Annotated in this window: 59 protein-coding genes and 1 riboswitch (1 of these 60 only partly in view); of the genes, 27 read left to right on the top strand and 32 right to left on the bottom strand. The window is 63.7% G+C overall.

Annotated elements, in window-relative coordinates; translation table 11 throughout:
* Positions 1-170 precede the first annotated feature (170 nt).
* From AB4037_RS32085 to AB4037_RS32110, 6 genes are all read right to left on the bottom strand, one after another.
* Complete coding sequence (locus AB4037_RS32085) at positions 171-1184, bottom strand: CobW family GTP-binding protein (protein ID WP_441774303.1); 1014 nt, start codon at positions 1182-1184, stop codon at positions 171-173.
* Positions 1181-2071, bottom strand: coding sequence for a DMT family transporter (locus tag AB4037_RS32090; protein WP_441774304.1), 891 nt, complete (start codon positions 2069-2071; stop codon positions 1181-1183). The genes AB4037_RS32085 and AB4037_RS32090 overlap by 4 nt, the downstream gene beginning before the upstream one ends.
* Before the next feature lie 163 nt (positions 2072-2234).
* A complete protein-coding gene (locus AB4037_RS32095; protein ID WP_434959198.1) occupies positions 2235-3575 on the bottom strand; it encodes a D-alanyl-D-alanine carboxypeptidase family protein in 1341 nt (446 codons plus the stop codon).
* Positions 3576-3999: 424 nt separating this feature from the next.
* Positions 4000-5193: a choline ABC transporter ATP-binding protein gene (gene choV, locus AB4037_RS32100; protein WP_434959197.1), complete on the bottom strand. Its 1194-nt coding sequence runs from the start codon at positions 5191-5193 to the stop codon at positions 4000-4002.
* Positions 5193-6023 carry a choline ABC transporter permease subunit gene (gene choW, locus AB4037_RS32105; RefSeq protein ID WP_441774305.1) on the bottom strand — a complete coding sequence of 277 codons (831 nt, stop codon included), beginning with the start codon at positions 6021-6023 and terminating at the stop codon, positions 5193-5195. The genes choV and choW overlap by 1 nt, the downstream gene beginning before the upstream one ends.
* 419 nt (positions 6024-6442) lie before the next feature.
* A complete protein-coding gene (locus AB4037_RS32110; protein ID WP_434959195.1) occupies positions 6443-7393 on the bottom strand; it encodes a choline ABC transporter substrate-binding protein in 951 nt (316 codons plus the stop codon).
* Positions 7394-7831: 438 nt separating this feature from the next.
* On the opposite strand from AB4037_RS32110, the gene AB4037_RS32115 reads away from it, so the two are divergent.
* The 3 genes from AB4037_RS32115 (at position 7832) to sugE (ending at position 10137) form a co-directional block, all read left to right on the top strand.
* Positions 7832-8614, top strand: a complete 783-nt coding sequence (locus tag AB4037_RS32115) for a 3-hydroxybutyrate dehydrogenase (protein WP_441774306.1) — start codon at positions 7832-7834, stop codon at positions 8612-8614.
* Positions 8611-9630 carry a patatin-like phospholipase family protein gene (locus tag AB4037_RS32120; RefSeq protein WP_434959193.1) on the top strand — a complete coding sequence of 340 codons (1020 nt, stop codon included), beginning with the start codon at positions 8611-8613 and terminating at the stop codon, positions 9628-9630. The genes AB4037_RS32115 and AB4037_RS32120 overlap by 4 nt, the downstream gene beginning before the upstream one ends.
* A 186-nt stretch (positions 9631-9816) precedes the next feature.
* Positions 9817-10137 carry a quaternary ammonium compound efflux SMR transporter SugE gene (gene sugE / locus AB4037_RS32125; RefSeq protein WP_434959192.1) on the top strand — a complete coding sequence of 107 codons (321 nt, stop codon included), beginning with the start codon at positions 9817-9819 and terminating at the stop codon, positions 10135-10137.
* Positions 10138-10204: 67 nt separating this feature from the next.
* Here the strand turns inward: sugE and AB4037_RS32130 are convergent, their stop codons facing one another.
* Together AB4037_RS32130 and AB4037_RS32135 are read right to left on the bottom strand one after the other, a co-directional pair.
* Positions 10205-12121, bottom strand: a complete 1917-nt coding sequence (locus tag AB4037_RS32130) for a potassium transporter Kup (RefSeq protein ID WP_434959191.1) — start codon at positions 12119-12121, stop codon at positions 10205-10207.
* 260 nt (positions 12122-12381) lie between these two features.
* A complete protein-coding gene (locus tag AB4037_RS32135) occupies positions 12382-14298 on the bottom strand; it encodes a potassium transporter Kup (RefSeq protein ID WP_434959190.1) in 1917 nt (638 codons plus the stop codon).
* 528 nt (positions 14299-14826) lie between these two features.
* On the opposite strand from AB4037_RS32135, the gene AB4037_RS32140 reads away from it, so the two are divergent.
* Positions 14827-16533, top strand: a complete 1707-nt coding sequence (locus AB4037_RS32140; protein ID WP_434959189.1) for a formate--tetrahydrofolate ligase — start codon at positions 14827-14829, stop codon at positions 16531-16533.
* 344 nt (positions 16534-16877) lie between these two features.
* Here the strand turns inward: AB4037_RS32140 and AB4037_RS32145 are convergent, their stop codons facing one another.
* The 3 genes from AB4037_RS32145 to hpt form a co-directional block, all read right to left on the bottom strand.
* Positions 16878-17168: a hypothetical protein gene (locus AB4037_RS32145; protein WP_434959188.1), complete on the bottom strand. Its 291-nt coding sequence runs from the start codon at positions 17166-17168 to the stop codon at positions 16878-16880.
* A gap of 202 nt (positions 17169-17370) precedes the next feature.
* Entirely contained in the window at positions 17371-17874 is a 504-nt protein-coding gene (locus AB4037_RS32150; protein ID WP_441774307.1) for a hypothetical protein, read from the bottom strand.
* Positions 17875-18030: 156 nt separating this feature from the next.
* Positions 18031-18561, bottom strand: coding sequence for a hypoxanthine phosphoribosyltransferase (gene hpt / locus AB4037_RS32155; protein WP_441774308.1), 531 nt, complete (start codon positions 18559-18561; stop codon positions 18031-18033).
* Between the two features lie 248 nt (positions 18562-18809).
* Here hpt and ftsE point away from each other — a divergent pair, with 248 nt between their 5' ends.
* The 12 genes from ftsE to AB4037_RS32215 all read left to right on the top strand — a co-directional run bounded on the left by ftsE (position 18810) and on the right by AB4037_RS32215 (position 26421).
* Positions 18810-19484 carry a cell division ATP-binding protein FtsE gene (gene ftsE / locus AB4037_RS32160; RefSeq protein ID WP_434959185.1) on the top strand — a complete coding sequence of 225 codons (675 nt, stop codon included), beginning with the start codon at positions 18810-18812 and terminating at the stop codon, positions 19482-19484.
* Complete coding sequence (locus tag AB4037_RS32165) at positions 19475-20425, top strand: cell division protein FtsX (protein ID WP_441774309.1); 951 nt, start codon at positions 19475-19477, stop codon at positions 20423-20425. Before ftsE ends, AB4037_RS32165 begins: the two co-directional genes overlap by 10 nt.
* Before the next feature lie 9 nt (positions 20426-20434).
* The gene (locus AB4037_RS32170) at positions 20435-21265 is read left to right on the top strand and encodes a YdcF family protein (protein ID WP_441774310.1); all 831 of its coding nucleotides are present in this window, start codon (positions 20435-20437) and stop codon (positions 21263-21265) included.
* An 84-nt stretch (positions 21266-21349) separates the two neighbouring features.
* Entirely contained in the window at positions 21350-21871 is a 522-nt protein-coding gene (locus tag AB4037_RS32175) for an acylphosphatase (protein ID WP_441774311.1), read from the top strand.
* A 254-nt stretch (positions 21872-22125) separates the two neighbouring features.
* Positions 22126-22872 (top strand): lysophospholipid acyltransferase family protein, encoded by a 747-nt coding sequence (locus AB4037_RS32180; RefSeq protein ID WP_434959181.1) that lies wholly within the window; start codon positions 22126-22128, stop codon positions 22870-22872.
* Positions 22873-23128: 256 nt separating this feature from the next.
* A complete protein-coding gene (locus tag AB4037_RS32185) occupies positions 23129-23500 on the top strand; it encodes a hypothetical protein (protein ID WP_441774312.1) in 372 nt (123 codons plus the stop codon).
* 160 nt (positions 23501-23660) lie between these two features.
* On the top strand, positions 23661-24119 hold the full coding sequence (locus AB4037_RS32190; RefSeq protein WP_434959179.1) for an EF-hand domain-containing protein: 459 nt from the start codon (positions 23661-23663) through the stop codon (positions 24117-24119).
* A gap of 44 nt (positions 24120-24163) precedes the next feature.
* Positions 24164-24709, top strand: coding sequence for an RNA polymerase sigma factor (locus AB4037_RS32195; protein WP_434959178.1), 546 nt, complete (start codon positions 24164-24166; stop codon positions 24707-24709).
* A complete protein-coding gene (locus AB4037_RS32200) occupies positions 24702-25055 on the top strand; it encodes a hypothetical protein (RefSeq protein ID WP_434959177.1) in 354 nt (117 codons plus the stop codon). The genes AB4037_RS32195 and AB4037_RS32200 overlap by 8 nt, the downstream gene beginning before the upstream one ends.
* Positions 25048-25491: a hypothetical protein gene (locus AB4037_RS32205; protein ID WP_441774313.1), complete on the top strand. Its 444-nt coding sequence runs from the start codon at positions 25048-25050 to the stop codon at positions 25489-25491. The genes AB4037_RS32200 and AB4037_RS32205 overlap by 8 nt, the downstream gene beginning before the upstream one ends.
* Before the next feature lie 2 nt (positions 25492-25493).
* On the top strand, positions 25494-25946 hold the full coding sequence (locus AB4037_RS32210; RefSeq protein WP_441774314.1) for a periplasmic heavy metal sensor: 453 nt from the start codon (positions 25494-25496) through the stop codon (positions 25944-25946).
* 184 nt (positions 25947-26130) lie between these two features.
* Positions 26131-26421, top strand: a complete 291-nt coding sequence (locus AB4037_RS32215; RefSeq protein ID WP_441774315.1) for a GCG_CRPN prefix-to-repeats domain-containing protein — start codon at positions 26131-26133, stop codon at positions 26419-26421.
* 102 nt (positions 26422-26523) lie between these two features.
* Here AB4037_RS32215 and AB4037_RS32220 read toward each other — a convergent pair whose 3' ends face one another.
* On the bottom strand, positions 26524-27147 hold the full coding sequence (locus AB4037_RS32220; RefSeq protein WP_434959173.1) for an urease accessory protein UreE: 624 nt from the start codon (positions 27145-27147) through the stop codon (positions 26524-26526).
* 162 nt (positions 27148-27309) lie between these two features.
* Entirely contained in the window at positions 27310-27567 is a 258-nt protein-coding gene (locus AB4037_RS32225; RefSeq protein WP_441774316.1) for a DUF1272 domain-containing protein, read from the bottom strand.
* Positions 27568-27777: 210 nt separating this feature from the next.
* On the opposite strand from AB4037_RS32225, the gene AB4037_RS32230 reads away from it, so the two are divergent.
* Entirely contained in the window at positions 27778-28239 is a 462-nt protein-coding gene (locus AB4037_RS32230; protein WP_434959171.1) for an Hsp20 family protein, read from the top strand.
* Positions 28240-28368: 129 nt separating this feature from the next.
* Here the strand turns inward: AB4037_RS32230 and AB4037_RS32235 are convergent, their stop codons facing one another.
* Positions 28369-28845 carry a hypothetical protein gene (locus tag AB4037_RS32235; protein ID WP_441774317.1) on the bottom strand — a complete coding sequence of 159 codons (477 nt, stop codon included), beginning with the start codon at positions 28843-28845 and terminating at the stop codon, positions 28369-28371.
* A 77-nt stretch (positions 28846-28922) separates the two neighbouring features.
* Positions 28923-29972 (bottom strand): GTPase ObgE, encoded by a 1050-nt coding sequence (obgE, locus tag AB4037_RS32240; RefSeq protein WP_434959169.1) that lies wholly within the window; start codon positions 29970-29972, stop codon positions 28923-28925.
* A gap of 426 nt (positions 29973-30398) precedes the next feature.
* Between obgE and AB4037_RS32245 the strand changes: the two genes are divergently transcribed.
* Positions 30399-31400 (top strand): TIM44-like domain-containing protein, encoded by a 1002-nt coding sequence (locus AB4037_RS32245; protein WP_441774346.1) that lies wholly within the window; start codon positions 30399-30401, stop codon positions 31398-31400.
* Positions 31401-31487: 87 nt separating this feature from the next.
* Here AB4037_RS32245 and betA read toward each other — a convergent pair whose 3' ends face one another.
* From betA to betI, 3 genes are all read right to left on the bottom strand, one after another.
* Positions 31488-33146 (bottom strand): choline dehydrogenase, encoded by a 1659-nt coding sequence (gene betA / locus AB4037_RS32250; RefSeq protein ID WP_441774318.1) that lies wholly within the window; start codon positions 33144-33146, stop codon positions 31488-31490.
* A gap of 117 nt (positions 33147-33263) precedes the next feature.
* A complete protein-coding gene (gene betB, locus AB4037_RS32255; protein WP_441774319.1) occupies positions 33264-34727 on the bottom strand; it encodes a betaine-aldehyde dehydrogenase in 1464 nt (487 codons plus the stop codon).
* A gap of 137 nt (positions 34728-34864) precedes the next feature.
* On the bottom strand, positions 34865-35497 hold the full coding sequence (gene betI, locus AB4037_RS32260) for a transcriptional regulator BetI (RefSeq protein WP_441774320.1): 633 nt from the start codon (positions 35495-35497) through the stop codon (positions 34865-34867).
* A gap of 274 nt (positions 35498-35771) precedes the next feature.
* On the opposite strand from betI, the gene AB4037_RS32265 reads away from it, so the two are divergent.
* Positions 35772-35984: a hypothetical protein gene (locus AB4037_RS32265; protein ID WP_311934624.1), complete on the top strand. Its 213-nt coding sequence runs from the start codon at positions 35772-35774 to the stop codon at positions 35982-35984.
* 104 nt (positions 35985-36088) lie between these two features.
* On the opposite strand, the gene AB4037_RS32270 is transcribed toward AB4037_RS32265, so the two are convergent.
* From AB4037_RS32270 to mtgA, 8 genes are all read right to left on the bottom strand, one after another.
* Complete coding sequence (locus AB4037_RS32270; protein ID WP_434959165.1) at positions 36089-36490, bottom strand: F0F1 ATP synthase subunit epsilon; 402 nt, start codon at positions 36488-36490, stop codon at positions 36089-36091.
* A gap of 57 nt (positions 36491-36547) precedes the next feature.
* Positions 36548-37981: a F0F1 ATP synthase subunit beta gene (gene atpD, locus AB4037_RS32275; RefSeq protein ID WP_434959164.1), complete on the bottom strand. Its 1434-nt coding sequence runs from the start codon at positions 37979-37981 to the stop codon at positions 36548-36550.
* Positions 37982-38039: 58 nt separating this feature from the next.
* Positions 38040-38444, bottom strand: a complete 405-nt coding sequence (locus AB4037_RS32280) for an organic hydroperoxide resistance protein (RefSeq protein ID WP_434959163.1) — start codon at positions 38442-38444, stop codon at positions 38040-38042.
* A 22-nt stretch (positions 38445-38466) separates the two neighbouring features.
* Complete coding sequence (locus AB4037_RS32285; protein WP_434959162.1) at positions 38467-39342, bottom strand: F0F1 ATP synthase subunit gamma; 876 nt, start codon at positions 39340-39342, stop codon at positions 38467-38469.
* A 121-nt stretch (positions 39343-39463) separates the two neighbouring features.
* Positions 39464-40990, bottom strand: a complete 1527-nt coding sequence (gene atpA, locus AB4037_RS32290; protein WP_434959161.1) for a F0F1 ATP synthase subunit alpha — start codon at positions 40988-40990, stop codon at positions 39464-39466.
* A complete protein-coding gene (locus AB4037_RS32295) occupies positions 40990-41550 on the bottom strand; it encodes a F0F1 ATP synthase subunit delta (RefSeq protein WP_441774321.1) in 561 nt (186 codons plus the stop codon). The genes atpA and AB4037_RS32295 overlap by 1 nt, the downstream gene beginning before the upstream one ends.
* Before the next feature lie 447 nt (positions 41551-41997).
* Positions 41998-42183, bottom strand: coding sequence for a 50S ribosomal protein L32 (rpmF, locus tag AB4037_RS32300; RefSeq protein ID WP_068294749.1), 186 nt, complete (start codon positions 42181-42183; stop codon positions 41998-42000).
* Between the two features lie 161 nt (positions 42184-42344).
* A complete protein-coding gene (mtgA, locus tag AB4037_RS32305) occupies positions 42345-43076 on the bottom strand; it encodes a monofunctional biosynthetic peptidoglycan transglycosylase (protein WP_434959159.1) in 732 nt (243 codons plus the stop codon).
* A 282-nt stretch (positions 43077-43358) separates the two neighbouring features.
* Between mtgA and AB4037_RS32310 the strand changes: the two genes are divergently transcribed.
* Positions 43359-44228, top strand: a complete 870-nt coding sequence (locus AB4037_RS32310; protein WP_434959158.1) for a LysR family transcriptional regulator — start codon at positions 43359-43361, stop codon at positions 44226-44228.
* 7 nt (positions 44229-44235) lie between these two features.
* Here the strand turns inward: AB4037_RS32310 and AB4037_RS32315 are convergent, their stop codons facing one another.
* Both AB4037_RS32315 and AB4037_RS32320 read right to left on the bottom strand, forming a co-directional pair.
* Positions 44236-44661 (bottom strand): cupin domain-containing protein, encoded by a 426-nt coding sequence (locus AB4037_RS32315; RefSeq protein WP_434959157.1) that lies wholly within the window; start codon positions 44659-44661, stop codon positions 44236-44238.
* Positions 44662-44775: 114 nt separating this feature from the next.
* On the bottom strand, positions 44776-45660 hold the full coding sequence (locus AB4037_RS32320) for a LysR substrate-binding domain-containing protein (RefSeq protein ID WP_441774322.1): 885 nt from the start codon (positions 45658-45660) through the stop codon (positions 44776-44778).
* A gap of 68 nt (positions 45661-45728) precedes the next feature.
* Between AB4037_RS32320 and AB4037_RS32325 the strand changes: the two genes are divergently transcribed.
* Positions 45729-46652 carry a DMT family transporter gene (locus AB4037_RS32325; protein WP_441774323.1) on the top strand — a complete coding sequence of 308 codons (924 nt, stop codon included), beginning with the start codon at positions 45729-45731 and terminating at the stop codon, positions 46650-46652.
* Between the two features lie 9 nt (positions 46653-46661).
* Here AB4037_RS32325 and AB4037_RS32330 read toward each other — a convergent pair whose 3' ends face one another.
* Positions 46662-47549, bottom strand: coding sequence for a LysR family transcriptional regulator (locus tag AB4037_RS32330; protein WP_434959154.1), 888 nt, complete (start codon positions 47547-47549; stop codon positions 46662-46664).
* A 255-nt stretch (positions 47550-47804) separates the two neighbouring features.
* Between AB4037_RS32330 and AB4037_RS32335 the strand changes: the two genes are divergently transcribed.
* Positions 47805-48872 (top strand): YeiH family protein, encoded by a 1068-nt coding sequence (locus AB4037_RS32335; RefSeq protein WP_441774324.1) that lies wholly within the window; start codon positions 47805-47807, stop codon positions 48870-48872.
* Between the two features lie 68 nt (positions 48873-48940).
* Here the strand turns inward: AB4037_RS32335 and AB4037_RS32340 are convergent, their stop codons facing one another.
* Both AB4037_RS32340 and AB4037_RS32345 read right to left on the bottom strand, forming a co-directional pair.
* Positions 48941-49969, bottom strand: coding sequence for a flavin-nucleotide-binding protein (locus AB4037_RS32340; protein WP_441774325.1), 1029 nt, complete (start codon positions 49967-49969; stop codon positions 48941-48943).
* 29 nt (positions 49970-49998) lie between these two features.
* Complete coding sequence (locus AB4037_RS32345; protein ID WP_434959151.1) at positions 49999-50610, bottom strand: glutathione S-transferase family protein; 612 nt, start codon at positions 50608-50610, stop codon at positions 49999-50001.
* 124 nt (positions 50611-50734) lie between these two features.
* On the opposite strand from AB4037_RS32345, the gene AB4037_RS32350 reads away from it, so the two are divergent.
* The 4 genes from AB4037_RS32350 to crcB all read left to right on the top strand — a co-directional run bounded on the left by AB4037_RS32350 (position 50735) and on the right by crcB (position 54186).
* Positions 50735-51658 carry a LysR family transcriptional regulator gene (locus tag AB4037_RS32350; RefSeq protein ID WP_441774326.1) on the top strand — a complete coding sequence of 308 codons (924 nt, stop codon included), beginning with the start codon at positions 50735-50737 and terminating at the stop codon, positions 51656-51658.
* Positions 51659-51753: 95 nt separating this feature from the next.
* A complete protein-coding gene (locus AB4037_RS32355) occupies positions 51754-53343 on the top strand; it encodes an ABC-F family ATP-binding cassette domain-containing protein (RefSeq protein WP_441774327.1) in 1590 nt (529 codons plus the stop codon).
* A gap of 30 nt (positions 53344-53373) precedes the next feature.
* Positions 53374-53433: riboswitch (Fluoride riboswitch) on the top strand.
* A 75-nt stretch (positions 53434-53508) separates the two neighbouring features.
* Entirely contained in the window at positions 53509-53631 is a 123-nt protein-coding gene (locus AB4037_RS32360; protein WP_434959148.1) for a hypothetical protein, read from the top strand.
* Positions 53632-53748: 117 nt separating this feature from the next.
* Entirely contained in the window at positions 53749-54186 is a 438-nt protein-coding gene (crcB, locus tag AB4037_RS32365; RefSeq protein WP_441774328.1) for a fluoride efflux transporter CrcB, read from the top strand.
* Between the two features lie 57 nt (positions 54187-54243).
* Here crcB and AB4037_RS32370 read toward each other — a convergent pair whose 3' ends face one another.
* A complete protein-coding gene (locus tag AB4037_RS32370; protein ID WP_434959146.1) occupies positions 54244-55416 on the bottom strand; it encodes an ROK family protein in 1173 nt (390 codons plus the stop codon).
* Positions 55417-55822: 406 nt separating this feature from the next.
* On the opposite strand from AB4037_RS32370, the gene AB4037_RS32375 reads away from it, so the two are divergent.
* Positions 55823-55839, top strand: the 5' portion of a protein-coding gene (locus AB4037_RS32375; protein WP_441774329.1) for a Gfo/Idh/MocA family protein. 1060 nt of this gene lie beyond the right edge of the window; only the first 17 of its 1077 coding nucleotides appear in the window; the start codon lies at positions 55823-55825; its stop codon lies off the right edge, out of view.

Below are 55839 nucleotides of genomic sequence, written 5' to 3' on the forward strand. Positions count from 1 at the left end.
CGCGAATGGCCGTTCTCAACAAAGCTGACAATCCGATCGCGAAGATCCTGAGAATAGCTCCTGCCCATGATCCACCTCCAATAACGGTGAATCACAAATTGCCCTCCAAGGGAATCGCCGATTCCAGTTTCAGATCCGACGCTCTAGGGTCCCCGCCTCTTTTCCCGCGTTCAGAAAGCCAGGGGATTATCGGTCAGGGCTGCGCGGTCGGGAGCATCCAGGCGTGGCTCGTCGCAAAAGGCCGCGAACAGATCCTCGATGCGGCGCCGGTCGAGATCACGGCCGATCACCACGATACGGGTGCGCCAGTCAGGGCTCGGCCAGGCATCGAGACGTTCCGGCGGCGCGAACCAATGCTGGACGCCATGCAGGACCACCGGCCGCGCGGGATCGTCGGCAAGCCTCACCAGTGCCTTGAAGCGCAACAGGCCTTCGCCGAAACGTTCACGCAATTCATCGATGAAGGCAATGAAGCGGCCAGGCGTCAGGGTCTTGTCGGTCTCCAGCGTGAAGGAAGCGATCGAAGCGTCGTGGGCTGAAAAGAAGGGGCGCGTGACGACGGCAGATCCCACGCTTGGAAAGGGCACCTCGAGCAGTGCAGCAGCAACTTCGGTATCCGGCATGAGGCTGATGGCAGCACGCGGATTGAGAGCCTGCAGCCTTCCCGTGAAGGTCGCGACGTCGCCGGCAAGGTCAGTCTTGCTGACCAGGATGCGGTCCGCCACGGCGAGTTGGGCGACGGCCTCGGCATGCTCGTCGAGCAGCGCTTCTCCCCTCAAGGCATCGGCGACCGCGATGACGCCGGCGAGGACATAGCCCGCCGCCGCCAGTTGCGGCGCCATCAAGGTCTGCAGCACGGGTGTGGGGTGGGCGAGGCCGGTCGTCTCGATCACCACGCGGGCGAAAGGCGGCAACTCGCCCGATGCGCGCCGCGCCGCGAGATCTGCCAGCGTGTCGAGGAGATCGCCGCGCAGGCTGCAGCACAGGCAGCCCGAGGACAGCAGCACCACGCCATCGCCCGATTTCTCGACCAGCAGGTGGTCGAGCCCGGCCTCGCCATATTCGTTGATCACCACAGCCGTGTCGGCCAAGGCGGGATCCTTCAAAAGGCGATTGAGCAGCGTCGTCTTGCCGGCGCCGAGAAAACCCGTGAGTACGAAGGCGGGGATGCGGGGCGGCGTCATGCCGATACGACCTTTCTGCGGCTTTCCATCAGTACCGACGCCACCACGGCGATGAGCACCAGCGTGCCGCCGCTGACCTGCCGGGCCGTCAGATGCTCGTCGAGCACCTGTGTCGCCAGCAGGATCGAGGCGACGGGCTCGGCGCAGAACACCAGGCCCAGCGCGGCCGGCGGCGTCAACCGGGCCGCCGTCAAATGGCACAGGAAGGCCAGGACGAACAGGCCGATATGCAGGCCGACCGGTACTCCCGCTTCCAATAGCACGGCCGGCGAGGCGAGCCTGCCGCTGGCGAGACAGGCCGCCAACGCGACCGGAATCAGGATCAACTGCGTCCAGAATCCGGCAACTGCGGGATTGACGCCGCGCGTTGCCCGCGCGGCGCAGAAGAACTGCAGGGCGGCGGCTGCCGCCGCAATCAGGGCCAGCGCCACGCCCCGCCAATCCAGCGCGCCGAAATCGGCGCCGAGCGCGATCACGAGACCGACGAAGGCAAGGGCGAAGATGGCGAGGCGCGCCAGCGTCAATCGCTCGCCGTCCACCAGCGGGCTGATGACCAGGATGAGCAGCGGGTAGGTGTAATAGAGGATGGTGGCAATCCCCACCGGGATGAAGGCGACCGAGGAAATGTAACAAAGGCCGACGAAACTGGTGGCGATGCCCAAGCCGAAGACCGGCAGGCGCCAGGGCCGGGCAACGGCCAGCGTGCCACCCTGGCCAAGGCCCAGACCGCCGAGCAGCGCCACAAGCAGAAAAGCCCGGTAGAACACCACAGTCGGCCCACTGGCGCCGGCTTCCGCAGCGAGCTTGGCATAGGGCACGTTGGCGCCATAGCACAGGGCCGCCAGCAGCCCGAGGCTCAATCCGGTCAGGATGGTATTGTTCGACATTGCGAGGCGATCCAGCGGAGGCTCCCGCCAATGCGGGTCGCGGTCAACCTCTAAGGTGGACCGGATCGAAAGCAAGAGCGGTCTCACCCCAATGCGGCCTGCCCAGACAGAAAACGCTCCGGTTTGTCATAGCCGATCTTGACCGGCTATCCAGAAGCTGCCCCTACCCCTCGTGATGCACCTTGCGCTTGGGCGGTTTGGGCGGCGTCTTCGGCTTGCTCTCGGCGGCCTTCTTCAGGTTCTTGCGCCCCTTGTTGAGCTTGGGGTCGGTGAGCTGATCGGGCACCGCCAAGGGCTTGCCGGGATCGGCATAACCGGCAGCCGTCACGCCCTTCTTGCCGGCGAGCTTGGTTGCCGGCTTGCCTTTCGCCGGCAGTTCTTTCGCAGGCTTGGGCGGCAGATCGGCGAGAATGGGCGTGTTGGGCAGGCTGTAGACCGGGCGCCGGGGCCCGAGATAGGGACCGACCGCAATCGGCGGCGCCGTCACCCAGCTCGCCAGCAACGGACTGGGCTCAGGCGCGGGTGCAGGCGCTCCGGGGCTGCCGGGCAGTACCTCGGCCGTATCGGCGCTCTCCGCCGCACCCGGACCGCCCTTCCTGGGCGAGCAAGCGATCTCACGAATATCGGCCGGACCTGGATAGGCCGAGGCCGGAAGCTGGGTGGCGAGCGGCGCCTTGCTGAAGAAGCCGCCACCCGAATTGGTGTAATTGGCCTCGAACAGCGCCACGGCCTGGTTGGTACGTACCTTCGGTGTAGGCGCCCCCATGACGACCGTGATCAGCTTGCGACCGTTGCGGGTGGCCGTCGCCACCACATTGAAGCCGGCCGCGCAGATGAAGCCCGTCTTCATGCCATCGGTACCGGGATAGCGGTAGACCAAGGCATTGTGGGTGCGCATGACCCGGTTGCCGGACTGGATGGTCTGGATCTGGAACAGCGAGGCATATTGCGGGAATTGCGTGATGATGGCATCCGCCATCACCGCCATGTCGCGCGCCGAGGTAATCTGGCGCGGATCGGGCAGGCCGTTGGGATTGACCCACTGGCTCTGGGCCATACCCAGCGCCCGCGAATTGGCGTTCATCTCGGCGGCGAAGGCATCCACCGAACCGGACACGCCCTCGGCCAGGGCCACGGCGATGTCATTGGCCGAATGCACAACCAGCATCTTGAGGGCATCGTCGATGGTAACCATCGTGCCGACCGGATAGCCCATCTTGGAGGGCGCCTGCCTGGCGGCGAGTGGCGAGATCGCGATCGGCGTGCCCAAGTCGACGCGTCCTGCCTTGATGGCCCTGAATACGGTGTAGGCCGTCATCAGCTTGGTGAGGGAGGCCGGATACCAGGGCCTGGTCGCATCCTGCTGCTGCAGCACCCTGCCGCTGGCGGCATCGACGACGATGGTGGGGTTCGCCATGGGATTGGCACGCGCAACGCCTGCCGCGAGTCCGAGGGCCAGGCCGACCACGAGCGTGGTGGCGATTGCGCGATTCGTAATACCCATCAGTTCCTCTTTCGGCTTCAGCGGCGGCGACACATCCACCTCAAGGGGGCATTTTAATGACCACCTGGAGCATTCGCGCGCCTGCATTGGCAGAGCGCCCAGTATCGCGGCAAAGCCTTAATGGATCAATGCGGGCGGGAGAGGATTGCAAAACACCCAATTCGAACCGGTAATACGCAGGCGCGGACATCGCAGCATGCGAGGACGTATTTGGTGTCGTTCCACTCGATTAAGCGCGAGCTTTATGATTGCCGGGCTTGACCCTGCAATCCGGACCCGGTTGAGAACTGGATGCCCGGGTCAGGCCCGGGCATGACAAAAGCCAGTGCCTTTATCTTTATAAATCAGACAAATGAATACGCTAGGCGCCTTCGCATGCAAGCATGCCGCCGTGACACCCGCGCTCCGGGGTTACCTTCTTGTTTCAGGCGTCCTGGCGCCGGAGCACGGCCTGCAGCACGTCCTTGACGCCGATGGCACCGACGAAGCGGTTCTCGTCGTCGAACAGAGCGACAGGGGCCGTGTTCGCCTTGTGCATCGCCAGCATCACTGTCTTGAGCGAGGTGCCGGGGCTGGCCCAATAGCAGGGACGCTCTTCTTCGGGCACCGGCTTTTCGCATTCGGAGCAATGCACCCAGGCGCCATGCACACCGTCACGCTCGGCTTCCACGACGTGGCCGCCGTCATCGAGACGGAAACGCGTGGTCTGACGGGTGTCGAGCCAGATCCAGCCATCTTCACCGCGATGAAGATCGCGGGCGTCCTGCATCACGTGCCAGGCGGTGAGCACGCTGAGCGGATTCACATTGGCGATGAATTCCTGGACATACTCGTTGGCCGGACGCAGCACGATATCCTCGGGCGGCCCCGACTGCACGATGCGCCCGCTTTCCAGGATGGTGATGGTGTTGCCGATCTTAAGCGCCTCCTCGAGATCGTGACTGACGAAGATGATGGTCTTCTTCAGCTCCTTCTGCAGCTGCAGCAATTCATCCTGCAGCTTGGTGCGGATCAGGGGGTCGAGCGCGGAGAAGGGCTCGTCCATCAAAAGGATCGGCGCCTCGGTGGCGAAGGCGCGGGCAAGGCCCACGCGCTGCTGCATGCCGCCGGACAGCTCATGGGCGAACTTCTTCTCCCATTGCTTGAGATGGACCAGTTCCAACTGCTTGTCGACCTTGGCCTTGCGCTCGGCCTCGGGCACGCCGGCAAGCTCCAGGCCGAAGCCGACATTCTCCGCCACGGTGCGCCAGGGCAGGAGGCCGAACTGCTGGAACACCATGGCGACGGAATGCTGGCGGACATGGCGCAGGGTCTGCTCGTTGCAGCTGACCACGTCGACCATCTTGTCGTCGGATTTTACCAGGACCTTGCCGCGCGTGACCTTGTTGAGGCCGTTGACCGCACGCATCAGGGTCGATTTGCCGGAGCCCGACAGGCCCATCAGCACGCTGATCTCGCCTTCCTGTACGGTGAGGTTGCCATCGGCGCAGCCCAGCACCGAACCAGTCTTCTCCAGGATCTCCGCCCGGGTCGAGCCGGCATCGAGCAGCTTGATCGCTTCGGCCTGGCGCGATCCGAAGATGATATCGACATTCTTGAAATCGACGGCGACGCTCATCAGTGCGCTCCCTTCGTACGGCACAGGCGATCCAGCACGATCGCCAGGATAACGATGCAGGCCCCCGCTTCGAAGCCGCGCGGAATGTTGAACTGGCCCATGGCGCGCACGACGTCCACCCCGAGGCCTTCGGCGCCGACCAGGCCGGCAATGACGACCATCGACAGGCTGAGCATGATGCATTGGGTGACGCCGGCCATGATGGTGGGCATGGCATGCGGTAGCTCCACCTTCCACAAGAGCTGACTCTTGGTGGAACCGAAGGATTCGCCGGCCTCCTTGAGCGCTGTCGGCGTGGAGGTGATGCCGAGATAGGTCAGGCGCACCGGCGCCGGCAGGGCGAAGATCAGCGTCGCGATAAGGCCCGGAGCAAAGCCGAGGCGGAACAGGGCGACCATCGGGATGAGGTAGACCAGGGTAGGCAGGGTCTGCATCATGTCGAGGATGGGATGCAGCACGGCGTAGAGCCTGGGCCGGTGCGCCGCCATTACGCCGAGGGGAATGCCGATGGCCATGGCGATGGCGGCCGACCACAGCACCAGCGAGACCGTCTTCATCGTGTTGGCCCAATAGCCCTGGTTCCAGATGAACAGGCAGCCCAGGAAGACGAACAGGCACAGGCCCCAGGAACGGTGCCGCCACCAAGCAAAGGCGAGGACGAGGAGGATAATGACGATGGGCGGCGGATATGTCAGGAGCACGGATGTGCCGCTGACCGTCTTTTCAATCCCGATACGAAGCGGATCGAACAGCCAGGTCGTGCAGTATTTCTGCAGAAACTCGATGACGAGCTGCATGAACTTGCCGAATGGCAGCTTCGTATCAGTCACCCAATCGAACATTCTTTCCCCCGCGCTATGCCCTGGGACATCGGGCTCCGCCGTGGCCCGACCACGACAGGTTCCGGCCGCCCCCTGCGTCATCATTGCTAGAGCAAAGCGCGTTTAGACGAAAACGCCTGCCTGCTCTAACTCTTTGGTTCGACGCGTCTTTGCGATTCTTGGCATAACCGCCAAAACGCAAAACGCTCCAGGCCAAAGCGCGTTCAAACAGAACCGCACTTTTGCTCCCCCCTGTTCGGGCGCGTCTTTGCGGTTCCCGGCCAGGCCGCCAAATCGCAAAACGCCATTGCCCCATAGAAAGCATGGTTTTGTCGAAGGCCGATCTTGCGTCGGCTCGGCTCGGCGATCCGGCGGGGCATTCCCCGCCGGGCTTTCACTCAGATTTAACTCGGAAGGGATGGCCGGCCTCAGAGGCCGAGGCTCTTCTTTACGGCATCGATGCCGGGCTGGCCGTCGAGGGTGGTCACGCCGGCAAGCCAGGCATCGAGCACACCCGGATTGGCCTTGAGGTATTTCTCGGCAGCAGCCTTACCTTCCATGCCGTCACCGGTGATCATCTGCATCACCTTGTTCTCGAGATCGACGTTGAATTTGAGGTTGGAGACGAACTTGCCGGCGTTGGGACATTCCTCGGCCCAGCCCGCCCGCTCATTGGTATAGACCTTGGCTGCCCCGAAATTCGGGCCGAAGGTCTCGTCGCCGCCGGTCAGATACTGGATCTTGAAATTGACGTTCATCGGATGCGGCGCCCAGCCGAGGAAGACGATGTCCTCGCCGCGAGCGATGGAGCCCTGGACTTGGGCGAGCATGCCCTGTTCGGAGGACTCGACGAGCTGGAACTCCTTCAGGCCGCTCTTGTTGCCGTCGATCAGGCTCTGCACCAACCGGTTGCCATCATTGCCGGGCTCGATGCCGTAGATCTTGCCCTGCAACTGCTCCTTGAACTTGGCGATGTCGCCGAAATCCTTCAGGCCCTTGTCATAGGTCGCTTGCGGCACCGCCAGCGTGTATTTGGCACCTTCCGGCAGATTGGCACCGGTTTCGACCACCGATTTGTCGGCGATATAGGCCTTGCGGTCATTCTCCATGCTCGGCTGCCAATTGCCGAGGAAAACGTCGATATCCTTGCTCTTCATCGAAGCATAGGTGACGGGGACGCTGAGGACCGTGGTCGTCGGGGTATAGCCGAGGCCTTCGAGGATGCGGGAGGCGATAGCCGTCGTCGAGGTGATGTCGGTCCAGCCCACATCCGCGAACTTCACCGTCTTGCAGGCTTCCGCATCGCCCGCGAAGGCAGCACCAGTGCCCAGGCCGATGGCCAGCGCGGCGCCCGCAATGATTCTACCAAGTCCCGTCATTTCATTTCTCCCGGAAAACACCGAAGGCCGAATCTGGGTTAACCCAGTTCGTCTTGTCTTTGTTAACCCCTCCCGGCCCCCAAGGGGACCGAACTCTTGCCACGGAGGCCTTCCCCTATGGCAATTCAGCACGAAAGACAGTGCTTGTCCCGTGAATTTACGGCGCTGGATGACACCGACGGCACGAAGCTACCCACCCGCGTCCAAGCCGATTTGCATCGATCCCGCAACGCTATGATATGGGCACTTTATTGATTGAACATATAATCAATTAAATCTGCATCCCGTGGATTTTGAATGCGCGCAAGCGACATTCTGTGTCACACCAGCGCCACTTTTCCGATCCGTGATGCAATGCAATATTCAAGCGATTTGCTTTTTCATTCGGCAGTCCCACAGCTGCCGCTCCCTGCCCGGCCCTCGTGAAGGACTCAATCCATGCTCAAGAACAAAGCTGCCGTCGTCACCGGCTCGACGTCGGGAATCGGCCTCGGCATCGCGCGCGCCCTGGCGCGCGAAGGCGCCAACGTCATGCTCAACGGGCTGGGCGACGCCGCCGAGATCGAGAAGACCCGGGCTGGCATCGAGGCCGAGTTCGGCGTCAAGGCCCTGTTCTCGCCGGCCAATCTGATGGAACCGGCCGCGGTGAAAGGGCTGGTCGGCGCGGCCGAGGCCGCCTTCGGCGCGGTCGACATCCTGGTCAACAATGCCGGCATCCAGTTCGTCTCGCCGATCGACGAATTCCCCGACGACAAATGGGAGGCGATCATCCGCCTCAACCTGCTCGCCTCCTTCTACGCCATCAAGGCCGCCTTGCCGGGCATGAAGAAGAAGGGTTGGGGCCGCATCATCAACACCGCCTCGGCCCATTCGCTGGTCGCCTCCCCCTTCAAATCGGCCTATGTCGCTGCCAAGCACGGCATTGCCGGCCTGACCAAGACGGTGGCGCTGGAGGTGGCGCAGCAGAAGATCACCGTCAACGCCATCTCGCCCGGCTATGTCTGGACGCCGCTGGTCGAGGCGCAGATTCCCGACACCATGAAGGCGCGCAACATGACGGCCGAACAGGTCAAAAACGACGTGATGCTGGGAGGCCAGCCGACCAAGGAATTCGTCACCATCGACCAGGTCGCCTCCCTTGCCGTCTATCTGTGCTCGGATGCCGCGGCGAGCATCACTGGCGCCAACCTGTCGATGGACGGCGGCTGGACCGCGGCATGAGCCAGCCTCCCAAGACCTCCACCGCCAAACCCGTCAATCTGGCGCTGCAGGGCGGGGGAGCCCATGGTGCCTTCACCTGGGGCGTGCTCGATGCGTTGCTCGAGGACGGCCGCCTCGAGATCAAGGCCATCACCGGCACCAGCGCCGGGGCCATGAATGCGGTTGTCTTCGCCGAAGGCTATCTCGAAGGCGGGGCGCCGGGCGCCCGCCAGCAACTCGAGACCTTCTGGCGCGAGATCAGCCGCAAGGGCCGGCTGTCGCCGCTGCGTCGCCCACTGCTGGAGCGATTCATGGCCGGCTGGTCGCTGGAAGATTCGCCCGGCATGGCCCTGTTCGAGAATTGGAGCCGGCTGTTCAGCCCCTATGACACCAATCCGCTCAATCTCAATCCGCTGCGCGATTTCATCGCCGAGTTGATCTCCTTCGACAAGCTCAAGGCGAGCGAGGCGATCAAGCTGTTCGTCTCCGCAACCAATGTGCGCAGCGGTCATATCCGCATCTTCGAGAATGCCGAGCTGAACGCCGATGTGGTGATGGCTTCGGCCTGCCTGCCCCAGATCTTCCAGGCCGTCGAGATCGGCGGACAGGCCTATTGGGATGGCGGCTATCTCGGCAACCCGGCCCTGTTCCCGCTGCTCGACGACGGTACGCCCGATGACACCATCCTGGTGCAGATCAACCCGGTGCTGGTGCGCGAGGTGCCGCAGACGGCCGGCGCCATCGCCAATCGTCTCAACGAGATCACCTTCAACGCCTCCCTCGTCGGCGAATTGCGTGCCATCGCCATGATGCAGCGCCGTGCCCGGGGCGCCGACCGTTTCGGCGACATCCGCCTGCATCGCGTCGCGCTGAGCCCGAAGGAAGGGCTGAATGCCACCTCCAAGCTCAACACCGAATGGGATTTCCTGATCTTTCTGCGCGACCAGGGCCGCAGGGCGGGGAAGAGCTTCCTCACCCGACATTTCGATGCCATCGGCACGACGGCGACACTCGATCTCGAAGCCATGCTGGGCTGAGCGGAGGCGACGCCGCCTGCCCGGGACGCAGTCCTGACATGCCGGCCCGCCCCTTGATTTTGGGACGGAGTCCGGCACAATGCCGCCCATTCGCAGGCTTGAACACTGCGACCGAGGAGGCCACGCCCTCCCCCATGATGGGTTTGATGTCCGGGACGGCCCGGGCCCTTTTAAGAGGAGGGCCTGATGGCCTGGGTCTATCTTGTTATCGCCGGCATCTTCGAAGTGGTGTGGGCCTTCTACATGAAACAGTCGGAAGGCTTTTCGAAGCTGGTGCCGACCGTGATCACCTTCGTCACAATGGCCATCAGCTTCGGCCTGCTGTCGATCTCGATGCGCAGCCTGCCACTCGGCACCGCCTATACGATCTGGACCGGTATCGGCGCCGTCGGCGCCTTCATCGTCGGCGTGCTCGTGCTCGGCGAACAGGCCAACGCCATGCGCATCGTCGCCGCTGCCCTGATCGTCACCGGCCTGACCATGATGAAACTGTCGACACCGGCCTGACTTCTTGTCGGAGCGCGGACATCGCGAAATGCTCGCATGTCGCTGTGGAGTCCGCGCTCCATTTCTCTCAGATCAGAACCTGCGTGCCGATCTCCACCACTCGGTTGGAGGGGATGGAGAAATAGTCACTGGCATCGTCGGCGTTGCGGGCAAGGATCATGTAGAGCCTGCGCTGCCAGCGCCACATCAACGGCTGCGCCCCGCCGCGCAAATGCCGGCGCGACAGGAAGAAGGAGGTATCCATGATGTCGAAGGACCAGCCGGCCCTGCGGCTGAGCGCCAACGCCTTGGGCACATTCGGGCTTTCCATATAGCCGAACTGCACATGCATCTTGGTGAAGGAGGCCGAGATTTCTTCGAGGGTGATGCGGCCGCCACCCGCAACCACCGGTTCCTCCACGGTCTGGATGGTGAGGATCGCCACCTTCTCATGCAGGGCCTTGTAGTGCTTGAGGCTGTGCAGCAGCGCAGTGGGGGCGTAGTCGGGATCGCTGGTCAGGAAGATCGCCGTACCCGGCACGCGGGCGACCGAGCCCTTCTCCAGGCTCTTGACGATGGTCATCAGCGGCACCTCGGTGCGCCGTGTCTTCTCCAGCACCAGCCGGGTGCCGCGCCGCCAGGTGATCATCAGGATCATCAGGGCCGCCGCGATCATCAGCGGCACCCAGCCGCCATCATGCACCTTGAGCAGATTGGCGGAGAGGAAGACGAGATCGATCAACAGGAAGGGCGCGATCACCAGGGCCGCGGCCAAGGCCGACCAGCGCCAGACCTTCCAGATTACCAGGAAGGCCATCATCGCCGTCACCACCATGGTCGTCGTCACGGCGATGCCATAGGCCGACGCCAGGCGCGAGGAACTCTCGAAGGCCAGCACCAGGATCAGCACACCGACCAGCAGGATGCCGTTGACCTGGGCGATATAGATCTGGCCCGACTGGTGCTCGGAGGTATGCGCCACCTTCATGCGCGGCAGGAGGCCGAGCTGGATGGCCTGGCGCGTCAACGAATAGGCCCCGGTGATCACCGCCTGGCTCGCGATGATGGTGGCGATCGTCGCCAGAACCACCATCGGCACCAGGAAGAGCGGGTTCTGCGGCACCAGCATGTAGAAGGGGTTGGCGAGAATTTCCGGAGATGGATTGCTCAGCACCAGCGCGCCCTGGCCGAGATAGTTCAGCGCCAGCGAGGGCAGCACCAGCGTCATCCAGGCCATCTGGATCGGCTTGCGGCCGAAATGGCCGAGATCGGCATAGAGCGCCTCGGCCCCGGTGACCGCCAGGAACACCGCACCAAGCGCCACGAAACCGATATGGCCGTGGCTGAGCATGAATTCCACGGCATGCCAGGGATTGAAGGCTGCGAGGATCACCGGCGCATCCTTGATGTGCCATAGGCCCGCCAGGCCCATCACCACGAACCACAGCGCCATGATCGGCCCGAAGAAGGCGCCGACACGGGCGGTGCCATGGCTTTGCACCGCAAACAGCCCCACGATGATCGCCACGGTAATCGGCACCACAAAGGGATCGAAGGCCGGCGTCACCAGCTTCATGCCCTCCACCGCCGAAAGCACGGACACAGCGGGCGTCAGGATGGCGTCGCCATAGAACATGGCCGCCCCGATGGTGCCGAGCAGCAAGAGTACGGTGCCGGAGCGCCCGAGCGCGCGCTGGGCCAGCGCCATCAGCGTGAGTGTGCCGCCCTCGCCCTTGTTGTCGGCCCTGAGCAGCAGCAGCACATATTTGAGCGTGACGATGACGATGAGCGCCCACAGGATCAGTGAAATCACGCCGAGCACCGCTTCCTGGCTCATCAGCCTGCCGCCCTCGGTCGCCGCATGCAGCGCCTCGCGGAAGGCATAGAGCGGGCTGGTGCCGATATCGCCATAAACGACGCCGATCGAGCCGAGCGTCAGCGCCCAGAAGCCATTGCCACGGCTGCTGGCTTCCTCGCCGGTGTCGGCGCTATGCGTAAGCCCCATACGGGCCTCCGTTGGATAATGTCGGAGTTGGGTAGAGTGACGATCAAGAGCGCGAATGCCCTCGTCAGGCAAGCCCATCCCCCGTTTGTGCAGTGCAACAAACGCGCTCTCTTACACTTTCCCGGCTTTGCGGCATAGGGGACCTGCAGCGCCGCATAGCAGATCTGCTTCTTGGCTGCTCAGGCAATACACCGTCCTCGTGAAGGCAGGAAAATAGCGCGTGCGCGATGCATCGCCCTGCCTTCAGACCCTGAAGGCTATCAGATCAGCACCTGCGTACCGATCTCCACCACCCGGTTGGACGGAATGGAGAAATAGTCGCTGGCATCGTCGGCATTGCGGGCGAGGATCATGTAGAGCCGGCGCTGCCAGCGCCACATGCTCGGATGCTTGCCGCCGCGCAAATGCCGGCGCGACAGGAAGAAGGAGGTGGACATGATGTCGAAGGACCAGCCGGCCTTGCGGCACAGCGCCAGGGCCTTGGGCACGTTCGGGCTTTCCATATAGCCGAACTGTACCTTCATCTTGGTGAAGGAAGCCGAGATCTCCTCGATCGAAACCCGCCCGCCCCCCGGCACGATCGGATCGTCCGTGGTCTCGATGGTCAGGATCGCCACCTTCTCGTGCAGCGCCTTATAGTGTTTGAGGCTGTGCAGCATGGCGGTCGGGGCATAGTCGGGATCGCTGGTCAAGAAGATAGCCGTGCCCGGCACACGGGCAACCGAGCCCTTCTCCAGGCTCTTGACGATGGTCATCAGCGGCACTTCGGTGCGCCGCGTCTTCTCCATCACCAGCCGGGTACCGCGTCGCCAGGTCACCATCAGGGTGATCAGCCCAAGGGCGATCAGGATGGGCAGCCAGGCTCCTTCGAACAATTTGAGCAGATTGGCCCCGAGGAAAATCAAATCGATACACAGGAAGGGCACGATGATCGCTGCCGCTGCCCAGGGCTTCCACAGCCAGACCCGCCAGATCACCACGAAGGCGAGAATGGCATCCACCACCATGGTCGTGGTCACGGCGATGCCATAGGCCGAGGCGAGGCGCGAGGAGCTTTCGAACACCAGTACGAGCAGCACGACGCCGGCGAGCAGGATGCCGTTGACCTGCGCGATGAAGATCTGGCCCGACTGGTGTTCCGACGTATGCGAGATGCGCACGCGGGGCACCAGGCCGAGCTGAACGGCCTGCCGGGTCAACGAAAAGGTGCCGGTGATCACCGCCTGGCTGGCGATGCTGGTGGCGATCGTTGCCAGGATCACCAGCGGCACGACGAAATAGGGCGAGGCCGGCACCAGGCGATAGAACGGGTTCTCGAGCGCACTGAAATCGTTGAGCACCAGCGCGCCCTGGCCGAGATAGTTGAAAGTCAGCGCCGGCAGAACCAGGCTGAGCCAGGCTGTCTGGATCGGCTTGCGCCCGAAATGGCCGAGATCGGCATAAAGCGCCTCACCACCGGTGACGGCCAGGAACACGGCTCCCAGCGTGACGAACCCGATATGGCCGTGAGTGAGCAGGAATTCGGCGGCGTAGAAGGGATTGATCGCCGCGATGATGCTGGGATGCTGCAGGAAATTGATGAAGCCGATGACGCCGATCAGCGTGAACCATACAGCCATGATCGGACCGAAAAGGGCGCCGACCCGGGCGGTGCCATGGCTCTGCACCAGGAAGAGGGCGACGATGATCACGAGCGTCAGCGGTACCACGAAGACATCGAAACCAGGCGCCACCAGCTTGAGGCCTTCCACCGCCGACAACACCGAGACGGCCGGGGTGATCATCGCGTCGCCGTAGAACATCGAGGCGCCGACGATGCCGAGCAGCACGATGGGCGCGCCGGTACGGCCGAGGGCGCGCTGGGCCAGCGCCATCAGCGTGAGCGTGCCGCCCTCGCCCTTGTTGTCGGCGCGCAGCAACAGCAGCACATATTTGAGCGTGACGATGATGATCAGCGCCCACAAAATCAGCGAGATCACACCGAGCACGGCGGTGGAAGTGACGTTCTTGCCGCCATCGGTGGCAGCATGGGCGGCTTCGCGAAAGGCATAGAGGGGGCTCGTACCGATATCGCCATAGACGACGCCGATAGAGCCAAGCGTCAACGCCGCAAAGCCGCCGCTATGCTTGTGTTCCGTGGTGTCTTCGCCATTCTCGACGGCGTTCGCGAGCCCCATGCGGGCAACTCCGTTTTGACCTGTTGGGATGGTTTCGATCGGTCGATCGCCACAAATGCGATCTTCGCTCTCCAAAATGCGGCATTCCGGAGCGTTCCACTCCAGAGGCCGCCGATCACATCAGGGTCGAACGGCAAATGGCGACACGCCGATCGAACGCAGGATATCCACCAAGATACGCTATCTGGGGGCTGGGCCTCATACACTCTTCTGCCGGACGGGCATAGAGGGCTGCAACCCCTTTGACCAACAACTCCCCAGTCAATCGGTCTGAGACAAGGCGTAACCTACAATCTTCCGGCGTGCATCATCGCGAAGGCGACACATCCTGTGACGGTTTCGGACAAGCCGATTCGATTGCGATCGGCTACCTATCTCTTATGCGACGCCGCGTCGCATTCGGAACAGCTTCTCTCTTAATTTTTCCGCAACCACCGCATTCCACGCAGCTACTGCTAAGAAAGTTATTTTCATTTCCGTGAAAATATGTCTCAACTGAGCAGAACAACCGCCCCAGAGGGAACCAGCATGGCCCAAGACCCGAAAAAGCCACTGAGCGACATTGAAATCGCGCGTCAAGCCAAGATGCAGCGCATCGAGGCGATTGCCGAGAAAGCCGGCATTCCCGACGAAGCCTTCGAGCCCTATGGCAAGCATATCGCCAAGATCGATCTCGACAAGATCCCCGGCCTGCAGGATCGTCCCGACGGCAAGCTGATCCTGGTCACCGCCATCAACCCGACCCCGGCCGGCGAAGGCAAGACCACCACCACTGTCGGCCTCGGCGACGGCCTCGCCCGCATCGGCCGGAAGACCATGATCTGCCTGCGCGAGCCCTCGCTCGGCCCCTGCTTCGGCGTGAAGGGCGGCGCGGCCGGCGGCGGATATGCCCAGATCGTGCCGATGGAGCAGATCAACCTGCACTTCACCGGCGACTTCCACGCCATCACCTCGGCGCATAATCTGCTGTCGGCGATGATCGACAACCACATTTATTGGGGCAATGCGCTCGGCATCGACACCCGCCGCGTCACCTGGCGCCGCGTGCTCGACATGAACGACCGCTCGCTGCGCGCCATCAATTCCTCGCTCGGCGGCGTTTCCAACGGCTTCCCGCGCGAAGACGGCTTCGACATCACCGTGGCCTCCGAAGTCATGGCCGTGTTCTGCCTCGCCAAGGATCTCGCCGATCTCGAGGCGCGCCTCGGCAAGATGATCATCGGCTATACCCGCGACAAGAAGGCGATCACGGCCGCCGACATCAAGGCCTCCAGCGCCATGACGGTGCTGCTCAAGGACGCGCTGAAGCCCAATCTGGTGCAGACGCTGGAAGGCAACCCCGCCTTCGTGCATGGCGGCCCCTTCGCCAATATCGCCCATGGCTGCAACTCGGTGACCGCGACCCGGGCCGGTCTCAAGCTCGCCGACTATGTGGTGACCGAAGCTGGCTTCGGCGCCGATCTCGGTGCCGAAAAGTTCTTCGACATCAAGTGCCGCAAGGCCGGCCTTACCCCGGCTGCCGTGGTGATCGTCGCCACCGTGCGCGCCCTCAAGATGCATGGCGGCGTGCCGAAGGACCAGCTCGGCAAGGAGAATCTGGAAGCCTTGCGCAAGGGTCTGGCCAATCTCGGCCGCCATGTCGAGAATGTGCGCAAATTCGGCGTATCGGCCATCGTCGGCATCAACCACTTCATTGCCGACACGCCGGCCGAGCATGAGCTCATCGCCCAGGTCTGCAAGGAACAGTTCGGCGTCGACGCTGTGGTCTGCAGCCACTGGGCCGAGGGCTCGAAGGGCACCGAGGAGCTCGCGCGCCGCGTGGTGGCGCTGGCCGAGGCACCGCATCCGCTCGACGGCCGCGGCTTCCGCACCCTCTACCCGGACGAGATGCCCCTCTGGGACAAGATGAAGATGATCGCCAAGGAGATCTATCGCGCCTCGGACATCATCGCCGACCAGAAGGTGCGCGACCAATTCAAGGACATCGAGGCCGCCGGCTTCGGCCATCTGCCGATCTGCGTGGCCAAGACGCAATACTCCTTCTCGACCGATCCGAACCACCGTGGTGCGCCTGTCGATCATGTCGTGCCGATCCGCGAAGTGCGCCTGTCCGCCGGCGCCGGCTTCCTGGTGGTGGTCTGCGGCGAGATCATGACCATGCCAGGCCTGCCACGCGTGCCCTCGGCGGAATTCATCCGCCTCGACACCAAGGGCCAGATCGAAGGCCTGTTCTGAGCCAGCATTTGCCATGCCGGTCGTTTGGTGCGACCGGCATGGCAACTCCGCTCGAGCAACGTTTCCACGTGTGCCCTCAGCCTCCGCCACGGGCTTCGTTCAGGCCATGGGCGGCGTCTGGCAGGTCGCATCGATCAGTTGCAAAACAAGAGGTGGCCAAGCGGATGAAAGCATCAGCATCTGCGATGCCTTCCCGTACTGCCATACCCCACCAGCCATGAAAAACCCCGCGGTCCAGTGAACCGCGGGGTTGGTATTTTCAATCGTTGCAGGCGTAAGAACTACCTGGGAAAGCTCAAGCTTCCGACTGTGCCAGCATCGTTCGGCACAGCGTGGTTCCCACCTCAATATTCACGATAATACCGGCGGGGACGTTCACGATAACCCCAGCCGCCGTCACCACGCCAACCACCACCACGCCGGTAACCGTAGCCGTAGCCGCGGTCACGAACACAGCCATAAGGGGAGCGGTGCATTCCATAGGGGCACAAACGACGAGCTTGCTGGACGAGGCCGTTGTCAGCCTGTGACTGCGCGGCTGGTGCCATCGGCATTGCCGAGGCCAGCTGCGGAGCAAACATCATGCTTCCGGCGGCCAGGCCAGCTGCCATAAACAGCTTCAAGGATAGTTTCATAGCTGCCTCCCTCAATTTCAATATTCAATGTCTAGCAGCATGATCTGAATGCAAGGTGAACAGAGCGGGCTATGCGGGAAACCGGCGCTCTGCTCTCATGCACTCCTTGTCGATTTCTGGTGACGCGCCGGCAATTAATCAGCAACTGTCGTACCGAGTCGGCAGGGGACGGCCGGTCTAAAGACCGGCCCACCCGGAGGGCCTAGAGCCGGCCCTTCTTGAAGCCCAGTTCGTAAACCTGCCAGGCGAGCACGGCCAGCATGGCGACTGTGACGATCCAACGGCCGTAGACCGGCAGCAGATGGTCGCTGAAAATCGGCGAAAAGATCTGGAAATAGGCTGCGGCGGGCAGGATGAGCGCCAGTTGCGCCGGCCGCCCCAGATCGTTGTAGCGCTTGGCGCCGACGAAATAGATACAGACCGAGACCAGCACCATCACCACATAGAGCACGTCGATCGCGAACAGCGACAAATAATAGGGGATCGTCATCAGCCTGGTATGTTCGCGCGCGACCTCGTCGACCAGGGCTTCGGCCGCCGCCGGATTGCGCGGCAGGACATGGTTCAGCCCAAAGGCTGCCGCCACCAGCGCAGCCAGGATCAAGGCCAGCACCGCCATGCCACGCCACCAAGTCTGCCTGTTGATGCTACCCTTGTCGTCACGAAACAGGAAACGGGCGCTGTGAGCGCCCAATAGACCAGCCATATCTCCTCCGCAGCCTGCCATCCCGCCGGCTTCTAGAGCAAAGCGCGTTTAAACGGAAACGCTGCCTTACTCTCGCTGTGTGGTTCCAAGCCAATCCAATGGATTGGCCAGAGCGTCTTTGCGGTTCTTGGCGATGCCGCCAAATCGCAAAACACTCTATTCGACCACGCCGACGAAAGGCAGCTGACGATAGGAATGGGCGACATCCATGCCGTAGCCGACCACGAACAGATCGGGGCACTCGAAACCGATGAAATCGGCCTTGATGTTGACGGCGCTCTTGCCTGGCTTGTCGAGCAGCACGCAGCTCAGCACCTGCTTGGCGCCACGCGCGGCGAGCAGGTCCTTGGCGAAAGCCAGGGTGCGGCCCGATTCGAGGATGTCGTCGACCAGGAGGATGTTGCGCCCGCGCACGTCGCTTTCGACGTCATGCAGAATGTTCACCGTGCCGGTCGACACGGTCGCTTCGCGATAGCTCGACAGATGCACGAATTCCACCTCGGGCGCCATGCCCGCTTCGTGCATGGCCCGAAGGAGATCGGCCGTAAACACGAAGGAGCCTTTCAGCACCGCCACCACGAGCAGATTCTCGAGATTGCGTGCCTTGATCTCCTGCACCAGCGACGCATTGCGCTTGGCGATCGTCTCGGCGTCGAACAGAACTTTGATATTACGCGACGTGGCCATCGAACTCCTCATTTCTGCCGGCACCATAACCGCAGGAGGGCATGGGCGACAATGGCGTTGGAGTCCCGTCCACCGGCCACCCACAGGCGCCGGGTCGCAACGGCCCACCGTCATCGGGAGGCGCATGGGATAAGGGGGATCTCGCGAAGGTTAAATTCGTTGTCATTTCGTTAACGTTAACACCTCGTTAACGCCCTCCCGGCAGAGTGCAGCCGAGGCGGTCGGGGCCGTCTTGGGGAGATTCTGTCTTGGTTCGGTTCGAGAATGTGGGATTGCGCTACGGGATGGGCCCGGAAGTGCTGCGCGACGTCAGTTTCGACCTGCCCGCCAATTCCTTCCAGTTTCTCACCGGTCCTTCCGGCGCCGGCAAGACCACGCTGCTGCGCCTGCTCTTCCTCACGCTCAAGCCGACCCGCGGCCTCATCCACACCTTCGATCAGGAAGTGACGACCCTCTCCAAGCACGCACTTGCCGAGACGCGGCGGCGTATCGGCATCGTCTTCCAGGATTTCCGCCTGCTCGATCACCTCACCACCTACGAGAACATCGCCCTGCCCCTGCGCGTTCAGGGCCAGGATGAGGCGCGCTACCGGCCCGAAGTGGTCGAATTGCTGCATTGGGTCGGCCTCGGCGAGCGCATGCATGTGCTCCCGCCGGTGCTGTCGGGCGGCGAGAAGCAGCGCGCCGCCATCGCGCGCGCCTTGATCGTGCGCCCCGAACTGCTGCTCGCCGACGAGCCGACGGGCAATGTCGATCCCGCTTTGGCACGTCGCCTGCTGCGCCTGTTCATCGAACTCAACCGTTCCGGCACCTCGGTGGTGATCGCCACCCATGACGAGAGCCTGATGGAGCTCTTCCCCGCTCGCCGCCTGCGCCTCGAGGACGGCCATGTCACGGTGCAGGAGCCGGCGTCATGGTCTTGAACGACAGAGCGCAGCCTGCCGGCCGGCGCGCGGAGACACTGATCCGCCCCGCGGCTCCGATCGTGCCGTCGGGCTCGATCGCCGGGCGCTCTTTGATGGCCGTGGTGGCGATCATGACCTTCCTGGTCGCCCTCACGGCCGGCGGCGTGCTACTGATCGCGGGCGCCGCCGCCGATTGGGGCTCGCAGATTTCCCGCGAGGTCACCATCCAGGTTCGCCCCGTGGAGGGCCGTGACATCGAAGCCGAGATCGCCAAGGCCGTCGTCGCCGCCCGCGCCACCGAAGGGATCAGCGACGTGCAGGTCTATTCGCGCGAGGAAACCGAGCGCATGCTGGTGCCCTGGCTCGGCGAAGGCCTCGACATGGGCGACCTGCCGATCCCGCGCCTCATCGTGGTGAAGATCACCCCGGGCAGCCTGCCGGACTTCGCCACGCTGAAGAAGACGCTGACCGAGACCGTGGCCGGCGCCAGCCTCGACGATCACCGCTTCTGGATCGCGCGCCTGGCGGCCATGGCCCGGGCCATGGTGCTGGCAGGCCTCGCCATCCTCGTGCTGATGGTCATCGCCACGGCCCTGTCGGTGGTGTTCGCCACCCGCGGCGCCATGGCGGGCAACAAGGACGTGGTGGAGGTGCTGCATTTCGTCGGCGCCCATGACAGCTTCATCGCCAACGAATTCCAGCGCCATTTCCTCTGGCTCGGCCTCAAGGGCGGGCTGATCGGGGGCGGTGGGGCGGCACTGACCTTCCTCGTCGCCCATATGCTCGCCTCCCGCTTCACCGCCACCGCGGCGGGCGACCAGATGGAGGCCCTGTTCGGCTCCTTCAACATGGACTGGCGCGGCTATGCCGCCATCGTCGCGGCAGTCGCGCTCATTGCCATCATCACCGGCGTCACCTCGCGCATGACGGTTCACCGTGTGCTGCGAGGACACATATAGGGGTCATCCATGAGCGTCTGGCAGGGCTCCGCGCCTATTCCGCTACACACCCGCGCCGCCGACCCCATTTTTGCCCAAACCATCCGCAAGAATTTCGGCTACGGCAGATTGGCCAGGTTTGACAAACTGGTATGGGCGCGTCCGATGCGGCAGGCCTCGGCGATCACTGGCATGGTTTCCCCGGCCCAGGCGGAGCACCCGCCGAAGCGGCCACGGCGCTGGCTGCGCTGGATCCTGGAGATCACCGGTGCCTGCCTGCTGTTCTTTACCGCGGCCGTGGTGACGGATTTCGCCTATTTCGTCTCCAGCCTGCAGAACCAGACGCCCAACCCTGCCGTGAGGGCCGATGGCATCATCGCTCTCACCGGCGGCGCCGACCGCATCAGCGAGGCTTTCGACCTGCTCAATCAGGGTCGCGCCAAGCGCCTTCTCATCACCGGCGTCAACAAGGCAACCAGCCAGCAGGCCCTGGCCGGGCACACGGCCGGCGGTGTCGAGGTGCTCGATTGCTGCGTGGATATCGACCGCAATGCCCTCAACACCCTCGGCAATGCCCTGGAAACGGCACGCTGGGTGCGCGACAAGCAGTTCAAATCGATCATCGTGGTGACCTCGAACTATCACATGCCGCGTTCGCTCTTGGAACTGCGCCGGGTGCTGCCGGATACCACCCTGATCGCCTATCCCGTGATCTCGCAAAATCTCAAGCTCGATTCCTGGTGGATGGATCCGGTCAGCGTCCACCTGCTGCTGTCGGAATATGTGAAATATGCGAGCGCCACCTTCCAGCTCCGGATGGAACGGGCCACGGCGGACAGGGTTACGGCGCGAGCCGAATGAGGAGCGTTTCGAAGGAAATATCTTGCGCTCTTCAATGCCAGAAAACCGCTGGTGTCACCGACATTTGAAACAGGGAGCCATGCCATGCGCTTCACCAGAACGATATGCATTCGTTTGCTGGCGGCGACTTTTCCGTTGTTCCTCGGTGTCGCGGCACAGGCCGATGCCAAGGAGGGTGCGATCGAGGCAACCGTTACCGGAAACGACCAGCAGGTCGGTTTCCGCGCGGCCGTCATGAAGCAGGCGATCAAGTATAATCTTGCAGGCTCAGCCAAGAACGAAGCCGACGAAATCGTTCACTTTACCCTGCAGGGCGACAAAAAGCGGATCGACGCAGCCCTTGCGACCATTCGAAAAGGCACCAAGAGATCATCCGGAATCAACGTCGCCACAAAGCCTGCGGCGGTGGACCCCGCCCTGAATTCATTCACGATCGTGGACTGGACGTCGTCGAGCCGAAATATCACCAATAAATACACGCTCGTCTTCAAACGACGGACAGACGACACGGTGATTTCAAAAAAGGACGTCAAGGCGGAGTGGCATCAGATACTCGAAAACACCCTCGCCCCCGAGGACAGGCAGAAACTCCGGCCCGATGACTGACGCTTGCAGCACCATGCGTCGACCTGTTGAATAGCTGCCAGTCCAGGCGGAAAATTCGTTGGATCCAGCCAATCCCCGGCGGGCGAAGTGGCGGATTTCGCTCCCTTGCAAATGGCTGCTATGACGGCATCGCCGTCGGCGCTCGATCCGCTATTCGGGCAGTGGCGCTATCTGTCGGACCACGGTGGAAGAAGGAGGCAGGCGCCGACAATTCTGCTATAGCCGCTGCAGCATCCCTCGAATGACCCCACTCCATGCTCGTCCTGCGCTCGCTCCTGTTCAACCTGGCCTTCTATGTCAACATCGTCCTGTGGATGATTCTGGCGTTGCCGACTCTACTGATGCCGCGCCCTGCCCTGCTCTGGATCGTGAAGAGCTGGGCGCGGGTGAACATCTTCCTGATGCGCCATATCGCCGGCATCACCTGCGAGATTCGCGGGCGGGAGAATTTGCCGCCCGGGCCGGTTCTGGTCGCGGCCAAGCACCAGTCCACTTGGGACATCTTCGCCATGTTCCTCGTGTGCGAGGACCCCTGCTACGTGCTCAAGCGCGAACTGATGTGGCTGCCCATCTTCGGCTGGCTCGCCGCCAAGGCGCAGATGATCGCCGTCAACCGAGGGGCCCGCTCCAAGGCCATGAAGCAGATGAAGGCGGATGGCGAGCGCGAACTCGCCCGAGGCCGCCAGATCGCCATCTTCCCCGAAGGCACCCGCCGGGCGCCCGGCGCCGAGCCAGCCTACAAATATGGCGTGGTCTATCTCTACAGCGAGTTCAATGTGCCCTGCGTCCCCGTGGCGCTCAATTCCGGCCATTTCTGGCCGCGGCGCCAATTCATCCGCCAGCCGGGCAGGCTGGTGATGGAGATCCTGCCCGCCATTCCGGCCGGCCTGGACAAGGCCGCCTTCTTCGATCGCCTGGTTGATGATATCGAGACAGCCTCGGACCGGCTCCTGGCTGAAGCCCAGGGCCAAAGCGTTTTGCTATTTGACGAAGTCAGCTAGGGTCGCAAAGACGTTTCTGGCCAACCCGTTGCTTTGGCTTGGAAACAAGGAGCTGAAGCAATTGGGCGTTTCGCCACGGACACCGTTGCTCTAAGCATCGGATCCGATTTCGGCATCGTGTCCGACGCTGTAGGTTATTGTTATCACATCGTTTTCGCCGAAAATCGGCATCCCCTTTTCGGCACGATGCTCCAGGTGAGGCGGAACAAACCCGAATCGCTTGACGCCGCAATGCGCGATGTTCTAGATTTGTTCCATGACACAGATCGCGATTCGTTCTCGTTCTCAGCCCGATCACCGCCTGTGTACGACGCTGGCCGCATTGGGCCGCGACGCACCGGCAGCGGCATCACGTTTCCGTCGCTGGGTCGGTATTTCAGGCCGTTCCTATCTGGTCTCGGTCTATCCGATCTCCCAATGCCCCGATTATGTCGATGCCGTCTTGATCGCGGTCGGTGCAGGCGGCGCCTGCGTATGGATCGGCGAGGCCGGTCAAGGTGGCGATGACCTTGCCGCCACGCTCGCGGCCGCCGCCCAGGCCGGCGCCTGCGAAGTTCACGTGCATCTCCTGGCGGGGAACCCGGCAGCACGGGCCGCAGCCATTCGCGATCTCGACGGCCGGCACTGACAAGCCCTCCGTGAATATGGGTTCGGCCTTCGTCGGCTAAAGCAAGACGCTTTAGCCCCCAAACTTCTTTGCCACCAGACCGACGGATTTTCCTGGCGCTGCCGTTCAAGCAGAGTCCCTTCGCGCCGAATGCCCGCGCGATCTGTCCCAGGAGATGCCCATGATCGGCCGTTCGATCCTTGCCTTGATGCTGGCCCTGCCGGCCGCCGCCGCTATGGCACAGACGTCTGAGCCGGCGCCGGCCCAGCCGGCCCAGACACCGGCTCCCCAGGCAACGATATCTCAAGCCCCGGCACAAACCGCGGCACCGGCCAAGGCCGGCCTCAGCCTCGCCGAGTTCCAGGCCCGCCGCGAGAAGGCAATCATGAAGGCCGATACCGACGGCGACGGCAAGATCAGCTCGGCGGAATGGAGCGCCTTCCAAACAAAGCGGAACGCCAAGACCGACCCGGCCAAATCGTTCGCCCGGCTCGACGCCGACAAGGACGGTTTCGTCGACAAGGCCGAGCTCGACGCCTTCTTCGCCAAGCGCTTCGCCAAACTCGATGCCAACAAGGACGGCGCCCTTGCCCGCGATGAAATGCCGGGCCACAAATCGGCTGCCAAACCGGCGCAATGATGCGGGACCATGCCCCTCGATGAATCCCGGGAGCGCGCCTGGTTATGGGGTCCGATCCAGACGAGGAGTTGGTGCGCCGGATCGGTTCGGGCGACGATGCTGCCATGCAGGTCCTGGTCTCACGCAAGTTGCCGCGGCTGCTCGCCCTGGCCCGCCGTATGCTCGGCGATGCCGCGGAGGCTGAGGATGTCGCGCAGGAGGCCTTCCTGCGGATCTGGCGCAACGCCGCGCGCTGGCGGCCCGGGGCGGCCCGGTTCGACACCTGGATCCACCGTGTCGCGCTCAACCTCTGCTATGATCGCCTGCGCCGTCGCAGGGAATGGACGGGCCTCGATCTGCCCGAACTGGCCGCTCCCCCGGATCACCCCGCGGCGGGCGGCACGGAGGAGGCCAGCGACCATGTGGAGCAAGCCTTGCAGGCCATCGCGCCGCGGCAGCGGGAAGCGATCGTCCTGACCTATTATCAGTCGATGTCCAATATCGAGGCCGCGGCAGCGATGGAAGTCAGCGTCGAGGCGCTGGAGAGCCTGCTCGCCCGCGGACGCCGTTCTCTGCAGTCGATCCTGATCAGGAAGGCCGATCATGACTGAAGCTCCCTTCACGATGAGTGCAGAGCTTTTCGCTGCCCTTGCCGCCGCCTATGGCGCGGTGATCGAAGCATGGCCCGCACCCGAGCGCAGCGCCGGGCGTTCCTTCGCGCAGACCCCGCAGGGGCGGCACATTCTCGCAAGGGCTGGCCGCCTCGACCTGGCATTGCGCAGCATCGAGGGACATGGCTGCATACGCGTCTCGCCCGAAGGACGCAGCAATGCCGCCGTCCTCACGCTCCCGGGATCAGCCGCTGCCAGCCTCCCTCATCGCCTCGCAGCGCCTGTCCGCCGCTCCCGTTCGGATAAGCTGGAAGCCCTCTTGTCGGGGAGCGTTTCCCATGCCTGACAGGCTCGTGCCAATGGATGCCGGGCGTTTTGCCGCCCTTGCCGACAACTATGGCAGCCGCCTGCAGCACTGGCCGGCAGCCGAACGGGCCGCGGCCACGGCTTTTGCATCGAGCCCGGAGGGGAAGGCCATCCTGCAGGCTGCCGCCCAACTCGACAGCATGCTCGATCGTTACGCAGTACCGCCTCCGAGCGCCGATCTCCACGCACGGATCGTGGCGGCCGGGACCGCCGGCCTCGCGCCCCGCCGGCGGGCCCGCCGCTGGTGGCTCGGGCTCGGCCTGGCGGGTGTCGGCCTTGCCGGCGCCCTGGCTGGAACCCTGGCGATCGCCATGCTCGATACACCGACGAGGGCGGAGCATGGCGGGCTGGGGGCGACAATCACGGCCTTCGGCGATGCCGAGCCCGAGGCGGATATCAGCGAAGAAGGATCGTGAACATGGCCGGCTCGCGCATCCTCCTGATCGCCTCGATTGCCCTCAACATTTTCCTGGCCGGGGCGATTGCCGGCGGCATCGTCTGGTTCGAAGCCCGCAGATCCGTGCCACGCGCCTCGCTGCAGGCCCTTGGCAACCAGTTGCCTACGCTGGAACGCGATGCCTTCTACAAGACCCTGCGCGAGGCACGCCATCAGGCCCGACAGACCATTCTCGACGGACAGCAGGCCCGGCGCGACGCCGCCGCTTTGCTGCGGCAGCCGGCACTGGATGCCCCGGCCCTGCTCGCGGCCCTGGAGCGCGCCCGCACGGCCGACGCCGCCATGAGGGCCGGGCTGGAACAGCGCATCGTGGAATTTGCGGCCGCGAGTTCGCCCGCCGATCGCGCCATCCTGGCCGAAGGGCTGAGCCGCTATATCCACGCGCCGCCCCCACCGAAGAAACCAGCCCAATAGAGCATTTTCAAGAGAAGCTGGCAGGCTTCTTGGCTAGGAAAATGCGTCGAAACAAAGAGTTGGAGCAAAGTGCAATTTAGGGAAATCGCACTCTGTTCCAGCGACGGATTTCCTTCCGGCCTGCGTTCAAGCTTGCAGGAGGCCGCGCCGGCCTTCCGCAAGTAGTATCCGGTGGAGTTCCATCATGAAGCGTATCGTTCAAGTTGCCGCCATCGCCATGCTCGGCCTGCCCGGCCTGGCCGCCGCTACGACGACTGCCTCGGCCATGCCGCTGGCTGCCTCCGCCCCTGCCGCCGCACCTTTGGTGCAACAGGTGGCCTGGGGCTGCGGTCCGGGCTGGCGCCCCAATATCTGGGGACGCTGCGTGCCCCAATATCCGGTCTACAGCTATGGCTGGAGCCGTCCCGTCTATTATCATGGTTGGGGCGGGGGCTGGCGTCGCCCCTATTACGGACACGCCTGGCATCGCTGGTAGATCCAGCGGAGGGAGGCCGATCGCTTAGAGAGTCGTGCCGAAAACCGGAAGCCGGTTTTCGGCAAAAGCGATGCACCAACAAGGACCTACGGCACCTGCCACTCAGTCGTGACCGTGCTTGCCGTGGTGTCCATGTTCATGGTCGTGCCCGCAACCGCAAGCTTCGCCATGGCTATGATCGTGATGATGATGATCATGGTCGTGGCCAGGCTCATGGCCATGATCGTGCTTGCGCCCGTGATCATGCTGATGGCCATGGTCGTGGTGATGGCCATGATCGTGCCCATGGGCGTCGTGGCCGTGATTCCCGCCCTCTGGCTGGAACGGCCCCTCAATCGCCACGACCTTGGCACCGAGCCCTTTCAGGAGGTCAGCGATCTCGGCATCCTGGCGGATGCGCAGCCATTTCGTCCCGATCTCGGTTTCGCGATGGCTGTCGCCGAGATGCCAGGCGAGGCGCATCAGATGCAGGGGGTCGCGCCCCTTGATCTCGAACAGGGGCTCGGCCTCGGCCACGATCTCGATCAGCCGCCCGTCCTCCAGCCGGTAAGCATCGCCATGGGCGAGCGCCGGCGCCTCGGTGAGATCCACCTGGATGTCGAGGCCGCCCACCGTATGCACCAGGCCCTGTCGCTGGCAGCGGTCCTCGAAGGTCAGCACGACGCTGTCGGCAATGGACTGGGCCCCGACCTCGGGGGCGGGCACGAAGGAATGGGCGTGAAGCATGGATGTTTCCTGCAGGGATGTTCACTGCCTCATATAGACTGCTTCGTGCCGATATGCAGGCGGGAAATCGTCGCCCAGCTGGCGGACGATAGCCCCCTCGCCCCCAAGGCAGCGTTTCCCGGCAAAGTCCGTGCCGCAATCAAGAGGAAGCTGCCTCCGCGTTCAGGCCGCGTCGCGCTTCGCCAGGCATTCGCCCTCGCGCAGCACACGCTCCGTCGAGGGCGGATATTTGGCCAGCAGGGCAGTGGGACGGATCGGCCGACGCACGAGGTCGCCGCCGCAATTGGGGCAGGTGCCGCCGAAGACATCCGCCGCGCAGCCGGCGCAAAAGGTGCACTCGAAGGTGCAGATCATCGCCTCAGGCGCGTCGGGGGGCAGATCTCTGTCGCAGCATTCGCAATTGGGGCGCAGTTTCAGCATGGGTCACCTCAGGGAACGGCACGAAACAGCATCATCTTGCGCGACCGGGCGATCAAGGCAAGCCCGATCAAGAATCGACACTCATCCTCTTGAAACCGCTGGAACCCGCACCAAATCAAGGTCTGTGCAGGCCCAGACGGGATGCACATGTCGGCTCCGGCCAGATGGCGGAGCGTTTTCCACGGCTTGTCGCTTCAAAGGAGGATAGCCATGCGTCAGTTTGATTTTTCGCCCCTTTACCGTTCCACCGTCGGTTTCGACCGCCTGTTCTCGGCGCTCGATCAGGTTGCCGGCTTCGATGCTTCGGCCACCACCTACCCGCCCTACAATATCGAGCGCACCTCGGATAACACCTATCGCATCTCTGTCGCCGTCGCCGGTTTCGCAGAGAACGACATCGCCATCGAGGTGAAGGAAAACGCCCTCACCATTCGTGGCGAGAAGTCCGAAGGCAAGGAAGGCAGCAAGGGCGAGGTCCTGCATCAGGGTATTGCCGCCCGCGCTTTCGAGCGCCGCTTCCAGCTCGCCGACTATGTCCAGGTGACCGGCGCCAGTCTCGAGAACGGCCTGCTCCATGTCGACCTTATCAGAGAGATCCCGGAGGCCAAGAAGCCCCGGCTGATCCCGATCAACGGTTCGGCTCCCCGGCAGGTCGAAGCCAAGGCTGCCTAAGCCAATAGTAGGATAGGACGGAAAGTCGAGGGCGCTCCGGGAAACCGGGGCGCCTTTTTGCATGGGCGGCAACCAAGTCGCCTGGCGATCGCCTCTTCCCAGGAAGAGATGCCCGCGATCCCGAAAAAGTCAGCAGCCCGGTGCGATCTGGCGGTAACGGCACCAGCCCGGCGTCAACTGTCCGTTCGAATTGAGAGGATAGGCATAGCGCCCCGGCGTTCGCAGCGCGGGAGGCGGCCGATTGAGCGGCACGATGCGGGGCACCGGCTTGATCTCCACCTTCTGCAGCGGGGCCATCGGCCGCAGGGATGTCCCGGCCGGCAGAGCCGCGCCGCTGCCCCGCAGCGGGACCACGGCGACGATCTTGCCGGTCTGGTCGTCGACGGTCACGCGCACGCGCCGGCGCTTGGCGTCGACAGCGGCTGCGTAATAGAAATTGAGGTCATGCGTTACGCCGCCGACGCCGGAATAGCCGGCCTGCGTCATTGCCCGCATCGCCGCTTTCGGCGTCAGCGTGTCGGCAAGAGCCGGCACGGCCACGGCCAGGGGCACAAGCACCAGAAGGACCCCGACCAGCAGGCGCAGCAGCGCTGTCGTCTTGTTCAAGGCCATCTCCTCGATTCCTGTGCCCATTCCCACCATCTCAACGCCGACCGGGGCTGCCAGGTTCACGACTATCTGGTTCAGGGCTGCCAGGTATTGTTCTTCTCCAAAACCGGCTTTTCGATGATGTCATCAGCCGCCTTGGCCGCGCCGATCACCTCGAAAAGCTGGCGTAGCGCCTCCTGCACGCCCGAACCGGCGATGGAGGACAGCACGATCGGTGTCTTCTTCGCGGCCCGCTTCAGCCGCGCCACCTGTTCCTTGAGCAGTTCGGGTGAGAGCGAATCGGTCTTCGACAGCGCCACGATCTCCGGCTTGGTGGCCAGATCACCGCCATAGGCGGCGAGCTCGTTGCGAATGACCTTGTAGGCGTTGCCGGCATGCTCGCAGGTGCCATCGACCAGATGCAGCAGCACGCGGCAGCGCTCGACATGGCCAAGGAAGCGATCGCCGAGGCCATGCCCCTCATGCGCGCCCTCGATCAGGCCGGGAATGTCGGCGAGCACAAATTCGCGCCCGTCCACCCGAACGACGCCGAGACCGGGATAGAGGGTGGTGAAGGGATAGTCGGCGATCTTGGGCTTGGCGGCGGTCACCGTGGCCAGGAAGGTCGACTTGCCGGCATTGGGCAGGCCGACGAGGCCGGCATCGGCGATCAGCTTCAGGCGCAGCCAGATCGTCTTCTCCTCACCCGGCAGGCCGGGATTGGCCCGGCGCGGCGCCTGGTTGGTCGAGGTCTTGAAATAGGCGTTGCCGAAGCCGCCATTGCCACCCTTGCAGATCAAGGCGCGCTGGCCGACCTCGGTGAAGTCGGCGATCATGGTCTCGCCGTCCTCCTCATAGACCTGAGTGCCGACCGGCACCTTCAGCACCACGTCGGCTGAATTGGCGCCGGTGCGATTGCGCCCCATACCATGGGTGCCGACGCGTGCCTTGAAATGCTGCTGGTAGCGATAGTCGATCAGCGTATTGAGGCCGTCGACGCATTCGGCCACGACCGAGCCGCCCCGCCCGCCGTCACCGCCGTCGGGTCCGCCGAACTCGATGAATTTTTCGCGCCGGAAGGATACGGCTCCCGCGCCGCCGTCACCGGCTTTGACATAGATCTTGGCTTGATCGAGAAACTTCATGGCTCGGCTCTATTTCCAATGGAAGATGGTCAAGCCAGATCCGAAACAAGGTCTCCCGGCCAATTCTCCCGTCGCGCAAGCCGAACGGCCCACGCCCACACTGTCGATGCTGTCACGCTGATGGCGCTGACATAGTGCGTTTGCGGGGAAAAAGCGAGGGATTTCATATCGCCGCCTTCCCTTGCTCCACTCCGGGCAATCGGCCCGCTTCGGATCGGCCTCGATGCCCCTGCTTTCACGCTTGCCATCGCCCAGACGGCAATGATTACCGGAAATACACTTGCAACCAACCCGGCATGTCCCCACATTCCTCACGCGGGCCGGGCCCCTCTGACGTCGCGCTTGATGCGCACGTGATGTCGGACCGCTGAAAAAGGGCCCGCTAGCTGACATTGAAGCGGGCGACTGGAGATTAGGTTGCCGATCATGCGCTTCAACAAGACCCGACTATTCGCCGTTGTGGCCAGCCTGTTTGTGGCGGCGACACTGGTATCGACCGATTTCGCCGAGGCCCGCCGTGGCGGCAGCATCGGCAGCCGCGGTGCGCGCACCTATGATTCCGTGCCGGCCACCCGCACCGCGCCAGACCAGGCCGCCCCGGTCCAGCGTTCGATGACGCCCAATCCCGGTCCGAGCGCGACACAACCCGCCTCACCGCTGGCGCAGGGCGCCGCGCAGCAGCGTCCCGGCCTGTTCGGCGGCGCCGGCGGCCTGATGCGCGGCCTGCTGGTGGGTGGCCTCATCGGCGCGCTGCTGGGCTACGGCTTCGGGGGCCTCGCTGGCATGCTCGGTTTCCTGCTGCAGGCGGCCTTGATCGCCGTGATCGCCTTCTTCGCGATCTCCTGGTGGCGCTCGCGCCGTACACCGGCAGCGGCAGGCGGCCCGCAAATGTCGCGTGGCTTCGACTTCGGCAACCAGGGCTTGGGCAACCAGGGCCTGAACCGCGACGCGCAGCCGACCACGAACGGCCGCACCGGCTTCTTTGGCCTATCGTCTCCGGCGGCAGCCAGCCCAGCCCGTGGCGAAGCCATCGAGGCCACCCAGGCCGACCTCGACACCTTCGAGCACCGGCTGACCGAGGTCCAGGATGCCTTCGCCAAGGAGGATCACGCCGCCCTGCGCCGCCTGACGACGCCTGAAATCGTGTCCTACTTCTCCGAGGAGTTGGCCGACAATGCCAAGCGCGGCGTCCGCAATGACGTGCGCGATACGCGCCTGCTCCAGGCCGATATTGCCGAGGCCTGGCGCGAAGGTGACGAGGACTACGTCAGCGCCGCCTTCCGCTACCAGTCGGTCGATGTCCTCAGGGATCGTACCACCGGCGCGATCGTCGAAGGTAAGGACGAGCCCAGCGAAACGACCGAGATCTGGACGTTCGTTCGGCGCAAGGGTGAAGACTGGAAGCTGTCGGCGATTCAGGAAGCCTGAGCGGAAACTAGTTTCTTCAGTGTTCGCCACCCAATTCTGGTCCCTCTCAAAGCGCGAGGGGCCAGAAGCTGTCAAACACTCTCCCTCCTATCTCTGCTTCGTCTCCCAATCCTTCGCCCGGTAGAAGGGCGCGTTGGATGATGGCAGCAGCGGCTTGCCGAGAATGTGGTCGGATGCCTTCTCGCCGATCATGATCGAGGGAGCGTTGAGGTTGCCGTTGGTGATCAGCGGGATGATGGCTGAGTCGGCGATACGCAGATTCTCGAGGCCCACCACCCGGGTTTCGGGATCCACCACCGTCATCGGATCGGAAGGATCGCCCATCCGGCAGGTGCCGGACGGGTGGAAGGCACTCTCGACATGCTGGGCGATGAAGGCATCGATCGCCTCATCCGAGGTGACGTCGGCACCCGGCGAGATCTCGCGGCCAGCAAAAGGTTCGAACGCCTTCTGCTGGAAGATCTCGCGCGTCAGCCTGACACAGGCCCGCATCTCCGCCCAGTCCTCGGGGTGGCTCATATAGTTGAAGCGGATCAGCGGTGCCTCCCGCACATCGCGCGACTTCAGGCGGATATGGCCGCGGCTCTTGGAGCGCATCGGTCCGACATGGGCCTGAAAACCATGTTCGGTGGCAAGCGAATTGCCGTTATAGCTCACCGCCATCGGCAGGAAATGATACTGGATGTCGGGATAGGAGATACCGGCGCGCGAGCGGATGAAGCCGCAGCTCTCGAAATGATTGGTGGCGCCCAGCCCGTCCTTGCGCAGCAGCCATTGCAGGCCGACCATGCCCTTGGCGATCGGGTTGGTCACCGAATAGAGGGTGATCGGCTGCGTGCTCGCCATCTGGAAATAGAATTCGAGATGGTCCTGCAGGTTCTCGCCGACGCCTGGGAGATCGTTGACGACCTCGATGCCGAAGCCCTTGAGCTCGGCGGCTGGCCCGACGCCAGACGCCTTCAGGAGCTGTGGATCGTTGATCGGCCCGGCTGCCAGGATCACCTCGCGCCGCGCCATCACGCGCTTGAGCTGCGAGCCCCGCCAATATTCGACGCCGACAGCTCGCCTGCCCTCGAACAGGATGCGGCTTGCCAGCGCATGCGTCTCCACCGACAGATTGGGCCGCTTCATCGCCGGCTTGAGATAGGCGTTGGCGGCGGACCAGCGGCGGCCTTTGTGGACAGTCATGTCCATGCGACCGAAGCCTTCCTGCTGGTAGCCGTTCACATCGGCCGTGGCGGGATAGCCGGCCTCGACGGCGGCATCGATGAAGGCCTGGTAGAGCGGGTTGGCGAGCCGGCCATAGGACGTCTTGAGCGGGCCATCGGCGCCGCGATATTCGTCGCCGCCTTCCTCGCGACCTTCCGCCCGGCGGAAATAGGGCAGCACCCCCGCATAGTTCCAGCCGCGCGCGCCCGCCTCCTGCCAGGCCTCGTAGTCCATGGCATGGCCGCGGATATAGACCATGCCGTTGATCGAGGAGGATCCACCCAGCACCTTGCCGCGCGGTGTATGGAGGCTGCGGCCGCCGAGCGCGGGCTCGGGCTCGGCATGATAGCGCCAATCATAGCGCGGCGAGTTCATCGGGATGGAAAGGGCGCTCGGCATCTGGATGAACACCGAGCCGTCCTTGCCGCCGAATTCCAGAACCTTGACGCGATGCGTGCCGTCCTCCGTCAGGCGGCTCGCCATCACGCAACCCGCCGAACCGGCGCCCACGATCACATAGTCGAATGTTTCGGTCATGGTTTTCCGGGTGCGCGGACGTCCCGTCCGCCTCTTCCCGCCCTTCGAATGTCGCGTTTCCAAGAGCGGACATCCCCCAATGACTTCATGGGGCTGCGATGTCCGCGCTCCCAGACCTCAGTACGGTGCGTCGATATCGCCGAGGGCGACGTAAACGCTCTTGATCTGGGTGTAGTGCTCGACAGCGGCGCGCGAATTCTCGCGCCCGAGGCCGGACAGCTTGACCCCGCCGAAAGGCAGCTCGATCGGCGTGACGTTGTACTGGTTGATCCAGCAGGTGCCGGCCTCGAGATTGGCGATGACGCGATGGCCACGCGAAAGATCGTTGGTGAACACGCCGGCCGCCAGGCCATATTCGGTATCGTTGGCGCGGGCCACCACCTCGTCCTCGTCGTCGAAGCTCAGCACCGTCATCACCGGTCCGAAGATCTCCTCGCGCACGATGGCCATGTCGTCCTGGCAGCCGTCGAAGATGGTGGGGGCAACGAAGGCGCCCTTGGCGAGCGTGCCGGTGGTGACGCGATAGCCCCCGGTGAGCAGCTTGGCACCTTCCGCCTTACCCTTCTCGACATAGGACATCACCTTTTCCAGATGCTCCTGGTTGACGAGAGCGCCGACATGGGTGTTGGGATCGAGGGGATCGCCGATCACCATCTTTTCAACCCTTGCTTTGAGCTTGGCGAGGAAGGCGTCCTTGACCTTGCTATGCACGAACACCCGTGTGCCGTTCGAACAGACCTCGCCGGCCGAATAGAAATTGCCGAGCAGCGCGCCGGAGACGGCATTGTCGAGTTTGGCGTCCTCGAACACGATCAAGGGCGACTTGCCGCCGAGCTCGAGCGTGACATGCTTCAGCGTCTTGGCGGCATTGGCCATGATGATGCGGCCGGTGCCGGCCTCGCCCGTCAGCGAAATCTTCTTGATCGAAGGGTGGGCGACCAGCGCCTTGCCGACGCGGGCATCGCCTTGCACCACGTTGAAGACCCCGTCCGGCAGACCGGCCTCCTTGAAGGCTTCGGCGAGGTAGGGCGCGGTCAGCGGCGTCACCTCGGACGGCTTGAAGATCATGGCATTGCCACAGGCAAGCGCCGGAGCCGATTTCCAGCAGGCGATCTGGAGGGGATAGTTCCAGGCGCCGATGCCGGCGACAACACCAAGCGGCTCGCGCCTGGTATAGCCGAAGGCGGCGGGGCCGAGGTCGACATGCTCGCCGGTGAGGGTGGCGGCGATGCCGGCGAAGTATTCCAGGCAATCGGCGCCCGATAGTACGTCGACGGCGATGGTCTCCTGGATCGGCTTGCCGGTATCGCGCGTCTCGATATCGGCCAGGGCCGCGTTCTTCTCGCGCAGGATGTCGGCGGTGCGCTTGAGGATGCGGCCGCGCTCGGCGCCCGTCATGCGCGACCACACCTTGAAGCCGGCCTTGGCGGCCTCGACCGCCCGCTCGATGTCGGCATCACCGGCCTGTTCCACCTCAGCGATGGTCTCGCCGGTAGCCGGATCGACCGAAGCAAAGGTCTCGCCCGAGGTCGCGTCGACGAAGGCGCCGCCGATATGGTTCTTCACAACGCCGTAGCGCATTCTTCAAACTCCCCGCCTGGAATGGCCGCCGCTTGATCGGCGCCGTTTCCGCTTTTCGATATGAACTCAACTTCCAAATGCGAGCCGGCGCCCCTGCGTCCGGCCAAAGCCTCAGCGCGAGATCGCCGCCCGAGACCTCAACGACTGAGGCCGAGCAGCATGAACTGACTGTCGACGAAGCCGGTCGCCACACTTCTGGCCATCCGGCCATCAGGATCATTGGCAAGGGTGGCACGCAGCCACAGCCCGTCGATCATCGCCGAGATGGTTTCGGCAAGCGCCCGGGCCGGTTCCGGCCTCAGGACTGGATGCAGCGCATGGGCGAGATTGCCGGCAATGCGGCGATGATAGGCGCGCTGCACCCGGGCAAAGCGCGGCGAATGCGGCACCTGCCCCCAGAAAGCCAACCAGACCGTACCGATGCGCCGCTCGAACTGGCTGACACCGAGCATAGTCTCGATCACCGCCTGGACGCGAGCCCGCGGCGTGGTGGCGTCGCGCAGGCGGGCCGCCGCCCCTCGCGACAACTGCCGGGCGAGATGGCGCAGGGTCGCTTCCAGCAGCCCGTCCTTGTCACCGAAATAGAAGGAGACCAGGCCGGTGGAGACGTCAGCGCGGCGGGCGATCTCGGCGATCGTCGTGGCATTGAAGCCGAGTTCGGCGATCGCCTCGATGGTGGCGTCGATCAACTGCCGACGCCGAACGTCTCCGGCGTCGACGCGGCGCAGACGTATCGGACGTTCATTGGACGAGGTGAGCTGAGCGGCCATGACCTCTACAATATTTTGAACGTTCAATCAGTCAAGAGCGGATCGCATTCCCGCAACGATTCTTGGCGGCGAGGAGAACTGGAGGAAGCCCAGCCGATCCCCTTTCCATTTTCCTGCAAAGTCGGGCATGCTGGCTTGCGATCAGCCCGAACGTTTGCGACTTGCCGGGACCACCCGGAATCGCAAAGACACGTCGAAACAAGGAGTTAGAGCGAACAGGCATTCAGTCATGAACGCGTTTTGCTCTAGAGAATCAGGCGGGAGGAACAACCGGATGCGCGACAAGTCGACCGAAGGCCAGCTCGTACCAGGGCTTAATGTCATCGAGACGACAGAGACGGACAACATCCTGCGCTGGGACGGCCATATGGTCTATGTCGAGCACAAGGTCTTCCATAACGGGCAGGTGGTCCACGAGCGCTATAAACGCCGTGTCACGACCGAAGTCGCCAAGGCCTTGCTGACCACGATCCAGCTGAACGGCTGATCGGAGCACGAACCTCACGGCGAGACCGCATCATGTCGCGCTGCCGTGTTCAAAAAGAAAAAGCGCGCCGAAGCGCGCTTTTCAGAAGAAATGAGTGAACGTATTCAGCTCAGGGCTTTCTGCAATTCCTTGATCTGGCCGAGCTTGAGATCGGCCAAGGCCTTGGCGGCGTCGTCGACAGCCGCCTGGACCGCTGCCTCGGCGGCTGCAATTTCCAAGCTGACCTTGTCTGGCGTCATTTCCTCGATCGGAACGGCTTGTTCGGCCAGGATCGTGAGCCCCTGCGGATTGACGTCCGCGAAACCACCCCGCACGAACAGATGACGGGACGAGCCGCCCGCGGTTTCCTTGACCACAATGATGCCGGGCCGGATGGTCGACATCACCGGAGCGTGCTGGGACAGCACCTCGAAATCGCCTTCGCTGCCCGGCACGACGACGGATTCGACAGGGCCGGAGAACAGCAGCTTCTCAGGCGTGACGAGTTCGAATTGGAAGCTGGCCATCGATGCGGTCCTTGATTTCCAGAAGAGGGGCGCCTGACGGCGCCCCAGTCAGCATTGTTACGCAGCCTCGGCGGCCAGGCGCTTGCCCTTCTCGACGGCCTGCTCGATGGTGCCGACCATGTAGAAGGCGGCTTCCGGCAGATAGTCGTACTGGCCTTCGGCAATGCCCTTGAAGCCCTTGACGGTATCCTCGATGGCAACCTGCACGCCGTCCGAACCGGTGAACACCTTGGCGACGTCGAAGGGCTGCGACAGGAAGCGCTCGATCTTGCGGGCGCGCGCCACGGTCAGCTTGTCCTCTTCAGACAGTTCGTCCATGCCCAGAATGGCGATGATGTCCTGCAGGGCCTTGTAGCGCTGGAGGATCTGCTGCACCTGGCGGGCGACAGCGTAATGCTCTTCACCGACCACGGCCGGGGTGAGCATGCGCGAGGTCGAGTCGAGCGGATCGACGGCCGGGTAGATGCCCTTTTCGGCGATCGAGCGCGACAGCACGGTCGTCGCGTCAAGATGGGCGAAGGAGGTGGCGGGTGCCGGGTCGGTCAAGTCGTCGGCCGGCACGTAGATGGCCTGCACCGAGGTGATCGAACCCTTGGTGGTGGTGGTGATGCGCTCTTGCAGCGCGCCCATGTCGGTGGCGAGCGTCGGCTGATAGCCCACGGCCGAAGGAATACGGCCGAGAAGCGCGGACACCTCGGAACCAGCCTGGGTGAAGCGGAAGATGTTGTCCACGAAGAACAGCACGTCCTGGCCCTGGTCACGGAAATGCTCGGCGACGGTGAGGCCGGTCAGAGCGACGCGAGCGCGGGCGCCCGGCGGCTCGTTCATCTGGCCGAACACCAGGGCGCACTTCGACTTGACCGACGAATTGGCGTCATGCGGATCGGCATTGACGCCCGATTCGATGAACTCGTGATAGAGGTCGTTGCCCTCGCGGGTACGCTCGCCGACACCGGCGAACACCGAGTAGCCGCCATGGGTCTTGGCGATGTTGTTGATCAATTCCTGAATGAGCACGGTCTTGCCGACGCCGGCGCCGCCGAACAGGCCGATCTTGCCGCCCTTGGCGTAGGGGGCGAGCAGGTCGACCACCTTGATGCCGGTGACGAGGATCTGGGCTTCGGTGGACTGCTCGGCATAGCTCGGAGCAGGCGCATGGATCGGGCGCACGCCCTCGCCATTGACCGGGCCGGCTTCATCGATCGGCTCGCCGATGACGTTCATGATGCGGCCGAGCGTGGCCTCGCCCACCGGCACCGCGATCGGCTTGCCGGTATCGGTGACGGGCTGGCCGCGCACCAGGCCTTCGGAAATGTCCATGGCGATGCAGCGGACCGTGGATTCGCCCAGATGTTGGGCGACTTCCAGCACCAGACGCTGGCCGTTGTTGGTGGTTTCGAGGGCGTTCAGGATCTCGGGCAGATGGCCGTCGAACTGTACGTCGACAACGGCGCCGATGACCTGCGAAACGCGTCCGGTCGGGTTGGCCATGGGTTTCTCCAAAGTCTCTTGTCTGTTTGACAAATTCTTGTCTGTTTGAGAGCTGCGATCAGACGACGGTCAACGTGACGGGCACGTTGTTCCGGGTCGCCCGGGAATAGGGGCAGATCTGGTGAGCTTCCTCGACCAGCGCCTTGACCTTGTCGAGGTCGGCGCCGGGGACATGCACCTTCATCTCCACCGAGAGGGCGAAGCTGATATCGTCCTTGGCCAGCGTCACCTGGCAGGTGATCTTGGCGGTGGCGCCGTCAATGCCATGCTTGCGGCCAAGCGCCACGATGGCCTGGCCATAGCAGGCCGAATAGCCCAGCGCGAAGAGCTGCTCGGGGTTATGGCCTTCGCCATTGCCGCCGAGTTCCTTCGGAAAGGCCATCGCCAATGCCAGGCCGCCATTGTCGAGGATCGCGCGGCCCTCGCGGCCACCCTTGGTCGAGGCAGAAGTTGCGTAAGACATCACGATACCCCTATGGCTGACCTCAGAGCGCTTCCGCACCCGAGATGATTTCGATCAGTTCCTTGGTGATCATCGCCTGGCGCGTGCGGTTGTAGGTGATCGTCTGCTTCTTGATCATCTCACCGGCATTGCGCGTGGCGTTGTCCATGGCGCTCATCTGCGACCCGTAGAAGGACGCATTGTTCTCGAGCAGAGCACGCAGCACCTGCACCGAGATGTTGCGGGGCAGGAGATCGGCGAGGATGGCGCCCTCATCCGGCTCATACTCATAGGCGATCTTCTGCGTGCCTTCCTTGACGGCCGGCACTTCGGCCGGGATCAGGCGCTTGGCGGTCGGGATCTGCGAGATCACAGACTTGAAGGTCGAGTAGAACAGGGTGCAGACGTCGAAGCCGCCCTCTGCATAGAGCTTGCGGACCTTCGCACCGACCTGATCGGCGTGCTCGAAGCCGAGCTGGCGCACGGAGCGGAAGTCCACGAGCTCGATGATGTGCTTCTCGAGCTGACGCTTGAGCACATCGTAGCCCTTGCGCCCGACGCAGATGATCTTGACGGTCTTGCCTTGGCCGAGCAGGGCCAAGGCGTGCTCGCGGGCCAGACGGGCGATCGAAGTGTTGAACGCCCCGCACAGGCCACGCTCGCCGGTGCAGACCACCAGCAGATGGGTCTGATCCTTGCCGTTGCCCGCCAACAGCGGCGGGGCCTGGCGTGGATCGGCGATCGAGCCGGCGAGATTGGCGAGCACACCGTCGATGCGTTCGGCATAGGGGCGCGCAGCCTCGGCCGCCGACTGGGCGCGGCGCAACTTGGCGGCCGCGACCATCTGCATGGCCTTGGTGATCTTCTGCGTCGCCTTGACCGAGGCAATACGGTTTCTGAGGTCCTTAAGCGATGCCATCGCTTCGCCTTCCTATCGAGAGCGAGAGCGTTTTTCGATCTGACCGGATCGGAAAGACGCGTCTATCTCCTTGAAATTCTGAGTATTATTCGATCGACATAATCGAATAATACTCTCGCGATCAGCCGAAGGTCTTGGCGAACGCCTCGACCTGGTCCTTGAGCTTGGCGGCGACATCGTCGCTGAGATCGCTGGAAGTGCGAATCGCCTCGAGGATCGAGCCCTCGGCACGCAGCTTGGCGAGCAGGCCCGTTTCGAAGGACCGCACCTTGCCGACTTCGATCTTGTCGAGATAGCCGTTGACGCCGGCATAGATCACCACGACCTGCTCTTCCATCTTCAGCGGGGAGAACTGGCCCTGCTTCAGGAGCTCGGTCAGGCGGGCGCCGCGAGCGAGCAGGCGCTGCGTCGAGGCGTCCAGATCGGAACCGAACTGGGCGAAGGCCGCCATTTCGCGATACTGGGCGAGCTCACCCTTGATCTTGCCGGCGACCTTCTTCATCGCCTTGGTCTGGGCGGACGAACCGACGCGCGAAACCGACAGGCCGACGTTCACCGCGGGGCGAATGCCCTGGTAGAACAGGTCGGTCTCCAGGAAGATCTGGCCGTCGGTGATCGAGATCACGTTGGTCGGAATGTAGGCCGACACGTCGTTGGCCTGGGTTTCGATGATCGGCAGCGCCGTGAGCGAACCGAGACCGGCATCCTTGCCCATCTTGGCGGCGCGTTCGAGCAGGCGGGAGTGGAGATAGAACACGTCGCCCGGATAGGCTTCGCGGCCCGGCGGGCGGCGCAGCAGCAGCGACATCTGGCGGTAGGCGACGGCCTGCTTGGACAGATCGTCATAAACGATCACGGCATGCATGCCGTTGTCGCGGAAATATTCGCCCATGGCGCAGCCGGCGAACGGTGCCAGGAACTGCATCGGGGCCGGGTCGGACGCGGTGGCGGCGATGATGATCGAATAGTCGAGCGCGCCGTTCTCTTCCAGCACCTTCACGAACTGTGCGACGGTGGAACGCTTCTGGCCGACGGCGACATAGACGCAGTAGAGCTTCTTGGTCTCGTCGTCGCCCTGGTTGAGCGGCTTCTGGTTGAGGATGGTGTCGAGCGCCACGGCGGTCTTGCCGGTCTGGCGGTCGCCGATGATCAGCTCGCGCTGGCCACGGCCGATCGGGATCAGGGCATCGATGGCCTTGAGGCCGGTCGCCATCGGCTCGTTCACCGACTTGCGCGGAATAATGCCGGGTGCCTTGACGTCGACGCGGGCGCGCTGCTCGGCGACGATCGGGCCCTTGCCGTCGATCGGATTGCCGAGGGCGTCGACCACACGGCCGAGCAGGCCCTTGCCGACCGGGACGTCGACGATGGCGCCGGTCCGCTTGACGGTGTCACCTTCCGAGATGCCGCGGTCGGAGCCGAACAGCACGATACCGACATTATCGGCTTCGAGGTTCAGCGCCATGCCGCGCACGCCGCCGGGGAACTCGACCATCTCACCGGCCTGAACGTTGTCGAGACCATAGACGCGGGCAATACCGTCACCGACGGAGAGAACCTGACCGACTTCGGAAACTTCGGCTTCCTGGCCGAAATTCTTGATCTGGTCCTTCAGAATGGCGGAAATTTCTGCGGCGCGGATGTCCATCAGCCGACCTCTTTCATGGCGATCTTGATCGATTGGAGTTTGGTCTTGAGCGAGGCGTCGATCATGCGGCTACCGATCTTGACGATCAGACCACCGATCAGGCTCGGGTCGACCTTGACGTTGAGGGAGACGTCCTTGCCGGTCGCGCTCTTGAGCGAGTCCTTGAGGACGTTGAGATTGTCGTCGGAAAGCGGCTGGGCCGCCGTGACTTCGGCCGTGGCCTGCCCACGCGCCTTGGCGACCAGCACGGTGAAGGCCTGGATCATCTGGCCAACCGCGAACAGACGGCGGTTATGGGCGGCAAGCTTGATGAAATTGGCAGCAAGACCACCGATGCCAGCGCGCTCGAGCAACGCCGTGATCGCCTTGGTCTGCTCTTCGGAGGAAAAGACGGGGCTGCGGACGAGGCGCTTGAGATCAGCGCTTTCCTCGACGAGGCCATTGAAACGGCCGAGATCGGCTACAACGGAATCGATGGCGTCCTGCTCGCTGGCGAGCTCGAACAAGGCATTGGCATAGCGGCCTGCCATGCCGGATACGATCGGTTCTTCCCCTGCCACCGCGTGTCTCTCTGCTGAAACCACTTCGGGAGAACAGCAGTCCAGCCGGGTTTCCCCGCACCTGACCGCCCAACCCCTTGGCGGATATGTTGAATTTCCTCACGGTTGCAGGAAGGAGCTGGCTCCGGCCCCGCAACACGAGCGCTCACCTAACACACAGGCTTGGCCGACGCAACATGAGGGAAACACCCAAAACGTCGCGAAAAAATGCCAATCCTCCAGCAGAACCCGCCCCGTTTGTCACCGTTCTCGAATGAGAGCGGCAAGCGCGCCTTCCGCCATCCCGAATAGGAGGTAGGATTCGGCTGCATATGCGCGAACTGCGTACCGTGTTTCAGTGCACGATAAAGTTTCGGGCCCGCCCCCGGCACCCGTACTCAAGACAAACAAAAGGGCCGGCAATCAGCCGGCCCGGACGAGATGCCGCGCGGAAGACCGCGCAGGCTCTCAGGCGTCAGACTTCTGGGTCAGGATCTGGCGACCGCGATACATGCCGGTCTTCAGATCGACATGGTGCGGACGGCGCAGTTCGCCCGAATCCTTGTCCTCGACATAGGTCGGGGCCTTGAGGGCATCAGCGGAACGGCGGAAGCCGCGCTTCATGCGGGAGGTTTTTCGCTTCGGAACAGCCATTGGGGTATCTTCTTCGTGGCGTGCGGATGCCGTGACAGTCACGACAGGCCGATGACAAAATCGATTGAAGGCGCAGCCTATACAGGAAGAGAACTCAGGAAGAAAGAGGCTGGAGCGAGATTCTTTCGCACTCAAAACCCAGCGGCTGGGATCTCGATACCTTATTTCACGCAATCGAAATAGCCGGAAGAGTTGCGGGCGCGATTGACGATCAGGCCGGCTAGGTTGCGCAGGCGCCTAGTCGGCGCGCCGGCGCTGCGGCGGATCGGATTGGGCAGCACCACGGCGAGTTGCGCCGCCTCTCGGGCATTGAGCCTGGAGGCCGGTTTCTTGAAATAATGCTGGGCCGCCGCCTCGATGCCATAGATGCCGTCCCCCCATTCGGCCACGTTGAGATAGACCTCCAGCACCCGCTTCTTCGACCAGACCAGATCGGTCCACACGGCCAGCGGCACCTCCAGCGGCTTGCGGGCGAAAGCCGGCAGCGGCCACAGATAGAGGTTCTTCACGGTCTGCATGGCGATGGTGGAGGCTCCGCGTGAAGGCCCCTTCTCCCCGCCCCGTTCCAGGACATCGGCGATCGCGCCGAAATCGACGCCCCAATGGCGGCAGAACTGGCCATCCTCGGAAGCCATCACCGAAAACCGGGCAACCGGGGCGATATTCTCGATCGGCGTCCAGCGCCGGTCTACGGATTGGCCGGTGAGGTAGCGCCCCAGCATGGGCAGCGACATCGGCGGCACCACCGTATAGAGGATGGTGAGCACCACAGGCAGGGCAGCGAGCACGATGGCGACTTTGACAAGGCGCCGCCATAGCGTGCGCGAACTTTTCCTGACCGGCATCGCAACCCCAAGTTCCGGCCTGTCTCCGGGCGCTGCCGCGTCAGCCATCACCCCTGCCTGATCTCCTGAAACAAAGCGCGTTCCTGGCGGAAACGCGCTTTGTTTTAGCATTTTGTTTCGACGCGTCTTCGTGATTCTCGCCGATAGCGTCAAATTGCAAGACGCTTTGGTTTCGATCTTTTCTTAACCCAAAGAGTCTTCCGGCGCATCCGGCTCGTAAGAAAGAGTTAATATCCTGACGCAAGGGATCGAGGTCCGAAGGTCCGCGCTGGGCAAGAGAACGGGTCACCTCCATATTAAGATTCACTGCTTCGCCAGGCCCCATCGACCATGCATCCCAATATCACCTTCACCCAGTTGCGCTGTTTCGTCGCCGCGGCAGAAACCGGGGGTTTCACCGCCGCCGCCCAGCGCATCCATCTCACCCAATCGGCCGTGAGCCAGGCCATCGCCGGGCTGGAGGATGCCCTCGGCGCCAAGCTGCTGACCCGTACGCGCGTGGGCGTCAAGCTCACGGACCTCGGCGAGGCCGCACTCGTGGAAGCGCAGGCCCTGCTGGCGGGCGCCCAGCGCTTGGCGACCATCGCCCAGGCCAGCGACAAGCTGGCCGGCACGACGCTGCGTATCGGCTCGGTACAGAGCGCCGCCGCCAAATTGCTGCCTGGCTGGCTCAAGCCGTTCCGGGCGCTCTATCCACGGGCCGGCATCACCCTGCACCTGGGCACCGACGAGGAAGTGAACGACTGGGTGCTTGCCGACGCCGTCGATGTCGGTATCAGCGGCGAGCCCCACCCCGAACTCGACAGTGCCATCGTCGCCAATGACGATTTCGTGCTGATCCTGCCCGCTGCCCATCCCCTGGCCAAGAACGCTTCGATCGGCCTGGAAGCAATCGACGGCGAGCGCGCCATCTTTTCCGGCGGCGGCGGCAACCGCCAGTTCGAAGAGGCCCTGCTGGCGGCCGGCAGCAGGCCGAACGTGCTGTTCCTGGCCCGCGACAACGCCACCATCTTCGGCATGGTGCGCGAGGGCATCGGCCTCACAGTCATGCCCGACCTCACGCTGCCGGACGATACCAGCGGCCTTGCCGTGCGCCGGCTGACGCCGCCGCTGCGCCGCGACCTTCACGCTTCCGTCCGTAAGCAAGGCCTCAGCCCCGCCGGCCAAGCCTTCCTGGAACTGCTACGGATCGGGAAGTAAGCACGGTTCAGTTCGAGGGCGCGGGCACCAGCCCGTATCGCCGCATGATCGCGCCCATCTGGGCGAGATCGGGCGCGTCGGCGGCCAGCAGCGCCGCCACCTCGCGAAAATAGTCGATGCCAAGCACGCCGGGCGTCAGTACGACGAGACAGCTCGCAGGGCCCTCCCCGTCATTGCGGAAAGCATGGACAATGCCGCGCGGAATGAAGAGCGTCTGCCGTGCCGCAAGAGTAACCTCGCGGTCGTCGACCCGAAAGGTCATCGCGCCCTCCAGGCCATAGACCGTTTCGTCCCAGCTCTCATGATAATGGGCGACCGGCATGCGTGCGCAGGGCTGGACGGTCATCTCGAACATGTCGAGGCTGCCCTGCGTATCCGCCTTGCTGTGCAGGAAGCGGAGTTCGAGGCCTTTGATGCTGATGATCTCCGACATGGTGCGATCCCCCAGCCGCCTGCTCCGGGAGCAGAGCCTGGTGACGACGGGCCTGCAGCTTGCTCCCCAATCCTCTCCTTCACAAGCACGGCTTTCCGCTTCCCGGCACGATCCTCATGCGTCCTCGCCCGCGGCCTCCAGCAGCCAGGCCAGGAAGAGCTCGGCGCCCCGGCGGATGGGCGGCCGGGCGCGTACCCAATAGTTGCCGAGCTGCAGCCCGTCCTGCAAGCCGACGATGGTGAGCAAACCATTGCGCAGTTCCCGCTCGATCAGGCGCGGCGAAGCCAGCGTCATGCCAAGCCCCGCGCTCGCCGCCTCCCAGGCCGCATCGTCGATCTCGAACCGGCTGGCCATGCGCACATCGCGCCAGTCGACGCCATTGACCTCGGCCCAGCGGCGCCAGTCCCAGTCGTCCTGCGTCGCCGAGATCAGAGCCCCAGAGGCCGCCAGCGCCGTGGCGTCGGCATCGCGATAGCGTGCCGCCACATCCGGCGCAGCCACCACGACGCAGATATCGTCGAACAGGATCGTTCCCCCTTGAGCGGGGCCTTCGGCGCGCGAATAGCCGATCACGAGATCGATGTCGTCATGATCAGCCATTGCTGAGACCGGTGTTTCCAGCCGGACGCGGATGGAGGGATGGGCCTGGCGGAAGCTACCGAGGCGCGGAATCAGCCAGCGCAGGGCCAACGACACCGAGGCGCGCACCAGGACCTCGTTGGCATCCCGCTGCAGGGCCGAGGCCGCCGCTGCGATGATGTCGAGCGCCGGCGCGGTAGCCGCCGCGAAACGCGCGCCCTCCGCCGTCAGCTCGATGGCATTGTTGCTGCGCGCGAACAGGCGCACGCCGAGCCCTTCCTCCAGATGACGGACCTGATGGCTGACGGCGCTGGCTGTCACGCCCAATTCCTCACCCGCCGCCTTCAGGCTGCCGAGGCGGGCGGCTGCCTCGAAGACGCGCACGGCATTGAGGGACGGAAGGCGACGAGGCGTTTGCATTAGATTTTCTCACGCAACGATCAAAAAATGCGTTTGTTTGCGGGTATGAAATCTGTGACGCATCAAGCATGACGATTGCAGCAAAATCAACGCCGCTGGCTGGAACGACCGGCATGAGCGCCAATGCCAGGGGTGCCCTGTGGCTCCTGGTCGGCACCGCCTTGTTCACCCTGATCTTCGCCTCGGGGCGCTTCGCCGGCCCGCTTCTCGCCATCCCCCAGATCCTGCTGCTGCGCTACGCCAGCGGCTTCGTGACCGTGCTCATCGTGGCCAGGGCCGGCGGGCAACCTTTCGTCGCCCTGCACAGCCCGCGGCCCGACCAACATTTTCTGCGCGCCTGCTTCGGTTGTTTCGGCGGCCTGTCTGCGATCTATGCCGCCGCCCATATGCCGGTCGCCGCCGCCAGCGCCATCGGCCTGCTCGAAGGCATCTTCGTGGTTGCCCTCGCCATGGTCATGCTTGGCGAGGCGGTAGGCTGGCGCCACTGGCTCGCCGGTCTCATCTGTGGCCTCGGCGCGCTCGCGGTGGTACTCGGCCAGCACGCGGCGGCCGCTCCCTTCGGCGACGTCAGCTTTCCCGCTGCGATGGCCCTGCTCGGCGCCGTACTGATGGCCTTCGAGATCATTTATGTGAAACGGCTAACCAAGGGCGACACGCCGCTCTCCATGCTGGCCCATGTGAACCTCTTCAGCTTCCTCTTGATGCTGGTACCGGCCTGGCTGAGCTGGAAGAGCGTCGGCCCGGGTCCGATCCTGGCCTGCCTGATGCTCGGCCCCGTTGCGATCCTCGCCCAATATTGCAACATCCGAGGCTATCGGCTTGCCGACATCGCCGTGGCCGGGCCGATCGGCTATAGCTGGATCGTGTTCGCCGCGCTGCTCGGCCTCCTCGCCTTCGGCGAGGTTCCTGATCTCAAGGCCGGCATCGGCTGCCTGCTGATTCTCGCCGGAGGCTATTGGTTGACAAGGCTGCCCGCGACCAGCGGGGGCTGAGAGGCGAATTCACCCTCCGGTCTGGGTGATCACCATCTCCAACATTTGCGAAGCCTTGGTGCGGTAGCGCTCGCGATGGCGCAGCATGCGGAAAGCGCGAGGCGGCATGTCGAAGGCGATTCGCACCAGCCGTCCCGCCTGCAGGTCGGGCGCCGCCACCAGTTCGGACATCACCGTCGCGAAGGGGCCCGAGCGCACGGCCGAACGCACGGCCTCGTTGGAGGGCAGCACCAGGGCAATCTCGAGCGCGGCGGGATCGACGCCCCGCCCCCGTAACGCCTCCTCGAAGACCGATCGCGTGCCTGAGCCCTCCTCGCGCATGATCCAGCGCGCGGTGGCAATGTCGTAGGGCCGCACCGTGCGCCCATCGGCCCAGGGATGGCCCGGCGCCACCACCACGATCAGCCGGTCATGCGCCACCGTCTGCACCGACAGGGCCGGCTCATCGACGGCACCTTCGATGAAGCCGATCTCCGCCACCCCTTCCAGCACGGCCTGGGTGACGCTCTGGGTATTACCGATTTCCAACCTCAGATCGACACGCGGATGGACATCGTGGTAGCGCGCCAGGAAAGGCGCGACCCAATAGCTCGCGATGGTCTGGCTGGCATGCACGACAAGCGAGCCGCGTGCGCCGCTGCCGAGCTCGGACAGAGCGAGCTCCGCTGCCTTGGCGGAGGCGAGCGTCGCCCGCGCCGTCGGCAGGAATTCCCGCCCACCGGGCGTCATCTCGATGCGGCGGCCGACACGATGAAACAGTGCCGCGCCATAGCGATCCTCCAGAACGCGGATGGCAGAACTCACGGCCGATGGCGTCAGATGGAGTTCGCCTGCGGCCTGCGTCAGGTGCTCACGCTCCGCCACGGCCACGAAAATCCTCAACTGTTCCAAAGTCATGGCAGCGTCGCCTTGCCATCGCCGGGCTTGCCCTCCACCAGACAAATTGTCCGGTGTCGATCCAGTCTGGATGCCCGGGTCAGGCCAGGACATGACAAATCCCAACCGTTAGCGTCGCCGAAGAAGACCCAAATTTCAGTCATCTGCTTACGCTCAATCCAATCATTCGATTCAATCGAATGATTTCTACACTATTTTGAAATGGATTGAACAGACCCAATAAGGCAGAACAAACCTGTGAATTGCAGGTAGATCATGAGCAGCAAGGTCGGCAGCCGGTTGGGCGATATGACGGGAATTCGCGGGATTCTCCCCGGCGCGGGCCTGTGCATCGTCGTAACCGCCCTCGCCATGGGGGCCGAACTCGTCGAAGCCAGCCTGTTCGGCAAGGCCTGGCTGGAGGCTCTCGTACTCGCCATCCTGATCGGCGCCCTGATCCGCACCTTCGCCCAGCCTGAGGCCCGTTTCGACCGCGGTATCACCTTCGGTGCCAAGACGCTGCTGGAGGTCGCCGTCGTCCTGCTCGGCGCTTCCGTCAGCGCCGCCGCCATCGCCGATGCCGGCCTCGGCTTGATGGCTGGCATCGCCGGCGTCGTCATGGTGTCGATCATGCTGAGCTTCGGCATTGGTCGCGCCCTCGGCTTGCCGCACAACATGGCCCTGCTGGTCGCCTGCGGCAATTCGATCTGCGGCAACTCGGCCATCGCCGCCACCGCGCCCGTGATCGGCGCCAACGGCAAGGATGTCGCCGCCTCGATCGCCTTCACCGCCGTGCTCGGTGTGGTCGCCGTGATCGGCCTGCCGCTCCTGGTGCCTGCCCTCGATCTCTCCCCGGGCCAGTATGGCGTGTTCGCCGGACTGACCGTCTATGCCGTGCCGCAGGTCCTTGCCGCCACCGCGCCCGTCGCCGCTCTCAGCGTGCAGATCGGCACCCTGGTCAAGCTCGCCCGCGTACTGATGCTTGGCCCGGTCATCGTGGTCCTCGCTTTGATCAGCGAAAGCCAGCGCAAGGCCGCCCCGGCCGAGGCCGGGGCGGCTAGCCGCGCACGTCCCCGCCTCGGCCAGATCGTGCCTTGGTTCATCATCGGCTTCCTGGCCATGATGGCGCTGCGTTCCTTCGGCCTCCTGCCTCAGGGCTCGCTTCAGCCGATCTCATCGGCCGCCAATACGCTCACCATCATCTCGATGGCCGCGCTCGGTCTCACCGTCGACATCCGCGCCGTCGCCAAGGCCGGCCCGCGGGTGACCTCGACGGTGATTCTCTCCTTGCTCGCTTTGGGCGTGATCAGCTACGCGCTGATCGTGCTGCTCAAGGTCGCCTGATCCTTGAGAAAAAGTGCGATTTCTCTGAATCGCACTTTTTCTCTAACTCCCTGTTCCGCCGCGTTTTCTTAATCGAAAAGTCTATCAACTTTTCTGGAAGACGCTTTAGTTTTCAGCAAGGCGCGCGCCTCGTCCCAATTCCCCGTCGCCAGCGAATGCGGCGAGGCGCCATCTTCGGGCGAGAGCCAGCGCAGTGGCAGGGCACCCGGCCGCAGCACGATCTGCTTTGGCCTAAAGCGCAGCAATTGCTGGGCGCCTTCGAAGGCCGCGATCTCCGGTCCCTCCAGGATCACCTCGCCGTCTCCCGTGAGCTGAAGCAGGTCTCCCGTCTCGAAATCGACGAAGGTGAATCCGCAGCGCGGATCCACCAGGATATTGCCCAGCGTATTGAAAAACAGGTTGCCGGCGAAATCCGGCATCAGCAGGCTGCCATCGGCCTGCACTGCCACGAAGCCGGGCCTGCCGCCGCGATGGGAGACATCGACCTGCCGATGCCCGTTCGCACGCTCGACCGAGGAGGCGATGAAGAGTGTCTCCGCCTCGGCGATCAGGGTAGCCGCCCGGCCCTCGAGGCGGTCGAGGATCTGGACCGGTATCGTGGAAGCGGTGGCCGGATCGCGCGTGAAGTTGAAGTCGCGCAAGCGAATATAGCGCGGACAATTGCCGAAGCTCTCCCCGACAACCACCTCGAAGCTAGCCGGATCGCTGCGACGCACCGTGCCGTTCAGCCGGTTGCGACGCCTGGTGTGCAGTTCGATGCCGAGCAGGCCGATCGCAGCACCATCCTCCAGGCCTGAGGCCGCAGGGTCGGCGGGATCAACCGCAGCCGCGACATGCAACGTGTGAGGCTCGGGAGAATTGAGAAAGCCCGGCTGGCCGGCGAGGATCGTTGCCCAAATATCGCCGGCGCGATCGGCAGTGCCGACGACGATGAAGGGAAGCAGCGGGTAGAAATCACGATGCTGCTCGATCAGATAGTCACGCAGGACGCGTCGGCCCACCGCATCCATGCGCTCGGCCGCTCCCGCCCGCTGCTGCAGGGCGAGTTCGCCTTCATGCCACGGCGAATCCGTCGCAACAGGCACATTGCCATCCATGACATTTGCCCTCCGATAGGATGAAAGCTCTAGGCCGCCAGCCCAACCGCCGTCTTCTGGAACGGCACGAAGCCCGGCAGGGCCTCGACCCGTCGCAACCAGGCGCCAATCTGCGCATAGGAAGACAGATCTACATTCCCCTCCGGTGCGGAGGCGATATAGCTGTAGAGCGCCACATCGGCAGCGGTCGGGCGATCGAGAACGATCCAGTCGTGCCCGATCAATTCCTGGTCAATCAGCTTGAGAATGGCGTGAGCCGCCGCCAATGTCTGCTCGACATCGTATTTGGCACCGAAAACCGTGATCAGGCGAGCGGCCGCGGGGCCCATGCGAAGCTGGCCGGCTGCGACCGAGAACCAGCGCTGCACGGCGGCCGCAGCGATCGGTTGGGTCGGCAGCCAGTTCTCCAGGCCGAGCTTGCGGGCGACATAGACGATGATGGCGAGCGAATCGGGCACGATCACGCCGCCATCGTCGAGAACCGGCACCTGGCCCAGCGTATTGAGCTTGAGGAAATCCGGCGTCTTGTGCTGGCCGGTCTTGAGGTCCACGTCGACCAGTTCATGCGGCACGCCCACCAGCGACAAAAACAGGTGAGCGCGATGGGAGTGACCCGACAGGGGAAAATGATAGAGCTTCATGGATGATCTCCTCGCCGATACCGGCACTGTCGGAGGATCTTCATCATTTCGATGCAGATAGAGAATATTGATTGATTGAAAGGCATCATTCCAGATATTGGAATAATTAGAATTTGGGGGCATCATGGATCGCTGGCAGGCCATGCGGGTCTTCGTGAAGGTGTCCGAGAGCGGCGGTTTCGCCGAGGCCGCCCGCCGTTTGTTCATGAGCCCGCCCGCGGTCACCCGGGCCGTCGCCTTTCTCGAAGATGCCATTGGCGCCCAGTTGCTGGTGCGCACCACCCGATCGCTCAAGCTCACCGAAACGGGCGAGCGCTATCTGCATGACTGCCAGCGCATCCTGGCCGATCTCGCCGATGCCGAGGCGGCTGCCGCCGGTTCCTATACCACGCCGACGGGCACGCTGATCGTCACCGCGCCCGTGATGTTCGGTCAGCTCCATATCCTGCCCGTGGTGATGGACTATCTCGGCCAGCATCCGGTCGTGAGTGCGCAAACCCTATTCCTCGACCGCATCACCAACCTTGTGGAGGAGGGCATGGATGTCGCCATCCGCATCAGCCACCTGCCGGATTCGGAGCTGACCGCGATCCGGGTCGGCAGCATGCGGCGGGTGGTCTGCGCCTCTCCCGCCTATCTCGCCGAACATGGCGAGCCGCGCAGTCCCGCCGACCTTGCCGGCCACAGCGTCATCGCCAGGATCGGCGCCTGGCCGCGGCTGGAATGGCGCTTCGGCCGTGAGGAGAAGACCCATGTCGGCATCCAGCCACGGCTGATGTGCAATCTCAACGAATCGGGGATCTCGGCGGCCATCTCCGGCTGGGGGCTGGTGCGCGTCTTTGCTTATCAGGTCGACACGGCCCTGCGCGAAGGCACGCTCCGCACCGTGCTCACGGAATTCGAGGAGGCACCGGTGCCTGTTCATATCGTCCATGCCGGTGGCCGGGCTCCTTCCGCCAAGGTGCGCTCCTTCGTCGATTTCGCCGTGGAACGCCTGCGGGCAAACCCGATCTTCGGAGACCTTGCGCAAAGCCGCCTGTCTTCCTAGATTGGCGCGGTATCGTTTCAACCGAGAGTTCGCAGCAATGGATCTGAACCTGAACGCAACGCCGCTTTGCCTTGTGTCAGGGATCATCCATTCTCATGCCTTCTTCGATCACGCTTTCCAATCTCTCCTGGTCCACGCCTGACGGACGCGCGCTGTTCTCTGGGCTCGATCTGAGCTTCGGCCCCGAACGTGCGGGCCTCGTCGGCCGCAACGGTGTCGGCAAGACGACCCTGCTCAAGCTGATAGCGGGGGAGCTCCCGCCCCGCTCCGGCCGCGTCATCGTGCATGGCAGCCTGGGACGGCTACGCCAGGCCGTTCAGCTCGGGCCGGACGAGACCGTCGCCGACCTGTTCGGCGTAACGCAAGCGCTCGCCTTGCTTGCCCGGGTGGAAGTCGGCCTCGCCTCCGCCGAAGATCTCGTCACCGCCGACTGGACCCTGGAGGCCCGTCTCGCCACGGCCTTCGCCCGGGTCGGCTTGCCTGTGGATACCGACACGCCGCTGACGACATTGTCGGGTGGGCAGCGCACCCGGGTTGGCCTGGTGGCGCTGGTCTTCGCCGAGCCGGACTTCCTGCTGCTGGACGAGCCGACCAACAATCTCGACCGCGAGGGCCGGAAGGCCGTCATCGACCTCCTCGCCGGCTGGCGCGGCGGGGCGGTGGTGGTCAGCCACGACCGCGAATTGCTCGAGGCCATGGATGCCATCGTCGAGCTGACCTCGCTCGGTGCCAGCGTCTATGGCGGAAATTGGAGCCAATACCGGGCACGCAAGACCCTGGAACTGGCGGCCGCCCGCCATGATGTGGGCGAGGCCGAGAAGCGGCTTGATGAAGCCGAGCGCAAGGCTCAGATCGCCGCAGAACGCAAAGCGCGTAAGGACAGCGCAGGCCGCAAAGCGCGAGCCAGGGGCGACGCGCCCCTGCTGCTTCTCGACGCGAAGAAGGAGCGCAGCGAAAAGAGTGGAGGCGCGGGAGCCCGTCTGGCCGAACGGCAGCAGCGAGCGGCCAGCGATACGCTCGTCAAGGCGCGCAAGCGTCTCGAAATCCTGCAACCCTTGTCGGTGAAGCTCGCGTCCACGGGCCTGCCCGCCGACAAGGTGGTCCTGCGCCTCGATGCGCTGCGTTTTGGCTACGAGCCGCTTCGACCGGTCCTGGACGGCCTCTCCTTCACCCTCGCCGGACCGCAGCGCGTCGCCCTGACCGGCGCGAATGGCAGCGGCAAGACGACGTTGCTCGGCCTGATCACCGGGCGACTGCAACCCCAGGCCGGCCATGTCTGGGTCCTGCCCGGCTTCGCGCTGCTCGACCAGGAGGTGAGCCTGCTCGAGCCGAGGGAGACGATCCGCGACAATTTCAAGCGCCTCAACCCGCAATCGGACGAGAATGCCTGCCGTTCCGCCCTGGCCCGTTTCATGTTCCGGGCAGACGCGGCCCTGCAGAGTGTCGGCAGCCTCAGCGGCGGCCAGATGCTGCGGGCCGGGCTCGCCTGCGTTCTGGGCGGAGAAAGGCCGCCGCCATTGCTGATCCTGGACGAACCCACCAACCATCTCGACATCGAGGCTATCGAAGCGGTGGAGGCGGGACTACGCGCCTATGATGGCGCCCTGCTGGTGGTCAGCCACGACGAGAGCTTCCTCGACGCCATCGACATCTCGCACAGGCTGGAGCTGTTGCCGGCGACTTGACCCCGCTGCAACCCTGGCCGTAATGTGGGCTATCGCTACGGGGATGGAGTCCCCCCAAACCGCCGCAAGGCTGATGACTCCTACCAGGTGCTTCGCGCCGGTAGGAGGTCGTCCCCGTCTCCCGCTTTCATCGAAGTGCCGCTGCAATCTCTCTGGAGGTATGCCATGCGCCCTTCGCGACCGGGACGGCCGATATCCTTTCTCCTGCTTCGTATCTGGCTCATGCTGGCCCTTCTCGGCCTGATCGGGCTTGCCATCGCCTGGCGTCTGGGGCTGATTCCTCCATGAGCCTTAAAGCACTGCCGGGATTTCGGATTGGTGGGGGCTTGAGCCCTGCCTATCCTGACTGGACAACCCATTCGCAGCCGCGGCCTTCATCTCTTCCCACTTGTCTTCGGAGCATCCATGTCACCCGTGCTCGCCAACACCGTCATGATCGCCATCGGCGGAGCCATCGGCTCCGTGGGGCGCTATTGGATCGGCTTGTGGATGGCGCCCTATAGCGAAAACCTGCCCTGGGCGACCATCCTCATCAACATCGCCGGCTCCTTTGCCATCACCTTCTTCGGCACGCTGACCCTTGCCAATGGCCGCGCACCCCTGCCGGATCTGTGGCGGCTGTTCTTCATGGTCGGCATCTGCGGCGGCTTCACCACCTTCTCGTCCTTCAGCCTGCAGACCTTCGAACTCCTGCACATGAACATGCCCCTGCGCGCCCTGATCAATGTCGGTGTGTCCGTGGTGCTCTGCGTCGCCGCCTCGGCGCTCGGCTTCTATGGCGCAACGACGATCAACGGCACGCAGCAGGTGGCACAGGTGCAGGTCGACGAGGAGGCGTCCTGACCTCGGATCTCACGCCAGGTGTCATTGTCAACGCCCCTTGGCCAACGAGTCCTGGCATCAATTGCCGATCTCGATGTTGGAGACGTCGAAATCCTGATGGTGGGCAATGGTGGCGGCGCCGATGGCGCATTCCATCTCGCCCAGGGTCGAAAGACGGATCTGCGGCTTCGTCATCCCCGGCACGATGCCGGCACCGACGGCTTGCGACAGCCGGTCGAGGCGGGCGGCGAGCACAGGACGCATGGCGCCACCGAGTACGATCGTCGATGGATTGAAGATGTTGGCGAGCGAGGTCAGACCGATGATGAGGTGGCTGGCGAGTTCGTCCATGGCCGCGCCGGCGCCGCTGTCGCCGGCATGGGCGGCGGCCGCCACCATCGCCGGCAAGGCGGAAAGAGAATCGACGCCGAAGCCCTGCCCCGGCCGATAGAAGCGATCGAGCGCAGCGATGTTGACGAAGCTCTCCAGGCAGCCCTGCTGCCCGCAGGAGCAGCGCGGCCCCGCTTCGCGGATGCGGATATGGCCGAACTCGTTGCCGGTGCCCTCAGCCCCACGGACGAGGCGTCCGTTGACGATGGCCGCCCCGCCGCACCCGGCTCCGAGCTTGAGATAGACGATGGCATCGGCCTGCAGCCCGGGCTGGGTATAGACTTCCCCGAAGGCGGCGGCATGGGCATTGTTCTCGACGAAAACAGGCGCACTAAGCGCCTTCTCGGCCAATGCCTTCAGATTGAGGTCCTTCCAGCCCAGCATGGGCAGATGCACGACATAGCCGTCCGAACGCACCAAGCCGGGCACGGTGATGCCAATCGAGCGCAGCGGCTGCGTCAGGCCGCGGGCATAAGTGGCGATGGCATCAACAGCCGCGTCCGGGCCGACAGGATGAGCCAGGCGCGCCGTGCGGCTGTCGACCACCCCGAGCGCCAGATCGATCAGGGCAAAGCGCACCACACCGACGCCGATCTCGGCCCCGAGAAAGTAGCCACCGCTCGGATTGAGGGCGATGTCGACGCCCGGCCGGCCGACATCCCGGCGCGCGCTCTCCTCACGGGAGGCCCGCCGTTCGACCAGAAGGGAGCTGGCCGTGAGGTTCTCGACCAGGTTGGTGATGGTAGCGGGGGTCAGGCCGAGGCGGCGGGCAAGTTCGGCCCGGGGCATCGCCCCCTGCAGGCGCAATTGGGTGAGGATGCGCCGCTCGTTCACATAACGCGCGAAGGTCTGGTCAGCCATGATATCGCCTCTGCCCGAATCTCTGGAATGGCTTTGCGATTCGGCCGAATCACCTGGATACACAAAGACGCACCGATACAGACAGTTAGAGCAAAAAGAGGATATTCTCTGAAACACGCCTTGTCCCAAGGCCGTCGAGTTAAGCGTCTTCGAGTTTGCACGGCCTTTGTCATTGCCGGGCTTGATCCTGCGATCCCGGGAAGAGGCGTCTTCCCGGCTTCGCTCCCGGTTATTTGAGTGGCTTCTGGATCTGCACCGAACAACTCATCCGGTGGGGAGCAAACCCGGCTATGACAAATCGGAGCGCTTTCTATCTCAAGTTAACGGCAATGATAGCAGCAAAGGCCTTGCACATCCTATTTGTTTAGATAATAAACAAATTATAGAAACCCGCAGGAATCCCGCCATGCCGAAGAAGGAAGA

Origin of the sequence: Labrys sp. KB_33_2 (assembly GCF_052114505.1) — a bacterium.
Lineage (GTDB): Bacteria > Pseudomonadota > Alphaproteobacteria > Rhizobiales > Labraceae > Labrys.

Coding starts and splice junctions, on each gene's coding strand:
- AB4037_RS32085 (WP_441774303.1), bottom strand. CDS start 1,184: ATGACGCCGCCCCGCATCCCCGCCTTCGTACTCACGGGTTTTCTCGGC.
- AB4037_RS32090 (WP_441774304.1), bottom strand. CDS start 2,071: ATGTCGAACAATACCATCCTGACCGGATTGAGCCTCGGGCTGCTGGCG.
- AB4037_RS32095 (WP_434959198.1), bottom strand. CDS start 3,575: ATGGGTATTACGAATCGCGCAATCGCCACCACGCTCGTGGTCGGCCTG.
- choV (WP_434959197.1), bottom strand. CDS start 5,193: ATGAGCGTCGCCGTCGATTTCAAGAATGTCGATATCATCTTCGGATCG.
- AB4037_RS32110 (WP_434959195.1), bottom strand. CDS start 7,393: ATGACGGGACTTGGTAGAATCATTGCGGGCGCCGCGCTGGCCATCGGC.
- AB4037_RS32115 (WP_441774306.1), top strand. CDS start 7,832: ATGCTCAAGAACAAAGCTGCCGTCGTCACCGGCTCGACGTCGGGAATC.
- AB4037_RS32120 (WP_434959193.1), top strand. CDS start 8,611: ATGAGCCAGCCTCCCAAGACCTCCACCGCCAAACCCGTCAATCTGGCG.
- sugE (WP_434959192.1), top strand. CDS start 9,817: ATGGCCTGGGTCTATCTTGTTATCGCCGGCATCTTCGAAGTGGTGTGG.
- AB4037_RS32130 (WP_434959191.1), bottom strand. CDS start 12,121: ATGGGGCTTACGCATAGCGCCGACACCGGCGAGGAAGCCAGCAGCCGT.
- AB4037_RS32135 (WP_434959190.1), bottom strand. CDS start 14,298: ATGGGGCTCGCGAACGCCGTCGAGAATGGCGAAGACACCACGGAACAC.
- AB4037_RS32140 (WP_434959189.1), top strand. CDS start 14,827: ATGGCCCAAGACCCGAAAAAGCCACTGAGCGACATTGAAATCGCGCGT.
- AB4037_RS32145 (WP_434959188.1), bottom strand. CDS start 17,168: ATGAAACTATCCTTGAAGCTGTTTATGGCAGCTGGCCTGGCCGCCGGA.
- AB4037_RS32150 (WP_441774307.1), bottom strand. CDS start 17,874: ATGGCTGGTCTATTGGGCGCTCACAGCGCCCGTTTCCTGTTTCGTGAC.
- hpt (WP_441774308.1), bottom strand. CDS start 18,561: ATGGCCACGTCGCGTAATATCAAAGTTCTGTTCGACGCCGAGACGATC.
- AB4037_RS32165 (WP_441774309.1), top strand. CDS start 19,475: ATGGTCTTGAACGACAGAGCGCAGCCTGCCGGCCGGCGCGCGGAGACA.
- AB4037_RS32170 (WP_441774310.1), top strand. CDS start 20,435: ATGAGCGTCTGGCAGGGCTCCGCGCCTATTCCGCTACACACCCGCGCC.
- AB4037_RS32175 (WP_441774311.1), top strand. CDS start 21,350: ATGCGCTTCACCAGAACGATATGCATTCGTTTGCTGGCGGCGACTTTT.
- AB4037_RS32180 (WP_434959181.1), top strand. CDS start 22,126: ATGCTCGTCCTGCGCTCGCTCCTGTTCAACCTGGCCTTCTATGTCAAC.
- AB4037_RS32185 (WP_441774312.1), top strand. CDS start 23,129: ATGACACAGATCGCGATTCGTTCTCGTTCTCAGCCCGATCACCGCCTG.
- AB4037_RS32190 (WP_434959179.1), top strand. CDS start 23,661: ATGATCGGCCGTTCGATCCTTGCCTTGATGCTGGCCCTGCCGGCCGCC.
- AB4037_RS32195 (WP_434959178.1), top strand. CDS start 24,164: ATGGGGTCCGATCCAGACGAGGAGTTGGTGCGCCGGATCGGTTCGGGC.
- AB4037_RS32200 (WP_434959177.1), top strand. CDS start 24,702: ATGACTGAAGCTCCCTTCACGATGAGTGCAGAGCTTTTCGCTGCCCTT.
- AB4037_RS32205 (WP_441774313.1), top strand. CDS start 25,048: ATGCCTGACAGGCTCGTGCCAATGGATGCCGGGCGTTTTGCCGCCCTT.
- AB4037_RS32210 (WP_441774314.1), top strand. CDS start 25,494: ATGGCCGGCTCGCGCATCCTCCTGATCGCCTCGATTGCCCTCAACATT.
- AB4037_RS32215 (WP_441774315.1), top strand. CDS start 26,131: ATGAAGCGTATCGTTCAAGTTGCCGCCATCGCCATGCTCGGCCTGCCC.
- AB4037_RS32220 (WP_434959173.1), bottom strand. CDS start 27,147: ATGCTTCACGCCCATTCCTTCGTGCCCGCCCCCGAGGTCGGGGCCCAG.
- AB4037_RS32225 (WP_441774316.1), bottom strand. CDS start 27,567: ATGCTGAAACTGCGCCCCAATTGCGAATGCTGCGACAGAGATCTGCCC.
- AB4037_RS32230 (WP_434959171.1), top strand. CDS start 27,778: ATGCGTCAGTTTGATTTTTCGCCCCTTTACCGTTCCACCGTCGGTTTC.
- obgE (WP_434959169.1), bottom strand. CDS start 29,972: ATGAAGTTTCTCGATCAAGCCAAGATCTATGTCAAAGCCGGTGACGGC.
- AB4037_RS32245 (WP_441774346.1), top strand. CDS start 30,399: ATGCGCTTCAACAAGACCCGACTATTCGCCGTTGTGGCCAGCCTGTTT.
- betA (WP_441774318.1), bottom strand. CDS start 33,146: ATGACCGAAACATTCGACTATGTGATCGTGGGCGCCGGTTCGGCGGGT.
- betB (WP_441774319.1), bottom strand. CDS start 34,727: ATGCGCTACGGCGTTGTGAAGAACCATATCGGCGGCGCCTTCGTCGAC.
- betI (WP_441774320.1), bottom strand. CDS start 35,497: ATGGCCGCTCAGCTCACCTCGTCCAATGAACGTCCGATACGTCTGCGC.
- AB4037_RS32265 (WP_311934624.1), top strand. CDS start 35,772: ATGCGCGACAAGTCGACCGAAGGCCAGCTCGTACCAGGGCTTAATGTC.
- AB4037_RS32270 (WP_434959165.1), bottom strand. CDS start 36,490: ATGGCCAGCTTCCAATTCGAACTCGTCACGCCTGAGAAGCTGCTGTTC.
- atpD (WP_434959164.1), bottom strand. CDS start 37,981: ATGGCCAACCCGACCGGACGCGTTTCGCAGGTCATCGGCGCCGTTGTC.
- AB4037_RS32280 (WP_434959163.1), bottom strand. CDS start 38,444: ATGTCTTACGCAACTTCTGCCTCGACCAAGGGTGGCCGCGAGGGCCGC.
- AB4037_RS32285 (WP_434959162.1), bottom strand. CDS start 39,342: ATGGCATCGCTTAAGGACCTCAGAAACCGTATTGCCTCGGTCAAGGCG.
- atpA (WP_434959161.1), bottom strand. CDS start 40,990: ATGGACATCCGCGCCGCAGAAATTTCCGCCATTCTGAAGGACCAGATC.
- rpmF (WP_068294749.1), bottom strand. CDS start 42,183: ATGGCTGTTCCGAAGCGAAAAACCTCCCGCATGAAGCGCGGCTTCCGC.
- mtgA (WP_434959159.1), bottom strand. CDS start 43,076: ATGGCTGACGCGGCAGCGCCCGGAGACAGGCCGGAACTTGGGGTTGCG.
- AB4037_RS32310 (WP_434959158.1), top strand. CDS start 43,359: ATGCATCCCAATATCACCTTCACCCAGTTGCGCTGTTTCGTCGCCGCG.
- AB4037_RS32315 (WP_434959157.1), bottom strand. CDS start 44,661: ATGTCGGAGATCATCAGCATCAAAGGCCTCGAACTCCGCTTCCTGCAC.
- AB4037_RS32320 (WP_441774322.1), bottom strand. CDS start 45,660: ATGCAAACGCCTCGTCGCCTTCCGTCCCTCAATGCCGTGCGCGTCTTC.
- AB4037_RS32325 (WP_441774323.1), top strand. CDS start 45,729: ATGACGATTGCAGCAAAATCAACGCCGCTGGCTGGAACGACCGGCATG.
- AB4037_RS32330 (WP_434959154.1), bottom strand. CDS start 47,549: ATGACTTTGGAACAGTTGAGGATTTTCGTGGCCGTGGCGGAGCGTGAG.
- AB4037_RS32335 (WP_441774324.1), top strand. CDS start 47,805: ATGAGCAGCAAGGTCGGCAGCCGGTTGGGCGATATGACGGGAATTCGC.
- AB4037_RS32340 (WP_441774325.1), bottom strand. CDS start 49,969: ATGGATGGCAATGTGCCTGTTGCGACGGATTCGCCGTGGCATGAAGGC.
- AB4037_RS32345 (WP_434959151.1), bottom strand. CDS start 50,610: ATGAAGCTCTATCATTTTCCCCTGTCGGGTCACTCCCATCGCGCTCAC.
- AB4037_RS32350 (WP_441774326.1), top strand. CDS start 50,735: ATGGATCGCTGGCAGGCCATGCGGGTCTTCGTGAAGGTGTCCGAGAGC.
- AB4037_RS32355 (WP_441774327.1), top strand. CDS start 51,754: ATGCCTTCTTCGATCACGCTTTCCAATCTCTCCTGGTCCACGCCTGAC.
- AB4037_RS32360 (WP_434959148.1), top strand. CDS start 53,509: ATGCGCCCTTCGCGACCGGGACGGCCGATATCCTTTCTCCTGCTTCGT.
- crcB (WP_441774328.1), top strand. CDS start 53,749: ATGTCACCCGTGCTCGCCAACACCGTCATGATCGCCATCGGCGGAGCC.
- AB4037_RS32370 (WP_434959146.1), bottom strand. CDS start 55,416: ATGGCTGACCAGACCTTCGCGCGTTATGTGAACGAGCGGCGCATCCTC.